We start from the raw sequence: 56,359 nt of genomic DNA on the forward strand, positions 1-56,359 counted from the left end.
CGCTCGGCGAGGAGGCGGTCGACCCGAGCCGCAACGCGCCGCGCGCGATCCTGCGGGCCCTGATCGCCTCGTTCGTCATCGGCGGCCTCATCCTGCTGTGCGCGCTGCTCGCCACGCCGGACCTGAGCGCGCCCGAACTCTCCGTGGACGGACTCCAGTACGTGGTCCTGAGCACGCTCGGCGACACCATGGGCCAAGCGCTGCTGTGGTGCGTGGTGATCGCGGTCGTGGTCTGCGAGCTCGCCGTGCACACCGCGGGCATCCGGCTGATGTTCGCCATGGCCCGGGACAACAACCTGCCCGCGGGCAGCCGGCTCGCCAGGATCAGCCCGCGCTTCCAGACCCCGATCGCGCCCGCCGTGGTCTGCGGGCTCGTCGCCATCGGCATCCTGCTGGTCAACATCAAGCAGCCGCAGATCTTCTCGGTCGTCACCAGCATCGCGATCATCATGATCTACGTGGCGTATCTGCTGGTCACGATGCCCATGCTGGTCCGCAGGCTGCGCGGCACCTGGCAGCCCGCGCCCGGGCGCTTCTCGCTCGGCCGCTTCGGCCTCCCCGTGAACATCATCGCGGTGCTGTGGGGCCTGGGCATGACCGTCAACCTGCTGTGGCCGCGCGCCGCCGTCTACAACGCGGCGGCCCCGTACCACTGGTACCTGCGCTGGGGCGGTGTGCTGTTCGTCGGCGCCGTCACCGTGGGCGGCTTCGCCTACTACTGGTTCGTCCAGCGCCACCGCACCGGCGTCCTCGCGGACCACGCCGCCGAGAAGCAGGACACCGACCCCACCACCACCCCCGGCACCACCGCCGCCGCCACCGGCTGAAGCAAGGAGCGAAGGAATCATGAACGAGGCCAACACCGGTACGCACCCGGACGAGTTCGACTACGTCGTCGTCGGCGGCGGCACCGCGGGCAACGTTGTCGCGGCCCGGCTCAGCGAGGACCCCTCGGTGACCGTGTGCGTCCTGGAAGCGGGCCCCTCGGACGTCGGCGACGACAACGTGCTGCGCCTGGAGCGCTGGATGGCGCTGCTCGACTCGGGCTACGACTGGGACTACCCGGTCGAGCCGCAGGAGCGCGGCAACAGCATGATGCGCCACGCGCGCGCCAAGGTGCTCGGCGGCTGCTCCTCGCACAACTCCTGCATAGCCTTCTGGGCGCCGGCCGAGGACCTGGACGGCTGGGCGGCCGAGGGCTGTACGGGCTGGGGCGCCGAGGACGTGTTCCCGCTGTACAAGCGCCTGGAGAACAACGACGCGCCCGGCGACCACCACGGCCGCAGCGGCCCGGTGAAGCTGCGCACCATCAAGGGCGAGGACCCCTGCGGCAGCGCGCTGCTCGACGCGTGCGCCCAGAACGGCATCCCCACCACGCCCTTCAACACCGGCCGTACGGTGATCAGAGGCGCCAACTGGTTCCAGATCAACTCGGACGAGAACAACATCCGCCAGTCGTCCTCGGTCGCGTATCTGCACCCGATCATCGGCAAGCGGCCCAATCTGACCGTACGGACCGGGATCCGCGCCAAGCGGCTGGTGATCGGCGAGGACAAGCGCTGCACCGGCGTCGAGTACCTGGACCCGGATCTGGTCCACACCCGTACCGTCTCCGCGCGGCGCGAGGTCGTCGTCAGCTGCGGCTCGATCGACACGCCCAAGCTGCTGATGCTCTCCGGGATCGGTCCCGCCGACCATCTGCGCGAGGTGGGGGTGGAGACGCTGGTGCACTCCCCCGGCGTCGGCGAGAACCTGCAGGACCACCCCGAGGGCGTCATCATGTGGGACGCCAAGCGGCCGATGCCGACCCGCTCCAACCAGTGGTGGGAGATCGGGATCTTCGCGGACACCGAGCCGGGCCTGGACCGGCCGGACCTGATGTTCCACTACGGCTCGGTGCCGTTCGACATGAACACCGCCCGGCACGGCTACCCGACCAGCGAGAACGCGTTCTGTCTGACGCCCAACGTCACCCACGCCAAGTCGCGCGGCACGGTCCGGCTGCGCACCCGCGACTACCGCGACAAGCCGATGGTCGACCCGCGCTACTTCACTCATGAGCACGACGTACGGGTGATGACGTACGGGCTGCGGCTCGCCCGGGAGATCGCCGCGCAGCCCGCGCTCGCGGACTGGGCGGGCGCGGAGCTGGCGCCCGGGCCCGACGTCCGTACCGACGACGAGCTGTTCGAGTACATCCGCACCACGCACAACACGGTCTACCACCCGGCGTGCACGGTGAAGATGGGCGCCGACGACGACGCGATGGCCCCGCTCGACGCCCGGCTGCGGGTCAAGGGCATCCGCGGGCTGCGCGTCGCCGACGGCTCGGTGATGCCGGAGCTGGTCACCGTCAACCCGTGCATCACGACGATGATGATCGGCGAGAAGTGCGCGGACATGATGAAGGCGGACGCGCGCGTCTGATCAGGGTTCCGATGCGTTCCCCGCGCCCTTGGGGGCGCGGGGAACTGCGCGACCAGCCACAGCGGGCCCGCAGCAAACGGCCCACGCATCCCAGCGGACCGTTACGGCTTCTTGAACATCCGCGTCGCAGTGATCTCCCCGTGCACCGACCCGTCCGGGTCCTTCGGCAGGCCCGGCCGCAGGTGCTCCTCGACGCTGATGTACTTCAGCCCCGCCCGCAGGTCCGCGTCATTGCGCAACCGGACGACCAGCGGGAACTCCGCGAGCGCCGTCGTGTCGAACAGGCCCGTCGTGTACAGGAGCTGGACGCCGAGCGCGTCCGACACGGCCCGCTGGAGCTCCAGCAGATACGTGGCGTTGGCCCGGCCGATCGGGTTGTCCAGGAACAGCGTGCCCGCGTGGCGGTGCTTGTCGCGGCCCCGGTCGTTGCTGCGCAGCGCGGCCATCGTGCAGTACAGCGCGATCGCGGCGGTGAGCAGCTGCCCGCCGGAGAACACATCGCCCATCTGCCCGACCGGAACGCGCTCGGCGCGCAGCACCGCGTCGGGCTTGAGGATCTCCACGGCGATGCCGCGCGGTTCGAGGGCGGCCTGAACTCCCCGCAGCAGCAGGGACATTCCGTCCCGGCGCAGGTCGGAGTTCTTCTTCAGGGCCGCGCGCGTCGCCTCGTCGATGACCTCGCCCAGGCGCTCGGTTAGCGTGGCCTGGTCGGGCTCCTCGAAGCGGATCCGCAGGAACTCCTGCCCCGACCACTCGCCCAGCCCCTCCGGCAGCTGCGAGAGCCGCTGGGCCGAACGCAGCGTGGTCAGCGCCGACTCGACGAGCCCGCGCAGCCGGTCCACGATCGAGTCGCGGTTGCGCTCCAACTGCTCCAGCTCGTCGGTGAGGACCCGCAGCCGGGGCGCGAACGCCGCCGCCCAGGACGCCGCGTGCTCGGGCAGCGCGGCGGCGGGCAGCTCCCGGATCTGCTGGCGGGCGGGGGTGCGCACCTGCTCGTACCGGGTCGCGTTGGCGTGCCGGACCAGGACGTCCGAGGCCTCCCGGACAGCGGCCTCGGCACTCGACAGGTCGCCCGCGCAGCCGCGCAGCGAACGCCGGGCCTCGGCGGCCGACTGCCGGGCCTCGGCCAGATCGCCGGGGAACGACTCGGGCTGCTGCTCGTCCTCCTCCTGCTGGTGGTCGCGGAGCAGGTCGCGCAGGAGCGCGGCCGTCTCGTCGAAGCCCCCGGCCGCGTCCTCGGCGGCCCGGTGGGCCTGGAGGAGCTCGGCGTGGGCGGCCCGCGAGGTCTCCAACTCGGCGGTGCGGGCGGCCAGTTCGGCCGTCGCGGTGCGCAGCAGGGCCTGCGCCTGCTCGGCGTCGCCGGGCACCTGCTCCGGGGGCAGCTCGGTGTGCGCCTCGCCGTCCTCGGGGGCCAGCCGCTCGGCCTCGCCGCGCAGCCGCCCGAGCTGCTCGCTCGCCGCCGACGCCCTGGTCTCCAGGAGCTGTACGAGGGATTCGGCGCGGGCCGCGGCGGCCTGCCGGGACGGGCCGTCGGCTCCGTCGGTGCCCTCCAGGAGCTGGGCGGCGCGGGTGCGGACCTTGTTGGTGAGCCGGTCCAGCTCGGCGAGCGCGGCGCTCTCGTCGCTCTCCGCGCGCGCCTGCTCGGCGCGCAGATCGGCGCCGACGCCGACCTTCTCGTACAGCTGGGAGGCGGCCCGGTAGGCCTCGCGCAGGGCGGGCAGCGCGGCCTTGGGGGCGGCGCCGTCCGGCTCCGGCAGGTTCTCCGGCGCGCCAGCGATCTCGGCGCGCTCGGCGCGCAGCGCGCGGGCGGTGCGGTGGGCGTCGTCGGCGGCGCGCTGGGCGCCCCGGCGGTCCTCGTCGGCGGCCCGGGCGCGCTCCAGGAGGGACTGGGCGCGGGCCTCGGACTCGGCGGCTTCGTCGACGAGTTCACGCAGGGTGCTCTGCCAGCCCGCGCGCTCGCGCAGCCGGAAGGCGAGCCCGGCCAGCGCGTCGGCGGCGCGGCGGGCGCGCTGGGCGGCCTCCTGGCGCTCGTCGCGGACCCGGGCCGCCTCGGCGGCGGCCTCGTCGGCCTCCGCCCGCTCCGTACGGGCCTCGGCCAGCGCCTCCGCGGCGGCCTTGGCGGCGGCGCGCGCGTCCCGCGCGGCCGTGGCGAGCTCGTCGAGCATCCCGGGCGGGCAGTCGGCGCGCCAGGAGCCGAGCCGTGCGGCGAGCCCCCGGTCGCCCGCGAGGCGGGCGGCGAGGGCGCGGATCTCCTCGTCGCGGGCGGCGGCGCGGGTGCGCAGCGCCTGCCGCTCCTCGTCGGCGGCGTGCTCGTCGTGCATGGCCGGGTTCGGCGGGACGAGGAAGACGTCCGTCTCGCCCGCGCCTTCCGCGCCCTGCCGGGGCACCGGCGCGAGCAGCGCGGCTGCGGTGCCGACGGCCACCGCGGACCGGGGCAGCAGCGCCGCGCCGGCCAGCGCCTCGCGGGCCCGGACGTGCGAGGCGGGGTCGGTGATCACCACACCGTCGACCAGCTCGGGCCGGGCCGCGAGCACCGAGGCGTGGTCGGCCGGGTCGACGGCCTGGGCGAGGTAGCGCCAGCCGGGCAGGGCCGGGATGCCGTGCTCGCCCAGGTACTCGACGGTGGCGAGGACGTCGGGGCCCGGGGGCAGCAGTCCGCCGTCACCGAGGGCGCCGAGGATGCGGGCGTCGTCGGCGGCGGCGGTCCGCAGCTCGAACAGCTGCCGCTCGGCGGATGCGATGCCCTGGTCCAGGAGCTGCCGCAGCTCGTCGGCCTGGCGGTCCAGCTCCTCGACGGTCAGCGGGGTGTCCGCACGGTCCGCCCCGAAGGCGGCGGGGGTGCCGTGCACCGCGTGGTGGACGGCCTCCGCCGCGTACATCGCCTTGCGCGGCAGCGGGACCCCGGCCGCGGGGGCGGACGGGAGGCCCAGGAGCTCCGCGAGGCGCTCGTCGGAGGCGATCGACTCGGCGGCGCGGCGCTCCGCGTCGTACGCGTTCCCGGCGGCCTCGGCCGCGTCCTGGGCGCGGGCCGCGGCAAGTTCCGCGCGGGCCTGCTCGGCGGCGGCCTCGCGGGCGCGGTCGGCGGTGGCGCGGGCGCTCTCGCGGGCCGTGTCCCAGGCGGCGACCGCCGTCTTCTCGGCGTCGCTGGCGGCGAGCGCGGCCCTGGCCGGGTCGGCGTCCGGCGCGCTGTCGTCCAGCCAGCCCGCCCGGACCGCCTCGGCGGTCTCCTGCTCGACCTCGGCGAGGCGCTGGCGCAGATGCCCGGCCTCGCTGCGGGCGCGCTGCGCCTCGGTGGCGGCGGCCGTGGCGTCACGGTGGGCCGCCTCGCTCGCCTCCTGGAGCGCGGCGGAGCGCTCCTCCTCCTCGGCGGCGACCCGCTCGCCGTCCTCGGCGGCCGTGTGCAGCGCCCGTACGAGATCGGCGGCCGCGGTGGCGCGGGCGGCGAGCGCGGGCGCGGCGTCCCGCTCAGCCTCGCGGATGGCCGCGGCCACGCGCGCGGAGCGGTCGGCGGCGGCCTTGTGCCGCAGCACCGCCTCGGCGGCCTGCCAGGCGGAGTGCAGCGTACGGGCGTCGGCCAGCTCGCGGCGCTGGGCGGTGGCGGCCTTCTCGGCGACGGCGAGCGCCAGCGAGGCGTGCCGGTAGGCGAGTTCGGAGGCGATCAGGGCGCTGCGGCCGCGCGCCTGCTCGGCCTCGGTGACGGTGTGCGCGGCAGCGGTGACCCGGCCCGCGAGGTCGGTGGCGCGCCCGCGCTCCTGGCCCGCGCGCGCGGAGAGCCTGCGCGCCAGCGTACGGGTACGGCGCTCGGCCCCGGCGTGGATGTCGCGCGCGCGGGAGCGGGCCTCGGCGGCCTCGACGATCCGGTTGAGCAGGTCCACCGAACCCGCGGTGAAGTCGCGCTCGGCGGTCAGCTCGGCGCGCCGGCCCAGCTTGTTGCCGAAGCCGCTGACCAGGTCCGCGAGGCCGTCGGTGTCCCGGGTGTCGGTGACGGCGCGCAGCAGCAGGTCGGTGAAGTCGGAGTCCTTCTTGACCGCGAAGAGACCGGCGGCCTCGCCCTCGTCCGCGTTCATCTCGCGCTGGTAGCGGAAGAGTTCGGGGTCAAGGCCCAGGTCGCCCAGGTGCTCGTTCCAGCGGTCGTGGATCTCCTCCCAGACCACGTCGAGGTGCGGATACGCCTTGCCCGCCTCGGTGACCGCGTCGCGGAAGCCCTTCATGGTGCGGCGCCTGCCCTGGGCGCCGGACGCGCCCTCGGCGGCCGGGCGCATCGCGCTGGACTCGGCGACCGGCAGCGAGTCCAGGCTCAGCCCCGGGCCGGGCCGGAACGAGTACCAGGCCTCGGCGAACTTCCTCGGGTCGTTGGAGACCTGCCGCCCGCGCCACTCGCTCACCTTGCCGACCACGACCAGCTCGCCGGTGAGGGTGTGCTGCCACTCCAGGGCGACGTGGCCGCAGTCGTCGGCGAGCAGGAACTTGCGCAGCACGCCGGAGCTGGCGCCGCCCAGGGTGTTGCGGTGGCCCGGCAGCATCACCGAGAAGATCAGCTTGAGCAGGACGGACTTGCCGCCGCCGTTCTCCAGGAAGAGCACGCCTGCGGGGGCGGGGCGGCGCGGCGGGCCGACCGGCTCGTCCTCGAAGAACTCCGCCTGGGTGGGCGCCGGGTGGGGCACGGGCGCACCCACGCCGCGCAGGTCCAGCACGGTGTCGGCGTAACGCGCACCGGCGGGGCCGATGGAGTAGAGGCGGACCCGGGACAGCTCGTACATGGCGGACTCTCGTAGATGGGGCGGGCAGGTATGGGGGGTGGTCAGGCGTGGAACGGGAGGCCGGCGTCGGCGGCCAAGTCGAGGTCGTCGCCGTCGGGGGGCGGCAGCAGGGTCGCGCTGCCGTCGCTGACCGCGACGACACCGAGCTCCAGGAGCTCGGCGAGGGCGGCGCTGCCCGCCATGTCGCGGACCTGGAGCTGGTAGCGGGCGGTGGTGCGGTACGCGCCGCCCGCGTCGTCGCCGGTCCGCTGGAGGAACCCGGACTCGGTGAGGAACGCGACGGCCTTGGCCACGATGCCGGTGGTGGATCCGGCGAGGCGGCGGGCGTCCTTGGTGGCGCCGGTCGAGCTGCGCCGGGCGTAGATCCGCCAGGCGGCCTCCAGGCCGGGGGCGCCGGTCTCCGGGTCGGTGTTCTCGCCCTGCTCGGCGGCGCGCTCCTCCAGGCGGCGGCAGGCCTGGCGGACGAACGCGTCGACGCCGTTGACCGTGATCCGCCCGATGTAGCCGTCGTCGGCCAGGTCCTCGGGGCGGGGGAAGGCCATCGCGGCGACCGCGAGGTGCGCGAGGCCGTGCAGGAAGCGGTCGGCGGAGTCGGTGGCGGCGCGGCGGGCGTAGTCGCCCATGCGGACGGCGAAGACGGAGTCCTCGGCGGCGGTCACGGCCATGCCGGCGCGGGGCGAGACCTCCAGGACGACGAGTCCGAGGCCCGCGGCGACGGCGTCCGCGAGCCTGGCGAACGCGGGGTCCTCGCGGTGGCGGCGGAGCAGTTCCGCGTACTCCGCGTCGCGGGCGGGGAGCAGTTTGGGCTGGAGCCCGAAGGCGACGAGGCGGGCGGCGTCGGCGGCGTCGGCGGGGGTGATGCGCCGCTCACCCCCGTCCCGGGGCACGTCGACGCCACCGTCGCCGGCGTCGGGCTCACGCTCGGGGTGGTGGTCGGTCACGGGGGTCTCCTTGGGGGGTGTTCGTTGCGTGGTGCGGGTGGGGGGCCGGCGGGTTCATTCCCCCACCCCGCCCCTTCCCTGAAGCCCTGGGCGGGCGGCCGGGTGGGGGGTTGGGGCGGGCTGCCGGGGGCTATGCCCCGGACCCCCTGGGTTCGTCTGCGGACCGTGCTGATTTCGTCCGGTGTTCGTCTGGGGGTGGTGGTGGGTTGCTCGCGCAGTTCCCCGCGCCCCTAGGGGGGTGCGGGCGATCGCGACGGCGAAGCCGAGCCCTTAAGGGGCGCGGGGAACTGCGCGACCAGCCACCGACAACCCGCAGACGACGGGGTCCAGGGGGCGAAGCCACCCCCGGAGGGTTCAGGGAAGGGGCGGGGTGGGGGAATCACGCCGCCTCCCGGGCCGCCGCCATCCCCGCCGCGTCCAGCCGGGCCGTTCCCACGATCAGATCCGCCCCGCCGAACTCCGGGTCGTCCAGCTCCGTCCCGTCGTCGACGGCGAACAGCAGGCGCTCCTCGCCCTGCCGGTACGCCGTACCGACCGGCGGGCTCGCCGCGTGCACCGCGAGCAGCGCGACCAGGTACGGCAGCTCCGGGTCCAGCCCGCGCGCCTCGGCGAGCAGGCCGGACAGCCGGCGCGGCGCGTCGTGCTCCAGGTCGAGCAGCTCCATCGCCGCGGCCAGCTGCTCCTCACTGAAGCGGCTGTCGTCGGGCGTGGCGATCAGATCGGGCTCGGGCATCTCCGCGCCGAGGTGCTCCCGCTCTATCGGAGGCGTGAGCAGTATGTCGACGAGGTCGCCCACCCGCACCGAGACGGGCGTGCGCAGCCCCGTCCCGCGCGCGAAGAACGCGTCCGTCACCCGCGTCGCGTCCTCGACCGGCAGCGGCAGCAGCGGCGCGACCAGCTGCCCGTACAGGTCGAGGCCGGTGCGGGTCGCCGGGCGCGCGAACGCCTGGCGGTCCTGCTCGGCGCGGAACAGCGGCCCGGCCTCCAGGAGGCGCGACTGCAACTGCGTGTGGCGGCGGATGCAGTCCTTGACGATGTCGACGAGCTCGGCGGCCCGCCGCTTGTTCTCGGGCTCCTCCGCCTCGTCCCGGGCCTTGCGGATGTTGGTCAGGATCGCGTTCTCGTGCCGGTAGCGGTCGGCCACGTGGTCGAGCGCCTCCGCGATCATGTCCGGGACCGCGTTCAGCCAGTCGACCGCGCGCACGTTGCGCCGGGTCGCCTCCAGGGTGCGGCGCAGGGTCTCCGCGTACTGCACGGTCCGGTAGCGCGCCTGCTCGGCGGCGAGCTGGGCGTCGGCCAGCCGGCCCCGGCTGATCAGCACCTCCAGCTTCACCTCGGCGGCGATCTGCGCGCTGGTGACGTCCGTGTCGAGCGCGCCCACCAGCACGTTCACGGCCTCGTCCGTCGTGCGCAGATAGACGCTGCCGCCGTACCCCGGGACCTCTTCGATCAGCTTGAAGTCGTAGTCCCGGCGGACATAGACGCCGTCCGGGCCGAACGTCCCGTACACCGCGCGGAAGCCGCGGTCCACGCTGCCGACGTTGATCAGGTTCTCCAGGACCCAGCGGGCCACCCGCTCGTGCTCGGCGGCCGGGCGGCCGGGCGCCTGCGCGGCGACCCGAGGGATCAGCCTGGCCACTATCTGCTCGTGGTCGGCGCCCGTGTCGAAGTCCATGTTCAGCGTGACGAGGTCGATCGAGGCGAGGGCGACCTCCGCCATCGCGTAGACCGAGTACTCACCCGCCAGGTTCGCCTTGCGCACGTCCAGGTCGTGCAGCGGGGCGGTGCAGGCGAGCGCGCGCAGCCTGCGCGCCAGCCCCTCGTCGGCGGCCGGGCCCGGTGCCGGGCGCGGCCCCGCGCTGAGCTGGGGCGGAACGGGTTCCGTCGAGGCAGGCGAAGTCACGCTGCACAGATTAGGTCCTCGCACTGACAACGGTCGAAACGGCGCAGATACCACCGCCGCGACCGCCCGGGCCGCGTCTAGTCCCCGGCCGCCACGAGCCCCGCGTACGCCTCCACCAACTGACTGCGGGAGTCGTCGAGATAGTCGGCGAGCAGCCGGACCGCCCCGTTCCGCTCGCCCGCCCGCAGAGCTTCCAGAATCTCCCGATTCCGTATGAGATAGGGCTGATGGAGCCGTTTCGGGTCGTCCACCACATGGAAGGCGAGCCGCAGTTCGGCCAGGACGCCGCGCATCAGCTCGTCCGTGCGCGCGCTGCCCGCGAGGCCCACGAGCTCCCGGTGGAAGTGGATGTTGGCGGTGGCGACGCCCTTCCAGTCGTGGCGCCGGGCCGCCCGCTCCCCGTCCGCGACGGCCGCGTCCAGGGTCTCAAGGGCGTACGGGGGCCCGCCGAGGCCCTGGACGACGGCGCACTCGACCAGGCGTCTGGTCCGGTAGATGTCCTCGACGTCCTCGACCGCCAGGATCCGTACGAACACCCCGCGGTTGAGCTCGTGGACCAGCAGCCGCTCGTGGGTCAGCAGCCGGAACGCCTCGCGCAGGGTGTTGCGCGAGACCCCGAGCGCCTTGCCGATGGCGTCCTCCGCGAGGCGCTCCCCCGGCCGGAAGTAGCCCTCGGCGACGCGGCCGCGCAGGATGTCCGCGACCCGCTCGGCCGTACTGGTGCGGCCGAGCAGCGGACGGTCCTCAGCCAGCCCGCCGACCTCGGACTCCGTCGTCCCCACGGCATCCTCACTCCCCCGCCGGGCTCCCGGCGACGCACGGCTCCCATCGTAGGACGCGGGTGCGGATCGCAGGACGAGCCGACACGACTCTTGTCGGATTGTTCAACGATCCTCTAGCTTGGGCGGCACCGTACGGCCACACCCCCACACGCACGCCCTCCCCCTGCGAGGTGCAGATGAGCACGACCCAGGCACAGCCGGAACAGGGCGAACTCCCCGGCGGCGGCGGCCCGTTCGGGTGGCTGCGGGCCCTCGGTCCGCGCGGCCGCCGCGCCTTCGGCGGCGCGTTCGGCGGCTACGCCCTCGACTCCTACGACTACTTCACGCTGCCGCTGAGCATGGTCGCGATCGGCGCGTACTTCGGCCTCGACCACGGCCAGACCGGCCTGCTCACCACGGTGACCCTGGTGGTCTCGGCGGTCGGCGGCGCGCTCGCCGGGATCCTGGCCGACCGCATCGGCCGGGTGAAGGCCCTGATGATCACGGTGATCACGTACGCGGTGTTCACGGTGGCCTGCGGCTTCGCGCCCACGTACGAGACGCTGATGGTCTGCCGCGCCCTGCAGGGCTTCGGCTTCGGCGGCGAGTGGGCGGTCGGCGCGATCCTGGTCGCCGAGTACGCCTCGGCCAAGGAGCGCGGCCGCACCCTCGGCGCCGTGCAGAGCGCCTGGGCGGCGGGCTGGGCGCTGGCCGTGATCGTCTACACGCTGGTCTTCCACTACGTGGACGCGGACACCGCCTGGCGCGTGATGTTCTGGACGGGCGCGCTGCCCGCCCTCCTGGTGATCTACATCCGGCGCCATGTGAGCGACGCCCCGGAGGCCGCCGAGCAGCGGCGCGCGGCCGGCTCCGGGCGCGGCTCGTTCGCCGCGATCTTCAAGAAGGACCTGCTGCGCGCCACCTTCTTCGCGACGCTGCTCTCCACCGGCGTCCAGGGCGGCTACTACACGCTCGCCACCTGGGTGCCCACCTATCTCAAGACCGACCGCGGGCTCACCGTCGTCGGCACCGGCGGCTATCTGACGTTCCTGATCTCCGGCGCCTTCCTCGGCTACCTCACCGGCGGCGTGCTCAGCGACCGGCTCGGCCGCAAGCGGAACATCCAGCTCTTCGCCGTGCTGTCCGCGCTCTGCATCCTGGTGTACACGCACATCCCGTCCGGCGCGAACACCCTGCTGCTCGTCCTCGGCTTCCCGCTGGGCTTCTGCATGTCCGCGATCTTCAGCGGGTTCGGCTCGTTCCTGAGCGAGCTCTATCCGACGGCGGTACGCGGGACGGGCCAGGGATTCACGTACAACAGCGGCCGGGCCGTCGGCGCCTTCCTGCCCACCTTCGTGGGCTACCTCTCCGACAGCTGGGGCGTGGGCGGCGCGCTGGCCCTCGGCGCGATCGGCTACGCGCTGGCCGTGGTGGCCCTGTTCGGACTGCCCGAGACCCGTGGACAGGAGCTCAAGTGACCCCGGTCATCGACCTCAACGCCGACCTGGGCGAGGGCTTCGGCCGCTGGCGGCTGACCGACGACGAACAGTTGCTGTCAGTCGTCACCAGCGCCAATGTGGCCTGCGGCTTCCACGCCGGCGACGCGGCCACCATGCGGCGCGTGTGCGCGATGGCGGCCGAGCGCGGGGTGCGGATCGGCGCCCAGGTCTCGTACCGCGATCTGGCCGGGTTCGGACGGCGTGCCATGGACGTGCCGCCGGACGAGCTCGCGGCCGAGGTCGCCTACCAGATAGGCGCGTTGGAGGTCTTCGCGCGCGCCGCGGGCAGCCGTGTCGCCTACGTCAAGCCGCACGGCGCGCTCTACAACCGCGTCGTCCACGACGAGGAGCAGGCGGCGGCCGTCGTCGAGGGCGTGGGCCTGGCGGGCGGCGCCCTCCCGGTGCTCGGGCTGCCCGGCTCCCGGCTCCTCGTCCACGCGGGCAAGGCCGGACTGCCCGTTGTCACCGAGGCGTTCGCGGACCGCGCCTACACCGCGCGCGGCACCCTCGTCCCGCGCGGCGAGAGCGGCGCGGTCGTGACCGACCCCGGCGCGGTCGTCGCGCGGTCGCTCACCCTGGCCAGGACCGGGGCGGTCGTCGCCGCGACCGGCGAGAGCGTCGACGTACGCGCGCGTTCGCTGTGTCTGCACGGCGACACGCCCGGCGCCGCCGCCCTCGCCCACCGGGTGCGGCAATCCCTGGAGGGCGCGGGCGTACGGGTGGAGGCGTTCGCGTGAGGCGTGCCCTGCCGATGCGGACGCTGCCGGTCGGCGACCGCGCGCTGCTGGTCGAGCTGGACAGCGGCGAGGACGCCGAGGCCCTCCACGCCGAGCTGCTGCGCCGCCGCGCCGCCGGAAGCCTGCCGCCTGTACGGGAGATCGTCCCGGCGGCCCGTACGGTCCTGCTCGACGGTCTGGACGACCCGGCGCGCCTCGCGGCGCTGCTGCCCGGCTGGGAGGTCGCGCCGCCGCGCGCGGACGCGGGTGCGGCGGTGGAGATCCCGGTCCGCTACGACGGCCCCGACCTGGCCGAGGTCGCGCGCGCGTGGGGCGTCTCGCCCGAGGCGGCGGTACGGATCCACCGCACGGCCGAATTCCGGGTGGCCTTCTGCGGGTTCGCGCCCGGCTTCGGTTATCTGACCGGCCTTCCCGAGCGGTACGAGGTGCCCCGCCGCGCCACCCCGAGGACCTCGGTCCCGGCCGGGTCGGTGGCCCTGGCGGGCCCGTACACCGGCGTCTATCCACGCTCGTCGCCGGGCGGCTGGCAGCTCGTCGGCAGCACGGACGCCGTGCTCTGGGACCCGGACCGGGAGCCCGCCGCACTCCTCGCACCGGGCACCCGGGTGCGCTTCGTCCCCCGGGGCGGGGCATGACGGACCGGGCCTTCCGCGTGGTGCGGGCGGGCGCACTCACCTTGGTCCAGGACGAGGGGCGCCACGGCCACGCCCACCTCGGCGTGCCCCGCTCGGGGGCGCTCGACCTGCCCGCGAGCCGCCTCGCCAACCGGCTGGTGGGCAACCCGCCGGGCGCCGCCGTCCTGGAGACGACGCTGACCGGGTGCGCGGTGCGCCCGCGCCGGGCCGTCACGGTCGCGGTGACGGGGGCGCCCTGCCCGGTGTCCGTCGACGGGCGCCCGGCGGCGTGGGGCGCGCCGGTGCGGGTGCCCGCCGGGGCCGTCCTGGAGGTCGGCGCCGCCGTGCGCGGGGTGCGCTCCTACGTGGGGTTCGCCGGGGGCATCGCCGTCGAGCCGGTGCTCGGCAGCCGCTCCACCGACCTGCTCTCGGGGCTCGGCCCGGCACCCCTCGCCGACGGTGCCGTATTGCCCCTGGGACATCCGGCCGGGCACTACGCGCGCGTGGACGCGGCCCCGGCGCCGGGCCCGCCAAGGGAGTTGGTGCTGCGGATGCTGCCGGGGCCGCGCACCGACTGGTTCACGCAGAACGCTTTCTCCGCCCTCGCCACCGGCCGCTACCGGGTCTCCGCCGCGAGCAACCGCATCGGCCTGCGCACCGAGGGCCCGGCGCTGGAACGGGCGGTCCACGGCGAGCTGCCCAGCGAGGGCATGGTGTGGGGGGCGGTCCAAGTGCCGCCGGACGGGCGCCCGGTGGTGTTCCTGGCCGACCATCCGACCACCGGGGGATATCCGGTGGTGGGCGTGGTCGCCGGGGCGGATCTGCCCGCCGCCGCACAGGCCGCGCCCGGCACACCGCTGCGGTTCGTGCTCCTGCGACGTGCCGTACGGGCGCGTCAGCTGCCGTAGCCGCCGCCTCCGGGCGTGCGGACGACCAGGACGTCCCCCGGGCCCACCTCCACCGTGTCCACGCCCTCCAGCGGCTCGCTGCGGCCGTCCGCGCGCTCCACCAGGTTCGCGCCGAGCCCGCCCGGCGCGCCGCCCGCCATGCCGTACGGCGGCACGCGCCGGTGGCCGGTCAGCAGGGCGACGGTCATCGCCTCCAGGAAGCGGATCCGGCGCTCGACCCCGCACCCGCCCGTCCACCGGCCCCGCCCGCCGCTGCCCTCCCGTACCGCGAAGGCGTCGACCCGCACCGGATAGCGCCACTCGAGCACCTCCGGGTCGGTGAGGCGCGAGTTGGTCATATGGGTCTGCACGGCGTCCGCGCCGTCGAAGCCGTCGCCCGCGCCCGAGCCGCTCGCCACCGTCTCGTAATACTGCACCCGGTCGTTGCCGAAGGTCACGTTGTTCATCGTGCCGGAGCCCTCGGCCTGGATCCCGAGGGCCGCGTAGAGCGCGCCGGTGACGGCCTGCGAGGTCTCGACGTTTCCGGCGACGGTCGCGGCCGGGTACTCCGGCGCCAGCATCGAACCCGGCGGCACCCGTACCTCCAGCGGCTTGAGGCAGCCGCTGTTGAGCGGGATGTCGTCGTCGACCAGCGTCCGGAAGACGTACAGGACGGCCGCCGTCACCACCGACCGGGGCGCGTTGAAGTTGCCCGGCTGCTGCGGCGAGGTGCCGGTGAAGTCCAGTACGGCGCTGCGGCTCTCGCGGTCCACGGTGACGGCGACCCGGATGACCGCGCCGCCGTCGGTCTCGTACGCGTACGAGCCGTCGCTCAGCCCCGCCACGATCCGCCGCACGGACTCCTCGGCGTTGGCCTGGACGTGCCCCATGTACGCCTGGACGACGTCGAGCCCGAACTCGTCGGTCATGCGCCGCAGTTCGGCGATGCCCTTCTCGTTGGCGGCGATCTGGGCGCGCAGGTCGGCGAGGTTGGTGTCGGGGTCGCGCGAGGGGTAGGCGGCGCCGGTCAGCAGCGCGCGCGTCTCGGCCTCGCGCAACCGTCCGTCCCGGACCAGCAGCCAGTTGTCGAAGAGCACGCCCTCCTCCTCGACGGTGCGGCTGAAGGCGGGCATGGAGCCGGGGGTGATGCCGCCGATCTCGGCGTGGTGGCCGCGCGAGGCCACCAGGAACCGCAGCTCCTCGCCGTCGAAGACCGGGGTCACCACGGTGACGTCGGGCAGGTGGGTGCCGCCGTGGTACGGGTCGTTGATCGCGTAGACGTCGCCGGGCCGCATGGCGCCCTTGTTGCGGCGCAGCACCTCCTTGATGGACTCGCCCATCGAGCCCAGATGCACGGGGATGTGCGGGGCGTTGGCGATCAGGTTGCCCTCGGCGTCGAAGAGCGCGCAGGAGAAGTCGAGGCGCTCCTTGATGTTGACGGAGTGGGCGGTGTTCTCCAGGCGTACGCCCATCTGCTCGGCGATCGCCATGAAGAGGTTGTTGAAGACCTCCAGCATCACCGGGTCGACGTCCGTGCCGACGGCGGTGCGGCCGGGGCGGGGGCGCGTCCGGGTGAGCAGCAGGTGCCCCAGGTCGCCGGCGGCGGCCTGCCAGCCGTCGTCCACCACGGTGGTGGCGTCGGCCTCGGCGACGATCGCCGGCCCGGCCACCGTGTCGCCCGGCCGCAGGGCGGCGCGCCGGTACAGCGGGACGTCTTGGCGCCCGCCCGCGACGAACATGGACACGGTGGCGGGGGCGCCGTCCTCGCCCTCGCGCGCGTACTCCTCGACCTCGGGGGCGCCGTGCGGCCCGGCGGCGCCGACGGCCTCCACCGACACCGCCTCCACGACCAGCGGCTTGTCCATGGTGAAGGCGTACCGCGCGCGGTGTTCGCGCTCGAACGCCTCCTTCATGGCGTCGGCGGTGTCCAGGGCGACCGGCAGGCTCGCGTCCGTACCGGCGTAGCGGAGCAGCACGCGCGCGTGGGTGGTGATCGCCTCGTCCGGGATGCTGTCGGCGCGCAGTTCGCCACGCGTGCGTGCCGCGAGCTCGTCGCACAGCTCGCGCACCCGCCCGACGCTCTCCTCGTCGAGCTCCGCCTCGACGGACCGCTCGCGCATAGCGGTCGCGTCGGCGAGGCCGATGCCGTACGCGGAGAGGACTCCGGCCAGCGGCGGTACGACGACGGTGTCGATGCCGAGCGCGTCCGCGACCGCGCAGGCGTGCTGGCCGCCGGCGCCGCCGAAGCTGGTCAGGGCGTAGCGGGTGACGTCGTGGCCGCGCTGCACGGAGATCTTCTTGACCGCGTTCGCCATGTTGAGGACGGCGATCTCCAGGAAGCCGGCCGCCACCTCCTCGGGACCGCGCCCGCCCCCGGAGCGCTCGGCCAGCTCGGCGAACCGCTCCCGTACGACCTCGGCGTCCAGCGGCAGATCGCCGCCGGGGCCGAACACCGCGGGGAAGCGGGCGGGTTGGACGCGGCCGAGCATCACGTTGGCGTCGGTGACGGTGAGCGGGCCGCCGCGCCGGTAGCAGGCGGGGCCCGGGACCGCGCCCGCCGAGTCCGGGCCGACCCGGTAGCGCTGTCCGTCGAAGTGGAGCACCGAGCCGCCGCCCGCCGCCACGGTGTGGATGTTCATCATGGGGGCGCGCATCCGGACCCCGGCGACCTGGTTGGCGAAGTCCCGCTCGAAGGCGCCCGCGTAGTGCGAGACATCGGTCGAGGTGCCGCCCATGTCGAAGCCGATCACGCGCGCGTAGCCGGCCTGTCCGGAGGTACGGGCCATGCCGACCACGCCGCCCGCCGGGCCGGAGAGCACCGCGTCCTTGCCCCGGAAGTGCGCGGCCTCCCGCAGGCCCCCGTTGGACTGCATGAACATCAGCCGTACGCCGTCGAGTTCCTCGGCGACCTCGTCCACATAGCGGCGCAGGATCGGCGACAGATAGGCGTCCACCACGGTGGTGTCACCGCGCGGCACCAGCTTGATGAGCGGGCTCACCTCGTGCGAGCAGCTGACCTGGGTGAAGCCGAGCGCCCTGGCGGTCTCGGCGACGGCCACCTCGTGCTGGGGGTGGCGGTAGCCGTGCATCAGGACGACGGCGGCGCTGCGCAGGCCCTCCGCGCGGGCGGCCCGCAGCCCCTCGGTGACGCCCGCGAGGTCGAGCGGGCGGACGGTGGCGCCGTGCGCGTCGATCCGCTCGGCCACCTCGACGACGCGCTCGTACACCGCGTCCGGCAGCACGATGTGCCGGTCGAACAGCCGCGGCCGGTTCTGGTACGCGATCCGCAGGGCGTCCCGGAAGCCCTCGGTGACGACCAGGACGGTCGGCTCGCCGCGCCGCTCCAGAAGGGCGTTGGTGGCGACGGTGGTGCCCATCTTGACGACGGAGATCCGGTCGGCCGGGACCGGCTCGTCGGGCCCGAGGCCGAGCAGCAGCCGGATCCCGGCGACCGCCGCGTCGCGGTCGCGGTCCGGGTCGTGGGAGAGGAGCTTGCGGCTGACCAGGCGCCCGTCGGGCCGTCTGCCCACCACGTCCGTGAAGGTGCCGCCGCGGTCGATCCAGAACTCCCAGCGCCCTGTCATCCCTCCATTGTGGCAAGGCGGCCCTGGCCGGGGGGCGCGCCGACGGCCGCGAGCGCGGCGGAGAGCGCCTGGGCGGCGCGCAGATCGAGGTGGGCGGCGGTGCCGCGCGCGGCGTGGCGCAGCTCGGCCCCGGCGAGGCCCAGCAGCTGGGGCAGCAGGTCCGTGGAGCGCCGCGCCACCCAGGCGGTACCGGCCGTCGCCAGCCACAGCAGCGCGGCGGACCGGCCGGGCGGCGGCCGGTCCGGCTCGTACGAGGGAGGCGCGCCCGGCGCGAGGCCGCGCTCGGCGAGCAGGGTGTAGCTGCGGGCCGCGATCAGCCGGTGGCCGCGCTCGCCCGGGTGCAGCCGGTCCGCGCTCCACAGCGAGCGGTCGCCGACCCAGGCCCGGTCGGCCAGGTGCAGATGCGCGGCGCCGTACCGTACGGAGAGGGCGTGCACCACGGCGTTGACCGCCTGCTGGCGCCGGGCCAGCGGACGGGCGAGCGGGCCGGGCAGGGCGAGCATCGCCCCGGGGTCGGGCAGACAGGCCGTGAGCAGCACCGCGCCCTGCGCGGCGAGCCCGCCGTAGACCGCGTCGAGCCGGGCGGCGATGTGGTGGATGTCGAAGGACCGGCGCAGCGTGTCGTTGACCCCGACCACCACGGAGGCGAGGTCGGGCGCGAACGCACGCGCGCGTGGCGCCTGTTCCTCGGCCACGTCCCGGGTGAGCGCCCCGCTGACGGCGAAGTTGCGGAATTCGCACCCGGGCCCGTTCCCGGCCAGCAGCGCGGCCCAGCCGCGCCACCCGCCGGGCACGGGGTCGCCGACGCCCTCGGTGAGCGAGTCCCCGAGCGCGGCGAACCGCAGGGGCCGCCGGGGGCCGAGGGACGCGCCCGTCAGCGGCGGCAGGGCCGCGACGGACGCGGTCATGCCGCCACGCCCGGCTCGCGCGGTGCTGGGACGGGCGCAGGCGGTGCTTGGGCGAGCGGTGGCTGGGCGACCGGCGGTTGGGCGAGCGGTGATTGATCGGCCCCTGCCCGCGCGGCAAGCGCCGCCCTCGATGCCGGGGCAAGAGGCACCCGCGAAGCCCGCGCCGCCCCCACCGGCGCGTCATGCGCCGCCAGGAACGCGGTCACCGACGCGTCCCACCCGAAGAGTTCGGCACGCGCGCGTGCCGCGTGCCTGCGGGGCTCCTCCGGGCGGGACAGGAGGTCCTGGACCGCGTCGGCGAAGGCCGCGCCCGTGTCGGCGGCGGCCAGGCCCGCCGCCCCCACCACCTCGGGCAGCGCCGAGGACCGGCTGCACACCACCGGCGTCCCGCCCGCCAGCGCTTCCAGGGCCGACAGGCCGAACGTTTCAGCGGGCCCCGGCGCCAGACAGACGTCCGCCGCGGACTGGAGATCCGCCAGCCGCGCCCGGTCACCGACGTGCCCCAGGAACTCCACCGGCAGCCGCGCGGCCCGCGCCCGGCGCTCCAGACCGGCCGCCAGCGGCCCGTCCCCGGCCACCACGAGGCGCGCGCGCACGCCCCGGCGCCGCAGCTCCGCGAGCGCGTCCAGGGCGGTGCCCGGCCGCTTCTCCACGGAGAGGCGGGAGCACAGCACCAGCAGCACCCGCTCCCCACGCAGCCAGTGCTCGCGCAGCGGCAGCGAGCGCCGCCCGGGGCGGCACCCCACCAGGTCGACGCCGAGCGGCGCGCGCGTGACGTTGCCCGCCCCGATCCGTACGAACTCGCGCTCGGCCCACTCCGTGGTGCACACGATGCGCGAGTACGCCCAGGCGGAGCGCCTGTTGAGACGGTCGGCGGCGGCGCGCGCGAGGTGCCCGGGGGCGCCCCAGGTGCGCAGCACGCCGTCCGCCGTCTCGTGCGAGACCATCACCGACGGCACCCGCTCGCGCCGCGCCCACTCCCCGGTCCAGCGCAGGGTCGTCCGGTCCGACACCTCGATCCGGTCCGGGCCGAGCGCGTCGAGGACGCGCCGCACCCGGCGGCGGTCGGCGAGTACCCGGTAGCCGCCGGTGCCGGGCAGCACCACACCGGGCAGGGTGACCACCCGGCCCTGTTCGGTGTGCTCGTCGCGCGCGTGGGTGCCGGGGACGATGAGTACCGGGTCATGGCCGGCGGCCAGATAGCCGCGGCCGAGCTCGCGCAGGGCCGTGCGCAGCCCGCCCGAGGAGGGCGTGACGAAGTTCGCCAGACGGACGATCCGCAGCCCGCTCATGCCGCCACCACCGGGCGCTCGCAGAGCACTTCGGCGTAGTGGTCGAGCAGTTGGTCCCCGACGGCCGTCCAGGTCCGGCCCTCGACTGCGGCCCGCCCGGCCCGCCCGTACGCGTGGCGCAGCGCGGGATCCGCCAGCCGCAGCACCGCGTCGCGGAGCGCGTCGGCGTCGCGCGGCGCGACGAGGAGGCCGGTGCGCCCGTGGTCCACCAGGTCGAGCGGCCCGCCCGCCGCCGGGGCGATCACCGGCACCCCGCTCGCCATGGCCTCCTGCACGGTCTGGCAGAACGTCTCGTACGGCCCGGTGTGCGCGAAGACGTCCAGGGAGGCGAAGACCCGGGCGAGTTCACCGCCGGTGCGGCGGCCCAGGAACAGCGCCCCGGGCAGCGCGCCCCGCAGCGCCCCGGCGCTCGGCCCGTCCCCGGTGACCACCACCCGGACCCCGGGGAGCGCGCACACCCCGGACAGCAGCTCCACCTGCTTCTCGGCGGCGAGCCGGCCCACATAGCCGACGATCAGCTCACCTCCGGGGGCGAGTTCGCGCCGCAGCGCCTCGTCGCGCAGCTCTGGCCGGAACCGTTCGGTGTCGACGCCGCGCGGCCACAGCCGCACCCGCTCCACCCCGTGGGCCTGGAGATCGCGGACGGCGGCGGTGGAGGGGGCGAGGGTGCGGTCGGCGGCGCCGTGGACGGCTCTGAGCCGCCGCCAGGCGGTGTTCTCGCCGGTGCCCATGTACGTACGGGCGTATCCGGCGAGGTCGGTCTGGTAGACGGCGACGGCGGGCACCCCGAGCCGCGCGGCGGCCGCCATCCCGCGCGCCCCGAGCACGAACGGGCTCGCCAGATGGACCAGTTCGGCCCGGTGGGCGGTGAGGGCGGCGGCCACCCGGCGGCTCGGCAGGGCCACCCTGACCTGCGGATAGCCGGGCAGCGGCAGCGAGGGGACGCGGATCACCGTACAGGGGGCGGTGAGGTCGTCCCCGGCTGCCGCGGCCGGGGCTATGACGAGCGGTTCATGACCGCGGGCGGCGAGGTGCCGGGCGGTCTGCAGGGCGCAGTGGGCGACGCCGTTGACATCGGGCGGGAAGGATTCGGTGACGATGACGACACGCATACCCGTGTTGTCGTCGCCGCCGGGGTGGCCCCGCCGACTTGGATCTTTCCGCCCGGGGAACGTCCCATGAGCTTTTCAGACAGCGTGTCTTTCGGACAGCGCTCCCGGCTCGGTCGGACGCCGCTCGCGACTCATATCGCGGGTGCGTCCGGGCCCATCCGGTTGTGGATGGCGCTCTGTACCTCGGCCTCCTCGGCCGGGTCGTCCGCGAGCCGCCGCAGCCGCTCGGCCACGCGCGCGTCGACGAGCTCGGCGTACTGCGCGGCCACTTCGCGGGTGGTCTCCTCGCAGTCCCACAGGCACTCGACGGCGAAGCCGGTGGCGAAGGAGGGGTCGGTGGCAGCGAGGGCGCGGGCGGTGCGGCCGCGCAGCTCGGAGGAGGCGGTCTCGCGGTAGAGGTGCCTCAGTACGGGGGCGGCGCAGCCGATGCCGAGCCGTCCCGCCCCGTCGACGAGGGGGCGCAGCAGGGGCGCGTCGGGCCCCTCGGAGCGCACGCACTCGCGCAGTGCGCCGAGGACCAGCTGGGCGTCCTCGGCCTCGCCCCGGCAGGCGAGCACGCCCGCGGCAGCGGCGCCGAGCGCGTCGGGCCGGTGCACCCAGCCGCGCGCCCGGTCGACGGCCTCGGGCCCGCACATCCGCTCGAAGGCCTGGACGGCGGCCTCGGCCACCGCTCGGGAGCCGTCGGCGACGGCGGCCTCGATGAGGTCGAGCACGCGGGGGTCGCGTGACTCGGCGAGGTAGTGCAGGCAGGCGCAGCGGGCGCCGTCCGAGCCGGCGCGCGCGGCCTCGACGATCAGCTCGCGGTCGTCGGGCCCGGCCACCGCGCCCAGGCAGCGGGCGGCGGGCAGGGTGAGGTCGGCGCCGCGCTCCAGGCCCTCCTGGGCCCAGTCGAAGACGGCTTGGACGCTCCAGCCGGGACGGGGTCCGGACGGCCGCATCTGTCGCTGCCAGCGGTCGAAGGACCCGGCTTCCTGGGCGGCGCGCACCCGTGCGCCGACGGCGTCCCGGGTGTCCTCGGCCCACAGCCGCCAGGGCCGGGGCTCGAAGGCGTCCCGGACGGTGACGGCCAGTTCGGCGTCGCCCTCGGGGGTGGTGGGGAACCGGGCGAGAACGGGCTCGGCGAGGGCGCGCAGGCCCGCGTCGTCGTCACGCAGGGCGAGCTCGTCCAGGGCCCAGCCCCAGTTGGCGCCCCGCACGGCGTACCGCCGCAGCAGCGACAACGCGTCGCTCCTGCCGTAGGAGGCGAGGTGGCCGAGGACCGCCAGCACCAGACCGGTGCGGTGCTCGTCGGCGTCGAGGACATCCTCGGCGCTGAAGAGGTGGGCCTCGATCTCGTCGAGTCCGCCGTCGAGATCCAGGTAGAGGCGCGCGTAGTACAGGGAGCGGTTCTCCACCTGCCAGTCGCGGCGGGGGTCGCCCAGTACACAGTGGTTGAGGGCCGCCAGGGCTTCTGGGCGCGGGGCGGCGAGCGCGTGCAGGGTGCCGTCGCCGCGGCCCCGCTGCAGCAGGCCGAGCAGCGTACCGCTCGGCGCTATGACCGGATCAAACATGGAAGTAGCCTCACATCAAGCTGTCGACGCAACCGGGATTCGTGCCGTGCCCTAGTAGGCCGCGCGCCAACATGTTCGGCCGTCCGCCGTCTTCCGCTTGCTGTGAGTCATCTTCCTGCCTCTCTTCGTGTCCCCCGATGTAAGGACCCTGCCCCTGATGAAGGGGCTCGTCGTCATGATGACCCAGGCATTTCGCCACCGCGACCACATTTACGAGCCCCTCTCACCAGGTACGCAGGGGGCACCCGGCGCAAACCTCAGCGGTCGCCGAAGAGTGCGATCAGTTCCGTCTTGCCGAACATCCGTGCGGTGTCGAGCGCGGACGGCGTTCCGGCGGAAGGGTCGGCTCCGCCTGCCAGCAGCGCCTTGACGACCGCGTCCTCGCCCTTGAAGACGGCACCCGCGAGCGGGGTCTGACCGCGGTCGTTGGCGCGGTCCGGGTCGGCACCGCGCGCGAGGAGCGCGGAGACCGCCTCCGCGTGCCCGTGATAGGCGGCGAGCATGACGAGCGTGTGGCCCTTGTCATTGGTGAGGTCGGGCGAGACCCCGGCGTCGAGGTACGCGGCGAGCGCCTCCGCCTCTCCCCGGCGTGCCAGATCGAAGATCCTGCCCGCCAGCTCGACCACCTCGGGATCGAGGGCATCGCTCATCGCACGGACCGCCTTTCGCTGCGTACGGCGCTCCTCGGAACGCCTGTGACCTGGCCCGCACGGCACCGGGGCCGTACGAGTGAATCGACAGGGTACTGCCCGTCGGACGACATGGATCGGTCCGGCCGGGGCAAAGCTCACCGCGAGTGACGGCTGCCGGTCCCGCGGCCGCACAGTGTCCCGCCCGCGACCCGGTTCCGTATCCGCCACTCCAGTGAAAATCGGAGAATTTCACCCGATTGCACCTTTTATCACATAGATACTTGCTGTGATCCTGGAAGAACTCATGGTGACTGTCCCCATCAACCAGGAGAACTCCTCATGATCCTGTCCATCTCAGGTGTCGTCCTGCTCGGAATCATCGTCTTCCTCTTCTTCCGGAAAGACGGTCTGAAGGCGTCGCACGCCATGGTCTGCGCCCTCTTCGGCTTCTACCTCGCGGGCACCGCGATCGCCCCGAGCATCAAGGCCGGCGGCCAGAGCCTGGCCAGCCTGCTGGGCGGGATCAAGTTCTGACCTCCCGCAGTCCCGACCACCCCCTCAGGAGACCGACGTGGCCCGGCGACCACTCCCCCGCATTCTGAGCAGCACCAGCGTTCCGATCGCCCGCAGCCGCGAGATCGCGCGCACGGCCGCCGACAGCGCCACCGACGTCCTCCATCCGCTCATCACGATCAGCCGCGGCCTGCGGCTGATCGCCGCCGCCCTGGGCGGCAAGTGGACCGCCACGCCCAAGGAGCGGCGTGGTCCCGCGCTGTTCCTGACGGCGGCCGTGGTCCTGGTGGTCGCGCTCATCCCGTACGGGCCGCTGCTCGCCCTGATCACGGTGATGGCCGCGGCCGCCTGGAAGGGCCGCGAGCGCACCCCCGTCAGGACCGGCCCCGACGAGGCCGAGACCGCCCGCCTCCAGGCGCTCTACGAGGCGCTGGTGCCGTACTTCTCGGTGGCGGAGGACCCCAGCCCGCTCTTCGCCCACGGCGGGGAGTGGGCCGGGGCCTTCAGTGAGTACGAGTTCGACGACGCGGGCCGGGTCACCCGGCTCCTCATCCGCTACCCGGCGTACTTCACGGACGGCGAGCCCGAGGCGCGCGCCCGTATCGAGCAGTTGCTGCACACCAAGTCCGGGCGCGGCCGGGAGTACCGGTTCGAGTGGGACGAGGAGGGCAACCAGCTCGTCATGCGCGTCCTCGACGCACTCTCCACCTCGATCGCCGCCCAGCGCTTCGTGGCGGGCCCAGGCGAGACCGTGCTCGGGTTCACCGACGCCGACGCGGTGCAGCGGACCGTGCCGGTCACCGAGGGCGAGGACGTCCGCGACGCGCCGCCGGTCGTCTGGCGCACCGGCCCCCGCTCCACCGAGCCGCACCTGCTGGCGGTCGGCGAGCCCGGCAGCGGCACCACGACCCTGCTGCGCTCCATCGCCCTCCAGGCGCTCCAGCACGGCGACGTGCTCGTGGTCGAGGGCAGCGGCACCGGCGAGTACGCGTGTCTGACCGGGCGCCGGGGCGTGCTCGCCGTGGAGTGCGGCCTCGCCGGGGCGCTGGCCACCCTGGAGTGGGCCGCGCACGAGACCGAGCGCCGGCTCATCGCCGCCAACCGCGCCCGCCAGGGCGGCCACCCGGCCCCCGACGACATCAAGCGGCCGCTGTGGATCCTCCTCGACCGGCCGAGCGTCTTCGGGCACCTGGCCGCGGCCGACGGACGGCCCGATCCGCAGCAGCTGCTCCAGACCCCGCTGCGGCACGGGCGGGCGGCCGGGGTGACCGTGGTGGTCGCCGAGCAGTTCGACAGCCTGGAGGCACTGACGGAGCCGGTACGCACGCACACCCGCGCGCGCGTGGTGCTCGGCCCCTGCTCCCCGACCCTGGCCGAGTGGGTCCTCGGCGTCCCGCCGCACACCACCCCCACCACCACCGTCCCGCCCGGCCGCGGCTACGCCCGCCTCGGCACCGGGCCCGTGCTGCGCCTCCAGGTCCCGGCGACACCGGACCCGTACGACGACGCGACCAGCGAGCAGCACCGCCAGGCCGTCCTGGACCTGCTCCCGGAGCGAGACCTCCCGGTGGAGGCGACGCCGCCGCAGCAGGCGGTGCCTGCGGAGGGCTGACAGCTGACAGCTGACAGCTGACAGCTGACAGCTGACAGCTGACGGCTGACGGCTGACGGCTGACGGCTGACGGCTGACGGCTGACGGCTGACGGCTGACGGAAAACAGATATCGGCGGGCAGATCGCGAAATCTGTCCGCCGACATCCAATGACTGACATCCGTTAACTGACATCCGTCAGCCGATAGCCAGTGGCTGACATCTGCCAGCCGACATCCGGTAGCTGACATCTGTCAGCCGACATCCGGTAGCTGACATCTGTCAGCCGTCAGCCCCCACCCCTCACGCCACAAACGTCCGCGGCGACTCTCCCCCATTGCTCGCGCCCTTCTCCACCAGGCGGGCCGCCGCGGCGAGCCGGGCCGCGGCCTCCTCGGCGACCGGGCCGCTGACCGTGAAGGGCAGCCGTACGTACCCCTCGAAGGCGCCGTCCACGCCGAACCGGGGGCCGGAGGGCACCCGTACGCCGACCCGTTCGCCCACTTCCGCCAGGCGTGAGCCGGAGATCCCTCCGGTGCGGACCCAGAGGGTGAGCCCGCCCACCGGCACGTCGAACTCCCACTCCGGCAGCTCCCGGCGGACCGCCGCCACCAGCGCGTCGCGGTTCTCGCGTGCCTGGGTGCGGCGCAGGTCGACCGCCTGCTCCCAACCGCCCGTGGCCATCAGCCAGTTGACGGCGAGCTGCTCCAGGACCGGGGTGCCCAGATCGGCGTAGGCGCGGGCGGCGACCAGGGAGCGGATGACGTCGGGGGCCGCGCGTACCCAGCCGATGCGCATGCCCGCCCAGAACGCCTTGCTCGCCGAGCCCACCGTGAGGACGGTCGCGCCCGCCGGGTCGAAGGCGCAGACGGGGCGCGGCATGTCGATGTCCTCGTCCAGCCAGAGCTCGGACATGGTCTCGTCGACGACGAGCACGGTCCCGGCCGAGCGGGCCGCGTCGACCAGGGCGCGGCGCTGGTCCTCGTCGGCCAGCGCCCCCGTCGGGTTGTGGAAGTCGGCGACGACATAGGCGAGCCGGGGCGCCGAGTCGCGCAGCACCTGCCGCCACAGGGGCAGGTCCCAGCCGGTCAGCCCCTCGGCCATGGCGACCGGCACGAGCCGGGCCCCGGCCTCGCGCATCAGCTGGAGGATGTTGGCGTACGAGGGCGACTCGACCGCGATCCGCTCGCCGCGCCCGGCGAAGAGGTGGCAGATGGCGTCGATGGCGCCCATCGCACCGGTGGTGACCATGATCTGCTCGGGCATGGTGGGGATGCCGCGCGCGGTGTACCGCTCGGCGAGCATCTGGCGCAGCGCGGGCAGCCCGGCCGGATAGTCGCCGTGGGTGTGCGCGTACGGCGGCAGCTCCTCCAGGGCGCCCTGGACCGAGCGGGTCAGCCAGGGCTCGGGCGCGGGCAGCGCCGCGCACCCCAGATCGATCATGGAGCCCAGCGACTCGGGCGGCAGCGGCTCCAGGCCGCGCGCGGGCAGCGGGTTGCCCGCGGGGACGGCCGTCCAGCTGCCCGCGCCCCGGCGGGACTCCAGGAAGCCCTCGCCGCGCAGCGCCTCGTAGGCGGCGGCGACCGTGGTGCGGCTGACCGAGAGGGCCATGGCGAGCTCCCGCTCGGCGGGCAGGCGGGCGGCCACCGGCACCCGTCCTTCGAGGACGAGCAGACGGATCCCGTCGGCCAGCGCCCGGTAGGCGGGCGGCTTGCGGGTGCCCGCCGGGCGGGGCTGCTGCTGTGCGTTGAGCTGACGGGCCAGCTGTGCCGGCCCGACCGCCGAGGTCCACTGCGCCATGGAAGTCAGTCCACCTTCCCCGAATTGGCCATGGTTGGGATGGGTTTCCCAGCCACAGAGTGTCATGCGCCGGTCCACTACCACCAGACAGGGGGGCATTCACGTGTCCACGCACCTCACCCGCAGGCTGCTCCAGCTCTACGTCGGCCTGACGCTGTACGGCGTGAGCTCCGCGCTGCTCGTGCGCAGCGGGCTCGGGCTCGAACCGTGGGGGGTGCTGCACCAGGGGATCGCCGAGCGCACCGGCCTGACCATCGGCGTCGTCTCGATCATCGTGGGCGCGCTGGTGCTGCTGCTGTGGATCCCGATCCGGCAGCGGCCGGGCCTGGGCACGGTCTCCAACGTCTTCGCCATCGGCATCGCGATGGACTCCACCCTTGCCCTGGTGCCGGACGTGCACGGGCTCGCCGCCCGGATCCCGGTGCTTGTCGGCGGGATCCTGCTCAACGGCGTGGCGACGGGCCTGTACATCGCGGCGCGGTTCGGCCCCGGCCCGCGCGACGGGCTGATGACCGGGCTGCACCGGCTCACCGGCCGCTCCATCCGGCTGGTGCGCACCTCGATCGAGGTGGCGGTGGTGGTGACCGGGTTCCTGCTCGGCGGCTCGCTGGGCGTCGGCACGGTCGCGTACGCCCTCGCGATCGGCCCGCTCGCCCAGTTCTTCCTGCGCTTCTTCGCCGTCCCGGAGCCGTCGCCCGAGCCGTCACCCGAACCGTCGCCCGAGCCGGAGCGGACGGCCGCCCCGGAAACGGCGCCCGTCGAGCCCGTCACCGGGGCGGCACCGGCACAGGCGATACTGCGCGGGTGACTCGCGTACGCCACCCCTATCTGGACCACCCGACGCCGATCGCCTTCGCCCACCGCGGCGGGGCGGCCGACGGCATCGAGAACACCGCGGCCGCCTTCGGCCGGGCCGCGGCGGCCGGTTTCCGGTACTTCGAGACCGATGTGCACACCACCGTGGACGGCCGTCTGGTCGCCTTCCACGACTCCACCCTGGACCGGGTCACCGACGCCGTGGGGCGGATCGCCGATCTGCCGTGGGCCGAGGTGCGCCAGGCCCGGGTGGCGGGCCGTGAGCCGCTGCCGCTCTTCGAGGAGCTCCTGGAGGCGTTCCCCGACGCGCGCTGGAACGTCGATCTGAAGGCCGAGTCCGCGCTCGTCCCGCTGGTGGAGCTGATCCGCCGGACCGACGCGTGGGACCGGGTGTGCGTGGGCTCGTTCTCGGAGGCCCGGGTGGCCCGGGCCGCGAGGCTGGCGGGCCCGCGCCTGGCCACCTCGTACGGCGTGCGCGGCGTCGCCGCTCTCAGGCTGCGCTCGCTCGGCCTGCCCGTGCCGCTGCGGCGCGGCGCGGTGTGCGCGCAGGTGCCCGAGGCGCAGAACGGGATCCCGGTGGTGGACCGGCGGTTCGTGGAGACCGCGCACGCCCTGGGCCTGCAGGTACACGTATGGACAATCAATGATCCCGATCGGATGACGAAACTCCTGGACCTCGGCGTGGATGGCATCATGACCGATCATCTGGAGACGCTGCGCACGGTACTGACCGACCGGGGAACCGGGTTCTGACACCCGGCGCGCGCCCGAGGAACGAACGAAGGGGCGCGGGGTTTGACCGCCGAGACCATGGGCCGGACCGCCGCACAGGCGGCGCCGGAGGCCGACCGCCGCCGCGAGCAACGCGGCTGGTACTTCTACGACTTCGCGTGCTCGGTCTACTCGACGACCGTCCTGACGGTGTTCCTCGGGCCCTATCTGACGGCCATCGCCAAGGACGCCGCCGACGCGGACGGCTTCGTGCACCCGCTGGGCGTTCCGGTGCGGGCCGGATCCCTCTTCGCGTACGCGGTGTCCGCCTCGGTGGTGCTCGCGGTGGTCCTGATGCCCATGGTGGGCGCCGCGGCGGACCGCACCGGCCGCAAGAAGCCGCTGCTCGCGGCGGCGGCGTACACCGGCGCGGCGGCGACGGCCGGCATGTTCTTCCTCGACGGACACCGCTATCTGCTCGGCGCGGTGCTGCTGATCGTCGCCAATGCCGCGCTGTCGGTCTCGATGGTGCTCTACAACGCCTATCTGCCGCAGATCGCCGGTCCCGAGGAGCGCGACCGCGTCTCCTCGCGCGGCTGGGCCTTCGGCTACACCGCGGGCGCGTTCGTCCTCGTCCTCAATCTGGTCCTCTACTCGGGCCACGACAGCTTCGGGCTCTCCGAGGGCACGGCCGTACGGATCTGTCTGGCCTCGGCGGGGGTCTGGTGGGGCGCCTTCACGCTCGTGCCGCTGCGGCGGCTGCGGGACCGGCACGCGCCCGGCGGGCACGTCCCGGCCGAGGACAAGGTGGGCGCGGGCTGGCGCCAGCTCATCGCGACGCTGCGCGACATGCGCGCGCGTCCGCTGACCCTCGCCTTCCTGCTCGCGTATCTGATCTACAACGACGGCGTGCAGACCGTGATCTCGCAGGCCTCGCTGTACGGCTCCGAGGAGCTCGGCCTCGACCAGAACACGCTGATCGTCGCCGTGCTGCTGGTGCAGGTGCTCGCGGTGGCGGGGGCGCTCGGGATGGGGCGCCTCGCGCAGACGCACGGCGCCAAGCGCACGATCCTCGGCTCGCTGGCGGTGTGGGCGCTGATCCTGGCCACCGGGTACTTCCTGCCCGCCCACTCGCCCGCGCTCTTCTTCGTGCTGGCCGCGGCGATCGGCACGGTCCTGGGCGGCAGCCAGGCGCTGTCGCGGTCGCTTTTCTCACATATGGTGCCGAGCGGCAAGGAGGCCGAGTACTTCTCGGCCTACGAGATGAGCGACCGCGGGCTGAGCTGGCTGGGGCCACTGGTGTTCGGGCTCGCGTATCAGCTGACCGGGAGCTACCGGGATGCGATCATCTCTCTCGTGATCTTCTTCGGCGTCGGCTTCGTGCTGCTCGCCCGGGTCCCGGTGAGGGCCGCCGTGGCGGCCGCCGGAAACCCGGTTCCGGCGCGGATTTAGACGTTGAAGTGAAAGGCCGGTAGTGTACGCCTTTGGCCTGCCAGGCGGACCGTTACTGCGTGCTCAAGTAGTGAAGACGCTGGGTGACATCTGCTGCCAGATGTGACAAACCGGGCACTGGTGGGTACAACAAGGGGCGGCACGACGGCGACACATGACCCACAACGGGAATCTTTACCGCCGACCGGACGTTGACCGGATGACGACGACAGCGACACCTGTCCTGTGGGCGACAAGCCCGGGAGGCACGATTCATGAGTGAGCGAGCTCTTCGCGGCACGCGCCTCGTGGTGACCAGCTACGAGACCGACCGCGGCATCGATCTGGCCCCGCGCCAGGCGGTGGAGTACGCATGCGAGAACGGACATCGATTCGAGATGCCGTTCTCGGTGGAGGCGGACATCCCGCCGGAGTGGGAGTGCAAGGCGTGTGGCGCCATGGCACTCCTGGTGGACGGCGAAGGTCCTGAGGAGAAGAAGGGCAAGCCCGCGCGTACGCACTGGGACATGCTCATGGAGCGACGCACCCGCGAGGAGCTGGAGGAGGTTCTGGCCGAGAGGCTGGAGGTCCTGCGTTCCGGCGCCATGAACATTGCCGTGCATCCGCGCGACAGTCGCAAGTCCGCGTAGGCGCGCAAGCGCTTGGGCGAAAGGCAGAAGAAGAGGGCCGGTCACACCGTTTCGGTGTGACCGGCCCTCTTTTTCGTGCTGCGCCGGGCTCTGGCGGTACGCCTACGGGCCTCAGTGGGTCAGCGGCGGCCGGGGCTCGTCCCGCTGGGGGCGCTCGTCGTGACGGATGACCTCGCCCTGCACCACCTTGCCGTCCGGCTGGTGCATCCGGGCCTGCTGGAAGGCGTCGCCCAGGGTGCCGGGGCGGGCGGTGCGCATCCGCTTCTCCAGCGAGCTCTCCGCGTACCTGCTCAGCGCCTTGCGCACCGGCGGCACCAGGCAGAGCAGCCCCAGGACGTCCGAGAGCAGTCCCGGGACCATCAGGAGCAGACCGCCGAGCATCGTGAAGGTGTTGCCCTCGCTGCCGGGCTGCGGCTGGGCGCCGGGGCCCGCCGCCCCGTACTGCTGCTGCTGGAGCGTCTGCGTGAGGTTCTGGAAGGCCCGGCGCCCGGCCCGCTTGATCACGTATCCGCCGAGCACGGCGCCGCCGACCAGCAGGGCCAGCACGGTGAGTCCCCCGGCGGCGCTCGCCACCGTGATCAGCAGCCATATCTCCGCGAGGAGCCAGGCGGCGATCCCCAGCGGGACGAGGGTGCGCGCACGGGAGCGCTTGGGCGGGGTGGAGGGCGGAATGCCGGTCGTCATGCTCCCAGTGTGCCTGGGAGCATGACAGGACGGCGTAAGGGATCCGTCAGCGGACGGCGAACGCGAGCGCCGCCCGTCCGAGGTCAGGACGGCTTGCGGCCCAGGAGCTTGTTGGCGCGCGAGCCGACGCCCCAGGCGGTGACCCGCCAGAGCGCCTCGACGATGATGTCGTTGCTCATCTTGGAGTCGCCGCGCTCGCGCTCGACGAAGGTGATCGGCACCTCGACCACGTGGTAGCCGGCGGCCACCGCGCGGCGGGCCAGGTCGACCTGGAAGCAGTAGCCCTGCGAGGCCACCTCGTCCAGGCCGAGGCCTTCGAGGGTCTCGCGGCGGAAGGCCCGGAACCCGCCGGTGACGTCGCGGATGTCCACGCCGAGCAGCAGCCGGGAGTACGTGGAGCCGCCGCGGGAGATGAACTCGCGGCTCTTGGGCCAGTTCACCACCCGGCCGCCCGGCACCCAGCGTGAGCCGAGGACCAGGTCGGCGCCCTTGAGCGCGGTGAGCAGCCGGGGCAGCTCCTCGGGCTGGTGGGAGCCGTCCGCGTCCATCTCGACCAGTACGCCGTAGCCCTCGTCGACGCCCCAGCGGAAGCCCGCGAGGTAGGCGGCGCCCAAACCCTCCTTGCCCTTGCGGTGCAGGACGTGGACGTGGTCGTCGTCGGCCGCCAGCTCGTCGGCGAGCTTGCCGGTGCCGTCGGGGCTGTTGTCGTCGGCGATCAGGACGTGCGCCTCGGGGACCGACTCCCTGACGCGGGAGACGATCGGCTTGATGTTCTCCGCCTCGTTGTAGGTCGGGATGATCACCAAGGCTCTGCCGAGCGGGCCGTATCGCCTCTGACCGCCGTCGTTCACTGCTGCCCCTTATTGTCCGTACGCAGGGCACCACCATAGCGAGCGGTCGGGGCACTCCCGCACCGCGAGGTCCCGGGGTGTCGGAATGGGGGCCCGGCGCCCTTCGGGCCGGCTCGGGACCCGCTGGCTGCGGGCTGCCTGGAGCCGTTGTCTACTGAACGTCCGGGCCCCATCCGGGTCGCACCCTCCCCCGAGCTCCCGCGGAGCAGGGGGGACCCCCCGGACGGCAGAAACCTTCTGTCGGCCGGACGTCCTGTGGTGGACCCGGCCGAACCTACCGGCCCCCGGCCGCTCCCTGTCAACAGTCGTTTGACCTGCGGCGTCGAAACGAAACCGCAGGTCAACGAGGAAGATCCGCAGGTGGTGGCGGCGCCGTGAGGGCAGCCTGACGGCCGTACGAAATGTCCCTACGTCACTCGTTCGGCCGGACGAAGACCGTTTGTCCGAACACCACCGTGCGCAGGCAGACCGGCAGCTCCGCCCCGGGGCTGAGGTCCGGCAGTCCGGGCGTGCCCGAGCGCGGGTCGGTCGACCAGCGGGCCACCCGGTCGTCCGGCGCCTGCACCACGAGCTCGTCGGTGCGCCACACCGCGTAGTCGGCGGGCGCGCCCGGCACCAGGGTGCCCGCGTCGTCCCGGCCGATGGCGCGCCAGCCGCCCCGGGTGTGGGCGGTGAAGGCGGCGCGGGCCGAGACGCGGTGCTCGGGGGTCCGGTGGAAGGCGGCCGCGCGGACCGTGCCCCACGGGTCGAGCGGGGTGACCGGCGAGTCCGAGCCGAAGGCGAGCGGCACCCCGGCGCGCAGCAGGGCCGCGTACGGGTTCAGGGTGCGGGCCCGCTCGGCGCCGAGCCGCTCGGCGTACATGCCGTCCTCGCCGCCCCACAGCGCGTCGAACGCGGGCTGCACGGAGGCGGTGAGGCCGAGCTCGGCGAAGGCGGCGATGGTCTCGGGGGTGAGCATCTCGGCGTGCTCGACGCGGTGCCGGGCGGCGCGGATGCGGGCCAGGCCCACCTTGGCGGCGGCGGCCCGGACGCCCTCGACGACGGCGGTGACGGCGGCGTCCCCGATGGCGTGGAACCCGGCCTGGAGCCCGGCCTCGGTGCAGGCGGCCACATGGGCGGCGACGTCGGCCGCGTCCAGATGGCCGGTGCCGGTGTGCGGGGCGTCGGCGTAGGGCTCGTGCAGACAGGCGGTGTGCGAGCCGAGGGCGCCGTCGACGAAGAGGTCCCCGGCCGCGCCGAGCGCGCCGAGTTCGCGGATGCGATCGGCGTCCTTGGGGCCGGTGACGCGCTCGGCCCAGTAGCCGAAGACGCGCGGGCCGGACTCCTCGCGGGCCAGTTTCAGGAGCGAGGTGAAGTCGTCCTCGTCGGAGATCTCGGGGCCGCCGCACTCGTGGAGGGTGCCGATGCCGAGGGAGGCCGCGCGGTGCAGCGCGGCCCGCTGGGCCTCCTCGCGCTGGCGCGGGGTGATCGCCGCGTGGGCCGCGGCCCGGACCGCGTGGTGGGCGGCGGCGGTCAGCGGGGCGTCCGGGTGGTAGCCGTCGAGCCCGGTGACGCCCGGGATCCGGTCGAGCAGCGCGGTGGTGGCGACGGCCGAGTGGACGTCGATGCGTGGCAGGTAGAGCGGGCGGCCGCCGGTGGCCTCGTCGAGCTCGGCGCGGGTCGGCGGGGTCCGCTCGGGCCAGCGCGCGGAGTCCCAGCCATGGCCGAGCAGCACGTCGTCGTCGGGGCGGGACGCGGCGTACGCCCGTACCGCCGCCAGGGCCTCGGCGCGGCTGCCCGCGGACGACAGATCGAGGCCGGTGAGCGCCAGGCCGGTGGCCGTGGTGTGCACATGCGCATCGGTGAACGCCGGGGTGACCAGGGCCCCTTCGAGGTCGACCACCTCGTCGACGCCGGACGCGAAGGCGTCGGCCGCGCCCTCGGAGCCGACCCAGGCGACGTGTCCGCGCTCGACGACCATCGCCGTGGCGAACGGGTCGGCGGGGCTGTGGACCTCGCCGCCGCGCAGCAGCACGGTGCGGTGGTCGGGCTCGCCCGTGGACAGCGGGGCGACGGTTCGGGCCGGCAGGGCGGCGGCGCTCTCGGAACTCATGGGAACAGCCTAGATACGCGGCGGACGTGCCTCGTACGGGGTCGAGAGAACGACGGTCGTCCGGGTGGAGACGCCGGCCAGCGAGCGGATACGCGTCAGCAGGTGCTCCAGCTCCAGGGGCGTGGCCACACGCACCTTGAGGATGTAGTTCTCGTCGCCCGCCACGCTGTGGCACGCCTCTATCTCCGGCACGTCGGCCAGCCGCTCGGCGATGTCGTCGGGGGCGCTCGGGTCGAAGGGCTTGACCGAGATGAACGCGGTCAGCGGCAGCCCCACCGCCTCGGGGTCCACGACGGCGACATAGCCGCGGATGACTCCGCGCTGCTCCAGCCGGCGTACCCGCTGGTGCACCGCCGAGGTGGACAGGCCCGTGGCCTTGCCCAGGTCGGTGTAGCTCATCCGCCCGTCCTTGACGAGCAGATCCACGATCTGACGGTCCAGCTCCTCCATGCGGATCAACCTATTCCCACAGGTCCCCTCCGGCACAGTCGGCGGCAACCGGAAGGGGCACCTGCGGGCGGCATGTGACGAAGACCACAGCCTTGTCGGGGCGCTCGGGGGCACGGCGCGGTTACGGGCGGGTCTTGGCGGGAATTGCTTGCTGTGGTCGCGGCGACGGCGCCTTGCCGGCCCACCCGAGGGGGAGAACCCAATGCAGAACATCAAGCGTGGCGGACGTGTGTCGAATGAACGCACCGATCCGGAGCCCGTCGATCCCACCGTCGAGGACGAGCTCGACGACGAGATCGCGGCGGACGCCTACGACACCTTCGAGATGTACCGGGTGATCTGCCCGGACTGCGCCCAGCCGATCGCGCTGCTCGCGGACGAGACGGTGCTGCCGGAGCACGCGCTGTGCCCGAGCCCGTGGAACCCGTTCGTCCTCACGGTGTGCGCCGGGACCGGCCGTCCGGCCTCGCAGAGCAGGCCCGCGGACACCTCAAGGGACCTCCAGGAGCAGGACACCGCGCTGCTCCTGACGCTCCCCCAGGGCCTCGACTGGCGGACGCAGCCCTTCTCGCACGTCGGCGGTCCGGGCTCGCGTCCGATGCGGGTGCCGCGCATGCGGCGCGCGGCCTAGACCGCGTCAACTCCAGTACGTCCCCCGCACCATCGCCTCCAGGCTGCCCCGGTGCAGGATCAGCGCGTCCGGGTCCTCGGGGACCCGGACCTCGCCGAAGTGCAGCTGCCGGTAGGCGATCCTGAGCATCACCACCGCGTGCCGCAGGGCGGCGTAGAGCGTGTGGAACTCCATGGCGCGCGGCACGTGCCCGGTCAACTCGGCATAGCGCGCCTCGATGTGGTCGCGCCGCAGGAAGGCGGGCAGGCCCGGTTGGCCGAAACTCACCGTCAGATCCTGGAAGAAGCGGTGCAGATAGACGGTCCAGCCGAGGTCGAGTTCGCGCGGGCCCAGCGCGGCCATCTCCCAGTCGAGGACCGCGGCGGGCTCGAAGCCGTCGTAGACGATGTTGCCGATCCGGGCGTCGCCCCAGCAGAGCACCGCCGGGCCTTCGTCGGCGGGCCAGTGCGCGTCGAGCCAGTCGAACGCGGACTCGATGAGCGGCGAGCGCGGCAGCCCGTCCACCACCCAGTCGTAGTAGGCCCGTTGGGACTCCACATGGCGCCGCAGGGGTGAGCCCTCACCCTCGGGCAGCAGGAAGGCGGCCTCCTCGGGCGGGAACCCGTCGTGCAGCCGGGCGAGCACCGCGACCGTGGCGTCCTGAAGACGCGCCCGCTCGGCGTCACTGGCGGAGTGCAGCCAGTTCCCCTCGTACGTATAGGGCATGACGTCGGGCGGTACGCGCCCCTCGGCGCGCTCCATCACGAAGAACGGGGCGCCGAGCGCGGTGGGGTCCTCTTCCAGCCAGAGCACCCGGGGCACCGGGACGTCGGTGTGCTCGGCGACCAGGCGCATCACCCGGTGCTGGCGAGCCATGTCGTAGACCGGGAAGACGGAGTACGCGGCGGGGTCGGCGGCGAGGCGCAGAGCGCAGGCGCGCACTGGCGCGTCCGGGTGGTCGAGGACGAAGAGCAGGGTCTCGCTGGACATGCCGTTGGAGGCCGGGACCTCGACGCCGGTGACGCGGGCGCCGGGCAGCCGTGCGTCGAGCCAGCCGGTGAGCCTGCGGCCGAGTTCCTGGGGGTCGCGCGTGGTGGTGCGGGGGCGTGGTGCCGTGGCCATGGGTATCCCTTCTCGGGGCACGGAGGGGTCAGGGCGCGACGGAGGTGTGGTCGGCGAACCCGCTGGGGTCGTGGCGGCCGAAGCTGCCGTGCTCGAAGATCCCGTACCCGGTGCGCCCGTCGAGCGTGAAGCGGGCGGCGTGGTCGGTGACGCCGTAGGCGGCCATCGGGTGGGCGGCCGGGTCGGAGAGGTCGTAGGCGCGGCGGTCGGTCCAGGCCCGGCCCTGCCAGGTGCCGTGCTGCCAGTCGTCGGCGGGCGGATAGCCCGCGCCGACGGCCAGCGGCGAGGAGGTGAGCACCTCGACGCCGAGTTCGAGGGGCTTGCGGGCGGCGTCGGTGAGGTGGACGACGGCGCGTTCGGGGTGACGGGTGCCGGACCGGTAGCTGATGTCGGCCTGCGGCCAGCCCAGTTGGGCGTCGGGGTGGCCGTCCCGTACGAGCACGGCCTCGTTGAGGGTGCGGTAGCCGTCGGCGTCCTCCTGGGCGATCACCATCAGGAAGCGGTCGTCGAAGCGGACCGGCGCCCAGAGCCAGTGGAACCCCTCGGGCCGGTGCTCATCGGCGCGCCCGTCGCTCTCGCCGGGGATCGGCCGCACCCCCCAGCTGCGGTCCCGGGTGCCGGTCCACTCCCCCGCCGTGACGGGTATCTCCTCGCCCGCGACCCGGATGGCGCCGGTGCAGCGGCCCGCCTGGACGAAGCGGCGGCCCTCCAGGGTGAGGCGGTCGCCCCGGCGCTGGACGTGGTGCGGCTCCCAGACGGCCGGGAAGTCGGCCTGCCAGGTGATCTCGTACGAGAGCGAGCCGGGGTCGGCCGGGTCGGGGGCGCAGTGCAAGGTGAGGCGGCGCAGCGGCTCGTCGACGGTGATGCGCAGCGGTCCCACCGAGAGGTTCATGCGGTCGTCGGTGAGCGCGTCGCTGGCCCGGACGGCGTGCAGCCGATCGCCGAGCCGCAGGGTGGCGTAGGCGTCGATGACCCCGGTGTTGGGGTAGACGCCGAGCCCCGCGATCAGCAGCGCGCGGCCGTGGTGGTCGAAGACGTGGAAGATGCAGCGGTCGTAGGCGTTGCGGTCGCCGGTGGCGACGTGTTTCAGGGAGAGGGGGACCTGGTGGATCGGGTATTCGTCGAGTGCGATCGGACGGTCCTGGGACACGGCAACCTCCTGGACGACAGGGAAGTTGACGGTACGTCAGATGCCGTGAAAAACAAGCCCCCGGAGCCGGGGTGCGTGGATCCGCACACCCCGGCGCACAGGGGGCGTCAGCGGGTCTCGGGGCCGGCCAGGTGGCGGGCGACGACCATCCGCTGGATCTGGTTGGTGCCCTCGACGATCTGGAGGACCTTGGCCTCGCGCATCAGGCGCTCGACCGGGAAGTCGGCGGTGTAGCCGTAGCCGCCGAGCACCTGGACCGCGTCGGTGGTGACCTTCATCGCCGCGTCCGTGCAGAACAGCTTCGCCATCGCGGCCTCCTTGGAGAAGGGCCGTCCGGCGTCCCGCAGCCGCGCGGCCGACAGGTACAGCGCCCGGCCCGCCTCGATCTGGGTGGCCATGTCCGCCAGCATGAACCGCAGGCCCTGGAAGTCCGCGATCGGCCGGCCGAACTGCTGTCTCCCGGTCGCGTACGCCACCGCCTCGTCCAGGGCGGCCTGGGCGACGCCGATGGCGCAGGCGGCGATCCCGAGGCGGCCGGAGTCCAGGGCGGACAGCGCGATCGCGAAGCCCTGGCCCTCCTCGCCGATGCGACGGCTGTCAGGCACCCGGACCCCGTCGAAGTGCAGCTGGGCGGTGGGCGAGCCCTTCATGCCCATCTTCTTCTCGGGCGCGGCCGCGCTCAGCCCCTCGGCGTCACCGGGGACCAGGAAGGCCGTGATGCCCCGGGCGCCCTCGGCGCCGGTGCGGGCGAGGACGGTGTAGAAGTCGGCGATCCCGCCGTGGGTGATCCAGGCCTTGGTGCCGGTGATCACCCAGTGGTCGCCGTCTCTGACGGCCTTCGTCCGCAGCGAGGCCGCGTCGGAGCCCGAGGCGGGCTCGGAGAGGCAGTACGCGCCGAGCAGACCGCCGCCGAGCATGGCGGGCAGATGGTCGGCCTGCTGCTGCTTGGTGCCGTAGCCCGCCAGGGCGTGGCAGGCCAGCGAGTGGACGCTGACGCCGAGGCCGACCGTGAGGCGGGCGGCGGCGAGCTCTTCGAGGACCTGGAGGTACACCTCGTACGGCTGGTCCCCGCCGCCGAACTCGGAGTCGTACGGAAGGCCGAGCAGCCCGGACTCGGACAGCAGGGAGAAGACCTCGCGCGGAAAGTGTCCGGCGTCCTCCTGCTCGGCGGCATGAGGAGCGATCTCCCGCTGGACGATGTCGCGTACGAGCGCAACGAGGTCCCGGGCCTCCTCGGTGGGCAGCTGTCGGTCCACCGGCTGCGGGGCGCGGTCGGGCATGGCGGCGCTCTCCTCCCTGTCGGGCGCTTCGGCGGACGCGCGCGCAGGGTGTGGCGGCGCCGCCGGTGACTCTGCTGGACAGCCGATGCCTACCCTCCCGGATCACGGAAGCTGCAGGCTGGTGGCTGTGGCGCTGTGAGTATGCCCGATCGGACGCGTCCCGTCACGGGGTCCAAGATCACGTTTAGGCCAGGGCCGTTCGGGGCGCGGACGTGCGGCGCCGGGCGGGAATGGGCGCTTCCGGAGTTGGTCCAAACCATTGACGAAGTGGTCTAGTCCTTCTAGCGTCTGGGCGAACGCGTTACCGCGTTCATGCCAAGCACCCGTGAACGGCTCCCCTCCCCCACGAGGAGATCACGATGCTCAGACCACCTCGCGTGCGCGCCCTGCTCGCCGCCGCCTGTACCGCCGCACTCGGCGTCACCCTGCTCGCCGGGACCGACAGCGCCACCGCCTCGCCCGAACCCGCCGCCGCCCGGGCCCCGTTGGCGGCCGGGTCCAAGGTCGTCGGGTACTTCACCGACTGGGGCGTCTACCAGCGCAACTACCACGTCAAGAACATCGAGACCTCGGGCTCGGCCGCCAGACTGACCCATATCAACTACGCGTTCGGCAACGTCACCGGCGGCAAGTGCACCATCGGGGACGCCTACGCCGACTACCAGAAGACCTATGACGCGGCCTCCAGCGTCGACGGCACGGCCGACAAGTGGGACCAGCCGGTCGCGGGCAGCTTCAACCAGCTGCGCGAGCTGAAGAAGAAGCACCCCGGGCTCAAGGTCCTCTGGTCGTTCGGCGGCTGGACCTGGTCGGGCGGGTTCGGGGAGGCCGCCAAGAACCCGGCGGCGTTCGCCAGCTCCTGCTACAGCCTGGTGGAGGACCCGCGCTGGGCCGACGTCTTCGACGGCATCGACATCGACTGGGAGTACCCCAACGCCTGCGGGCTCTCCTGCGACACCAGCGGGCGGGCGGCCTTCAAGAACGTGATGGCCGCGCTGCGGGCCAAGTTCGGCTCCGCCGACCTGGTCACCGCCGCGATCACCGCCGACGCCTCGGCGGGCGGCAAGATCGAGAAGGCCGACTACGCGGGCGCGGCCCAGTACGTCGACTGGTACAACCCGATGACGTACGACTTCTTCGGCGCCTGGGCGGCGCAGGGCCCCACGGCCCCGCACTCCCCGCTGACCTCCTACAGCGGCATCCCCACCCAGGGCTTCCACACGGACGCGGCCATCCAGAAGCTGAAGGGCCTCGGCATCCCCGCGAACAAGCTGCTGCTCGGCATCGGCTTCTACGGGCGCGGCTGGACCGGAGTGACCCAGAAGGCGCCCGGCGGCACCGCCACCGGCCCGGCCTCCGGCACGTACGAACAGGGCATCGACGACTACAAGGTACTCAAGACCAAGTGCCCGGCCAACGGCACGGTCGCGGGCACGGCGTACGCGTACTGCGGGAACAACTGGTGGAGCTACGACACCCCGTCCACCATCGCCGGGAAGATGGCCTACAAGAACAACCAGGGCCTCGGCGGCACCTTCTTCTGGGAGCTGAGCGGCGACACCTCCAACGGTGAGCTGGTCAAGTCCATCAAGTAGCCCGGGAGCGGGGCGGGGAGGGGCGGCCGGCCGTGTGGCCCGGCCGCCCCTCCTGCGTCACGCTCCGGGCGGGGGCGAGGGGCAGGCCGGCTCGAACTCGCCGATGGTGTCCATGGTCTGCCGCAGCATCCGCACCAGCAGATCGCGTACGGTCGCACGCTCCGGCTCCAGCGTCCCCAGCCACTCCAGGGTCACGCTCTCCACACAGCCCATCCAGCCGAGCAGTGCGAGCCGGGCGAGCACCGGAATATCCCGCCGGCCGTAGGCGCCCTCCGCGATGGTGGCGATCAGCTCCTCGCGGACGGCGTCGCGTATCGCCTGCACCTGGGTGTCGAAGCCGACGCCGCCGGTCACGATGGTCCGGTAGGCCGCCTGGTGGTGCTGGGCGTACAGCAGATACCCCTCCATCGTGCGGTGGACGCGGTCGGCGCGCGGCAGCTCGGTGTCGCTCCCGGCCCGGGCGACCAGATCGGCCACCGAGTCCTCGACGATGGCCAGGTAGTAGCCGCGTTTGCTCTTGAAGTAGTAGTAGATGAGGCCCTTGGCGACCCCGGCGTGCTTGGCGATGTCGTCCATCGACAAGGCGTCGTACGACGTGTCGGCGAACAACTTCCGCCCCGTCGCGATGAGTTCGGAGCGACGCACCTGGGATTTCTCGGTCGCGCCTCGCTGTTGACTATTATTCAAATTAAGCCCTAGTCTCCAACTGCCACAGGATCTCCGCAGTATGGCAGACCTGCACACGCACTCCCCCTGCACCGCTCGGACGTACGGGAGGAACAAGTGAGCGCAGACAGGCGGCCGTTGGCCGAGGGAAGAACCGCCTGGAAGAAGGCGGCGCTGGTGGCGATGCCGGCGGTCCTCGCCGTCGGGGTCATGGCCAATGTGATGGCCGAGGGCGCGCTGGCCGCCTCCTTCGCCGTCTCGGGCACCAGCTTCCAGGTCTCCTCGGGGAAGCTGACGAGCCAGGGCCTCGCCTCCTATGTGCAGACCGACAAGTCCGTGGACGGCAAGGGCCATCCGGTCGCCCTGCTCGGCATCGGGGACGCCCGGCTCAGCGACATCTGCCAGTCCGCGCAGGTGAAGACGCCGGTCGGCACGGTCGTGTTCAAGCTGACGGCGGGCGGCGACGCGGGCGAGGTCACCGCGAGCAATCTGGTCATCGACGGCGAGGACCTGGTCGGGGACGCCCGGTTCGGCACCGCCGAGATCGGCCGGGACGCCTCCACGCTCGACCAGGTGCCGGGAGTCCACGGCGAGAAGGGCAAGTTCGGCCTCCAGGCCGGGGACATCGAGGTCGCCGGGGTGCGCTCGCACGCCTGGTCGGCGACCGGCGGCAACTTCCGGCTGAAGGGCATGCGGGTCGATGTGAGCATCGGCGGCAAGAAGTGCTTCTGAGCGAGGGGTGGCTCGACAGGCGCCTCCCGCTGCCGGACGCCCGCCGGGCCGCCCGGCGCTGGCGCCGCACCCGCCCCTTCTGGGCCGGACTGCTCCTGGTCCTGGGCGGCGCGGAGCTGCTGCTCGTCCCGCTCTCCCCGCTGACGATCCTGGTCAGCCTGGGGCTCGGCGGGATCGCGGCCATCGGGATCGGGCTGGCTCTGATCGTCGCCGGGCTCTTCCTGTGGTTCCTGCCGCACACCCGCCACTACGTCTCGATCAACGCGCTGCTCCTGTCGGTTCTCTCGTTCGTCGCGACCAATCTGGGCGGCTTCCTCGTCGGCATGGGCCTGGGCATCGCGGGCAGCGCCATGGGATTCGCCTGGACACCGGCGCGCGAACCGGAACCCGGGCTCGCCGAGCTGCGGGACGGACGCGGCACACGCACGCTCGCGGCCGCGCTGCCGGTCGCGCTGCTGCTGGGTCTCGGCGGGTCGGCGGAACGGGCCCCGGCGACGGGCGCCGTCGAGGTGCCGCGCGTCCCGCCGACCGTCACCACCACCCTCTTCGCACCCAACGGCTTCCTGCTCGCCGGGGTGCGCACAGTGCCCAGCGCGGGCGGACCGGTGAAGGTGATGGTCCTCAAGATGGCCTCCGCCTCGCTCACCGACTACCGGCTGCGCACCCGTGACGGCCACGACGAACTCGCCCTGGCAGCCGACACATTGGACCTCAGCGGCCATGTGACGCTCTACCTCACCAAGTTCAGCGGCTGCCTGGAGGGCATCCTCTGCCTGACCTTCACCCCGGACCGGCTGCCGGTGCCGCCGGTCGTCCCGCCCTTCGTCTTCATGACCCAGGTCAGCGCCGAACAGGCGCTGGTCACCTCGGACTCGATCGTGGCGGGCGGACTGAAGCTGGAGGCCTCGTGATCCAGATCCAGGCCGCGCTGTTCTGGGCGTACGCGACGGGCGCGACCTTCGCCGTCTCGGCCGGGCGCCAGCTCCAGTGGTGGGAGCGCTCGGTGTACGGGGAGGGGGTCCGCACCCGCAGCCGCGCCGCCAACCCCTATCTGGCGCTCACCCTGCTGTACGCGGCGGTGCTGCTCGCGCCGACCGGCCTGTTCATGCTGTGGCGCAACCCGTCCTGGGCGACCATGCAGGTGGCCCGGGACCACGACGGCGTCTGGGCCGGTTTCGTGCTCTTCTATGCGGGCGGCATCGTCGCCGCCGCGCTGCTCGGCTTCCTGGCCGCCCAGCTCCTGGTACTGGTCGGCGCGGGGTACTGGGCCTACCTCCAGAGCGTCGGCGGCCACTTCCTGCTGTTCGGGACGCTCATCCACGGCTGGGACGGCAACGGCTACCGACGGACCCTGACCACCAGCGCCAAGGCCTACCGGGAGTGGTCGCAGGACAGTGTGGTCAACAACGTGCTGCACTTCCTGACCTCGGGCACGTTCCTCGCCCTGCTCGTCCTCGGCTCGGCCGTGCTCGGCACGCTGTTCCTGACCGAGATCGGCTGGCTGGTGGAGGGGTGGCAGCTGCCGGGCGCCGACGAGGAGCGCAAGGTGCCCCGTCCGGTCGCGGTCGCCATCGCGGCGGCCGGGGTGTACGGGCTGCCGTTCACCGGGGCCCTGGGCGCGAGCCTGCTCGTGCGCCTGGCGGGGTGGCTGCTGGGGCTCGCCGCCTTCGCGGTCCTGGCGGGGGTGGTGCTGCTGACCCGGCGCTCGCCGGTGCGGTGGCTCTACGGCCTTGTGGGCGTCCCGGGCCGGCACTGGAAGGCCGACCTGGAGGTCACAGCAGCCCGGTCTGCGTGACCAGCATCGCCAGCACCACCACGAGGGTCCAGCCCAGGAAGTGCTCCAGGATCTTGGGGCCGTCGTCGGGGCCGCCGGTGCGGGCGCGCAGCTCTGCCAGGGCGCGCGGGTCGTCGGCGGTGGTGGCGTGCAGGGTCATGGCAACTCACTCGGTCGTCTGGCGGTGGACGGTCCCCCCGGGTGCCATTTCAGAGTGCCAGTGGATGCGGCCCCGGAGGGAGAGACGTTGGTCACTGCCGCCGGGGCCGCCGGGTGTCAGGCCCGTACTCCCACCGAGGCCAGTGCACGCTTCTGAGCTGGGGAAACGTGCGTGGGCCAGTACAGATAGCAGACCCCGCCGGAGCCCGAGACGACCTTGCCGCTCGCGTTGTACCGCTTGGTCCGCAGCCAGATGTTCTCCCACTCGCGCCGCAGATAGACCCGGCGCACCTCCGGGTCGCTCGGCGAGGCCGGGTCGTTGGCGATCACGTCGCCGTCGGCCGTGAAACCGATCACCGTCATGAGGTGGCCCGAGGTGCCGTAGCCGGCGCCGGTCAGCTCGGTCCTGAGGAACGACTGGGAGGTGATCGCCGGGATGCCCGCCCGGATCAGCCTCTCCAGGTCGTTGAGGGACTGCAGCCGGGTCACCACCGCGCTCATGTCGCGGTACGTGGTGGCGTACGCGGCGTTGAAGGGCCAGTTGCCGCAGCCGCCGTACTGGTAGTCGTAGGTGTACCGGGCCGCGTGGCAGACCTGCGGGTCGGCGAAGGAGGGGTCCACCCAGGCCAGGTCGGCGGCGCTCGGCTTCCGCCCCCAGTACTCGACGATCATCTGCGAGGAGGTCGGGCTGCACCAGGCCTCGCCGCCGTTGTCGTACTGCGGGTACTGCCCCTTGTGGATCTCCTGCGAGTAGCGCGGCACGAGCAGCTCGCCCGCGTACGCCGGGGTGGAGGCGGGCACCGTGAAGCGGTCCGGGACGTCGGAGGCCATCGCGCCGAGCCGCCACACCGTCGGGGTGAGGCCGCTGTCGGGGGTGCGGTAGAGCGTCAGCCGCAGCCGGTAGGAGGCCAGCCGCAGCCCGCTCGCCGCGTCGTCGATGGCGAAGGTGTCGGTGTAGACGGTGCTCCTGCCGTCCTTCTGCCCGTCGACCGAGGTGCGCCGGATGTCGGCGTCGCCGTCGCCCGCCGTCCAGCGGCCCAGCACGTACGCCGGGGTCGCCGTGCCGTCGGAGTAGGTGCCGAGCAGCTCGACCTGGAGCCAGGTCCCGGCGGGGGTGTGCGCGTTCCAGTGGGCGACGACCTCGGTGGCCGGGACGGGCGAGCGGTGCTCCGGCGAGGTCCAGGTGGCGTACTCCCAGGTGGCCGTCTTCTTGGTGTGCGGGTCGGTGTAGTCGACGCTGCCCGCCGGGCGGGCGATCACCAGGCCGGGGCGGCGGCCCGGCACGGCCCGCACTCCGGCGGCGTCGCCCGAGCGCCAGTCGGAGTGCGTGGTCCAGGCGCGGTTGTCCACCAGTGAGGGGATGCCTTTCGAGGGCCTGCCCGCGGCGGGGCGCACGGTCGGCGGGGCGGGGGCGGCCGCGGCGGAGGCCGGGACGGCCGTGCCCGCCGCGGCGGCGAGCGCGGCGGCCAGGACGGTTCTGCGCGGAGTGGAGCCGGTCATGATCGGGACCCCCAGTCGGACGAGGATGGGGCGATGGGCGCGACAGTGGGCCAACTATCGCGGGTTCCGGGCGACTTCTGCCAGTGATGCGCGCCGTGCCGCGCCACCAATATGGGTCTGGACCACTGGCACGACCTGCGCCGCCGTCGCCGAGGCAGGTCGATCTAGGGTGGGGGCATGGCAGAAATCGACCGAATCGCGGCCGCCGTGCGCGCCCTGCCGCCCTCCTGCGGCCCGGTCCGGCTGGTCGCGGTGGACGGGCACGCGGGCTCCGGCAAGTCCACCTTCGCCGGACGTCTCGCCGCCGCGCTCGGCGGGGCGCCGGTCGTCCGCCTCGACGACCTGGCCACGCACGAGGAGTTCTTCGCCTGGACGCCCCGGCTGCGCGCCCAGGTGATCGAGCCGCTGGCGCGCGGGGAGGCCGGGCGCGTCACGCCGTACGACTGGAACCTGCGCCGGTTCGGTGCGTCAAGGCCGCTGGAGCCCGCGCCCGTGGTGCTGATCGAGGGCGTCGGGGCGGGGCGGCGCGAGGTGCGACCGCATCTGGCGTTGCTGCTGTGGATGGACATGGGCGCCGAGGGGTCCTGGGCGCGCGGGCGCCGACGGGACGGAGCGGCGCTTTCCGGCTTCTGGGACGAGTGGACGGAGGCGGAGATGCGCCATTTCGCCGCGGATCCGTCGCTTCCGTATGCGGATGCACTGGTACGGCAGTGCCAGGAGGGATACGAGTGGCTCCCGAGGCGCGATTCCGCACCCCTCGCACACCACTCGGTCACGGACAGTGAGGGACTGCCCCCATCGGGCTGAACCGTCGGAAAACCACCCCTCGCAGTCGTCCAACTCCGCTTGACCCGGGGGCCGTACAGGTCTTACGTTCTGAATGTGCGGCTTTCCGGAGCCGCCGCAGACGCGAAGCCCCCGGTTGTTCCCCCGTGATCGGGGGCTTCGTTCTGCCTTTCAGGGCCTTACAGAGCCTTTCAGCACGCCGTTTCAGCGGCTTTCGCTCACCCTCGGTCACCGGCCAGGTCGTGCTGCCACTCCCCCCGCGCCACCCTTCGGTCCGGGGCCCCCTCGCGGGTACGATGCAACCGGTGCGGTCAATTCCCGTCAATTCCGTTCTGTGTTCTGTGAATTGGCGGTTCAGCACGGGGGCACGGTGGTGGGGGACGTGATGGACTTCGGCACGCAGGGCGCGCACGCCCCGGCCGATCTCGCCTGGCTGCGGGGCATCGACGCGTACACCATGGGCGCGTATCCGCAGGCCGAGGAGGAGTTCCGGGCCGCGGTACGGATGGATCCGGGCATGGTGGACGGCTGGCTGGGACTGCATGCGCTGCGGGTGGACACCACCACCGCGCTGCTGCGCATGTACCGCCACCGCGAACGCTTCGGCGAACAGCGCGCCCGGCACCGACGCACCCTCAACTCCTGGTACTGGCTGGGCTGGTGGGTCCAGCCGGTCCTGGAGAGCCCGCGCGATCTGCTGCTCGCGCACGCCTCGCACTGGCTGGACGGGCGCCATGTGCCGGAGCTTGACCGGGCGCTGGCCGGTCTGCCACCGGTCGACACCGACCCGCAGGTCCGCTTCCTGCACGCCTGCCGGGCGTATCTGGTCAAGGACTGGGACCAACTGGTGCGGCACACCGAGCCGTTGCTGAACGATCCGCTGCTCGGGATCGAGGCCGGGCTGTTCGGCGGGATGGCGCGGGTGCGCCTGGAGATGTTCGGGCAGGCCGAGCCGCTCCTGTCGGCGGCCCTGATGCGCTGCCGCAGCGAGCAGCCGCAGCGCAAGGAGCTGCGCTACTGGCTGGCCCGCGCCCACGAGGGCACCGGCCGCTCCGCCGCCGCGCTGCCGCTGTACCGGGCGGTGCACCGGGTCGACCCGGCGTTCATGGACACCTCGGCGCGGCTGGCCGCGATCACCGAGTCGGACGGCCTGGACGGGGCGTACGGCTCCGACGACCCGGCCGACCTGGCGGCCGTCTCGCTGGCCGGGTTCGGCCAGGACACCGCGGCGGACGGCGGCGAGCCGGAGGCCGCGCCGCTGGAGCCTCCCGAGGGGCGCGAGGTGCGGGTGCCGCTCGCCGGCCCGGCGGTGGCGGTGCCGCCGCCCGACGGCGCACGGGAGAAGGCCGGCGTCCCGGCCCAGCCGGCCCCGCCGCCGGTGCCGACCGGCCCGACGGACTCCGCGCTGCTCGCCCAGGCGCTGGCGGAGCTGGAGCGGATGGTGGGCCTGGAGCCGGTGAAGCGCCAGGTGAAGGCGCTGTCCGCGCAGCTCAACATGGCCCGGCTACGGGTCGGCCAGGGCCTGCCCGTCCAGCCGCCGAAACGTCACTTTGTCTTCTCCGGCCCCAGCGGCACCGGCAAGACCACGGTCGCGCGGATCCTGGGCCGGGTCTTCTACGCGCTCGGTCTGCTGGGCGGCGACCACCTGGTGGAGGCCCAACGGGCCGACTTGGTGGGCGAGTTCCTCGGCCAGACGGCGGTCAAGGCGAACGAGCTGATCGACTCGGCGCTGGGCGGGGTGCTCTTCGTGGACGAGGCGTACAGCCTCTCCAACTCCGGCTACAGCAAGGGCGACGCGTACGGGGACGAGGCGCTCCAGGTGCTCCTCAAGCGCGCCGAGGACAACCGCGACCACCTGGTGGTCATCCTCGCGGGCTACCCCGAGGGCATGGACCGCCTCCTAGCCACCAACCCCGGCCTGTCCTCCCGCTTCACCACCCGGGTGGACTTCCCTTCGTACCGCCCCCTGGAGCTGACGGCGATCGGGGAGGTCCTGGCGGCGGAGAACGGGGACGGCTGGGACGAGGAGGCGCTGGACGAGCTGCGCTCGATCAGCGGGCACGTGGTGGATCAGGGGTGGATCGACGAGCTGGGCAACGGCCGTTTCCTGCGCACGCTGTACGAGAAGAGCTGCGCGTACCGGGATCTGCGTCTGTCGACGTATCCGGGCACGCCCGGGCGGGAGGATCTGTCCACCCTTCGGCTGCCGGATCTGATGCAGGCGTACGGGGAGGTGCTGTCGGGGAGGGGCGGCCCGGTGGACCCGCTGTAGCCCACGGGCGGCTTCGCCCCCAGACCCCCCTGTTCGCCTGCGGACCGTGGGTGGCTGGTCGCGCAGTTCCCCGCGCCCCAGGTATTTAGGGGCGCGGGGAACTGCGCGAGCAACCCAGCACGGTCCGCAGACGAAAAAGGCGGGGTGCGGGGGCCGCAGGCCCCGCGAAAGGGGTCCGGGGCGTAGCCCCCGGGAGAACACCTCCGCCCCCTCCCACCCCCGGAGGGTTCAGGGAAGGGGCGGGGCGGGGGCGAACCCGGGGTCAGCCCGCCAGGGCCTGTTCCGGGCGGGGCTGGGTCGGGAACGGGCGGTGGGACGGGTCGCGGACCTCCCCGACCAGCATCTCCAGGACGTCCTCCAGAGCCACCAGCCCCAGCACACGCCCGCCCGCGTCCACCACCTGGGCAAGATGCGCCGCCGCCCGACGCATCACGGTGAGCGCGTCATCGAGCGGCAGCTCCGCCCGCAGCGTCACCAACGGCCGCCACACCTGCTGCGGCACCGCCCGCTCCTGGTCCTCCAGGTCCAGTACGTCCTTGACGTGGAGGAAGCCCATGAAGGCACCCCCCTCCGCGCACACGGGGAAGCGCGAGTACCCCGTACGGACCGTCAGCTCCTCCACCTGCCGGGGCGTCACCGAGCAGCCCACCGTCACCAGCGACGACCGGTCGAGCAGGACGTCCGTCACCGGGCGGCTGCCCAGCTCCAGCGCGTCCTCCAGGCGCTCCATCTCCCCCGGGTCCAGCAGACCGGCCTGCCCGGAGTCCTCCACCAGACGGTTGAGCTGCTCGCTGGTGAAGACCGCCTCGACCTCGTCCTTGGGCTCCACCCGGAACACCCGCAGGACGAGCCGCGCGCACGCGCCCAGCGCCACCGTGACCGGACGGCACACCCGGGCGAAGGCCACGAGCCCCGGGCTGAACCACAGCGCGGTCTTCTCCGGCGCCGCCATGGCCAGGTTCTTCGGGACCATCTCGCCGATGACGAGGTGGAGGAAGACGACGAGGGCGAGCGCGATCGCGTAACCGAGGGGGTGGATCAGGCCCGCCGGGACCCGGGCCGCCTCGAAGACGGGCTCCAGGAGGTGGGCCACCGTGGGCTCCGCCACCGCGCCGAGCGTCAACGAGCAGACCGTGATGCCGAACTGCGCGGCCGCCATCATCTGCGGCAGGTTCTCCAGACCGTGCAGCACCTGCCGCGCCCGCGCCGACTGGGACGCGAGCGGTTCGATCTGGCTGCGGCGCACGGACACCAGGGCGAACTCGGCCCCGACGAAGAAGCCGTTCGCAAGGACCAGGAGCAGGGCGAAGAAGAGTTGCAGCAGGCTCATCGCACGGCCTCGCTCAGGACGTCGGCGGTGCGCACGAAGCGCACCCGCTCCGCCCGGTACCGCTCGACCCGGCGGACCTGGATCCGCCAGCCGGGCAGCTCGGCGCGGTCACCGGGGACCGGGATCCGGCCGAGCAGATCGGCGACGAGCCCGGCGACCGTCTCGTACGGGCCGTCCGGCACGTCCAGTCCTATCCGGCGCAGGCTCAGCACCCGGCAGCTGCCGTCGGCCTCCCACGCGGGGCGGCCGTCGTCGCTCGCCACCGCGGCGAGGTCGGGCCCGGTGTCGCCCTCGGCGTCGTGCTCGTCGCGCACCTCGCCGACCAGCTCCTCGACGATGTCCTCCAGGGTGACGACCCCGGCCGTGCCGCCGTACTCGTCGACGACCACGGCTATCGGCTGCTCGCTGCGCAGCCGCTCCAGGAGCTGCTGCACGGGCAGTGTCTCGGGCACCAGGAGCGGCGGCACCGCGATCACCGCGGCGGCGGTGCGATGGCGCTCCTGCGGCGGCACCGCGAGCGCGTCCTTGAGGTGGACCATGCCGACGACCTCGTCGATCCGCTCCCGGTAGACGGGGAAGCGGGAGAGCCCGGTGGCCCGGGTGAGGTTGAGGACGTCGGCGGCGGTCGCGGAGGTCTGCAGCGCGCTCACCTTCACGCGCGGCGTCATCACGTTCTCCGCGGTGAGCCGCCCGAGCGCGAGGGTGCGTACGAAGAGGTCGGCGGTGTCCTGTTCGATGGCTCCGGCCCGCGCCGAGTGGCGGGCCAGCGAGACCAGTTCGCCCGGGGTGCGGGCGGAGGCCAGCTCGTCGGCGGGCTCCACGCCGAGCGCCCGCACCAGCCGGTTGGCGACGGTGTTCAGGAGCGAGATGACCGGCCGGAAGAGCCGGGAGAAGCGGCTCTGCGGTCCGGCGACGAACCGCGCGACCTGGAGGGGCCGCGACACCGCCCAGTTCTTGGGGACGAGTTCGCCGACCACCATCTGGACGGCGGAGGCGAGCAGCATGCCGACGACGACGCTCACCCCGGGCACCACCCCGTCGGGCAGGCCGGTCGCGGTGAGCGGCCCGTCGAGGAGTCCGGCGAGCGCGGGCTCCGCGAGCATGCCGACGACGAGCGAGGTGATGGTGATGCCGAGCTGGGTGCCGGAGAGCTGGAAGGACAGCTCGCGCAGGGACTCGACGACGGTGCGGGCGCGGCGGTCGCCGTCGGCGGCGGCCTTTTCGGCGTCCGGGCGCTCCACGGTGACCAGGCCGAATTCGGCGGCCACGAAGAATCCGTTGGCGAGGATGAGAAGGAATGCCGCGGCGAGCAGCAGAAGCGGGATGGTCATGCCGCCGCCTCCTGCGAGGGGGCGGCGCATGTACTACCGGACGATCCGTCCATTGCTGGAGGGAGTCACTCCTCGGGTCGCTGGTGCCCCGCAGGCCGATGGTGCCGCCTTGTGCGCGGGGCGGGCGCGTTGAGCGCCACCGTCACCAGGGTAGCCATTGAGATCGTCGCCGCAATGCTTGCCCCGGTGCTGAAAAGGGCGGGTCAGCCGCCCTGGGGAGTGCCGTGCGACTCGGCGAGCGCGCGCAGCGCCCGGGCGTCGCGGATGGCCCGCTCCTTGGCGATGCCGGGCTGGATGCCGAGCGCGGGCAGGCTGGTGCCGTCGCTGAGGTCCAGGAACACCCAGGGGTCGCCCGGGCGGAGGTTGACGCGCAGGATCTCCGCCCAGGCGAGCCGCCGCGTCCGGGTGAGGTTGACGACCGTGACGCCCGTGTCGTCGGCGACGACCTTGGGGCGGCTCAGCAGCGCGAGGACCGCGAAGAACATCGCCGCGGTGAACACGAAGCTGGCCCGCTCGCCCCCGCTCATGTTCTCCAGGAGCAGTGCGACGCCGGTGATCACGGCGAACATCACGGCACCCACGCTCAGCAGCACGGCCCGGGTGCGGGTCGGCCGGAACGTGACCGGGAGAGCGGGGAGTTGGGGCGCGGGGGCGGACACGGGGTACGTCACTTCCGTACGGGAGTAAAGGGGTCGGTCAGAGACGGCAGGCGTGGATGGCCGTGGTGAGGATGGCGCGGGCGCCCAGCTCGTACAGGTCGTCCATGATCCGCTGGGCCTCCTTGGCGGGGACCATGGCGCGCACCGCGACCCAGCCCTCGTTGTGGAGCGGCGAGATCGTCGGCGACTCCAGGCCCGGGGTGAGGGCGACGGCGCGCTCCAGGTGCTCGGCGCGGCAGTCGTAGTCCATCATCACGTAGCTGCGGGCGACCAGGACGCCCTGGAGGCGGCGCAGGAACTGCTGGACCTTGGGGTTCTCGGCGTCGGCGCCGGTGCGGCGGATGACGGCCGCCTCCGACTTCATGATCGGGTCGCCGAAGACTTCGAGACCCGCGTTGCGCAGCGAGGTGCCGGTCTCCACGACGTCCGCGATGACCTGGGCGACGCCCAGCTCGATGGCGGTCTCCACAGCGCCGTCGAGGTGCACCACGGAGGCGGCGATACCGGCCTCGGCCAGGTGCTTGGCGACGATGCCCTCGTAGGAGGTGGCGATCGTCTTGCCCGCCAGGTCCTCGATGCCCGAGACGGTCCCGGGCTTGGCGGCGAAGCGGAAGGTGGAGCGGGCGAAGCCGAGCGGCAGGATCACCTCGGCGTCGGCACCCGAGTCGATCAGCAGGTCCTCGCCGGTGATGCCGATGTCGAGCTTGCCCGCCGACACGTAGATCGCGATGTCCTTGGGGCGGAGGTAGAAGAACTCGACCTCGTTGACCGGGTCGACCAGGACGAGTTCCTTGGACTCCTTGCGCATCTGGTAGCCGGCCTCATGGAGCATCGCCGACGCAGGTCCGGACAGTGAACCCTTGTTGGGGACGGCGATGCGCAGCATGAGGTCGGCTTCCTTACGTGGAGACGTACAGAGGGAAAGTGCGGGTGTGCTCAGAGGTGCGCGTAGACGTCGTCGAGGGAGATCCCGCGCGCGACCATCATCACCTGGACGTGGTACAGCAGCTGCGAGATCTCCTCGGCGGCGGCGTCCTTGCTCTCGTACTCGGCGGCCATCCAGACCTCGGCGGCCTCCTCGACGACCTTCTTGCCGATGGCATGCACGCCCTTGTCCACCAGCTCGGCGGTGCGGGAGGTGGACGGGTCGCCGTTGGCGGCCTTGAGCTGGAGCTCCGCGAAGAGCTCTTCGAAACTCTTGGAGGGTTTGTTCGCCATGATGCTTCTCAGGGTAAGGGGTGCGTCCCCGGCACTCAGCGCCAGGGTTCGCTGACGGTGCGCAGCGTGGCGGCCGTGGCGACGGCGGCGGTGACCGCTTCGTGTCCCTTGTCCTCGTTCGACCCTTCGAGGCCGGCCCGGTCCAGGGCCTGCTCCTCGGTGTCGCAGGTCAGCACGCCGAACCCGACGGGTACGCCGGTGTCGATGCTGACCTGGGTGAGACCGTTGGTGACACCCTGGCACACGTAGTCGAAGTGCGGTGTACCGCCCCTGATGACGACGCCGAGGGCGACCACCGCATCGTACCCGCGGCCCGCGAGCACCTTGGCGACGACCGGCAGCTCGAAGCTGCCGGGGACGCGCAGCAGCGTCGGCTCGTCGATGCCGAGCTCGTGCAGGGCGCGCAGGGCGCCGTCGACGAGTCCGTCCATGACCTTCTCGTGCCACTGCGCCGCGATCACGGCGACCCGGAGGTCTGCGCAGTTGCGTACGGACAGTTCGGGTGCGCCCTTGCCACTCACGTGCTACTCCTCAGTGATCTTTCAGCTCTGTACGGGTGTCGCTGTACGGGTGTCGCTACTGGTTGCCGCAGGCCGACGCGGTCGCGTCCAGCCACGGCAGGTCGTGTCCCATCCGGTCGCGCTTGGTGCGCAGGTACCGCAGATTGTGCTCGCCCGCCTGGACGGCCATCGGCTCGCGGCCGGTGACCTTGAGGCCGTGGCGCACCAGCGCGGTGGTCTTCTCCGGGTTGTTGGTCATCAGCCGCAGGCTGCGCACGCCCAGGTCCTCCAGGATCTGCGCGCCGGCCGCATAGTCGCGGGCGTCGGCGGGCAGCCCCAGTTCCAGGTTGGCATCGAGCGTGTCGCGGCCCTGCTCCTGGAGCTCGTAGGCACGCAGCTTGGAGAGCAGTCCGATGCCGCGCCCCTCGTGGCCGCGCAGATAGACGACCACGCCGCGGCCCGCCTGGGTGATGGCCTCCATGGAGGCCTGCAGCTGGGGGCCGCAGTCGCAGCGCAGCGAGTGGAAGATGTCGCCGGTCAGGCACTCGGAGTGGACCCGGACCAGCACGTCCTCGCCGTCGCCGACCTCGCCGTGGACCAGCGCCACGTGCTCGACGCCGTCGACGGTGGAGCGGTAGCCGTAGGCGGTGAACTCGCCGAACGAGGTGGGCAGGTGGACCTCGGCCTCGCGGCGCACGGTCGGCTCGGAGGAGCGGCGGTAGGCGATCAGGTCCTCGATGGAGATGATCGTCAGGCCGTGCTTACGGGCGAACGGGACGAGCTCGGGCAGCCGCAGCATCACGCCGTCCTCGCCCGCGATCTCCACGATCGCACCGGCCGGGGCGAGCCCCGCGAGCCGGGCGAGGTCGACGGCGGCCTCGGTGTGGCCGTTGCGGGCGAGGACGCCTCCCGGCTTGGCCCGCAGCGGGAAGATGTGCCCGGGGCGGACGAAGTCCCCGGGCGCCGAGCGCCCGTCGGCGAGCAGGCGCAGGGTGGTGGCGCGGTCGGCGGCGGAGATGCCGGTGGAGACCCCGTAGGCGGCGGACGCGTCGACCGAGACGGTGAACGCGGTCTTCATCGACTCGGTGTTGTGGTCGACCATCTGCGGCAGCCGGAGCCGGTCGAGCGCCTCGCCCTCCATGGGCGCGCAGATCAGCCCGCGGCACTCGCTCATCATGAAGGCGACGATCTCGGGGGTCGCCTTCTCGGCGGCGATGACGAGGTCGCCCTCGTTCTCGCGGTCCTCGTCGTCCACGACCACGACCGGGCGGCCGGCCGCGATGTCGCGGATCGCCTGCTCGACGGGGTCGAGGGAGAGGTCCTCGCGGTTGTCGGTGGAGTACCAGGTGGGTGTGGTGGCGCTCATGCCGCCGCTCCTTCCAGGACGGGCTGCGCGCTCGTACGGGAGCGCAGCCACCAGTCGCGCAGGCCCCACAGGACGATTGCGCCGTAGATGACGTAGACGAAGCCGGAGAAGGCGAAGCCGTTGGCGAAGTTGAGCGGCACGCCCACGGCGTCGACGAGGAGCCAGGCGAGCCAGAACTCGACCATGCCGCGCGCCTGGGCGTACATGGCGACGATGGTGCCGACGAAGATGTACGCGTCCGGCCACGGGTCCCACGACAGCGTCGGGTAGGCGGTGAACAGGGCGCCGACCGCGAGGGTGCCGAGCGCCGCGCCCGCGACGAGCAGGCCGCGCTCGCGCCAGGTGGCGAACCGCACCGCGATGGAGCCGTCCTGCCCCTGCCCCTTGCCGCCCTGCCACTGGTACCAGCCCCACAGCGCGACCACGATGACCACGACCTGCTTGCCGGCGCTGCCGGAGAGGTGGGCGGTGGTGAACGCGGCCAGCAGGATGACACCGGAGAGGAACTGGGCGGGCCAGGTCCATATGGAGCGCCGCCAGCCGAGCGCGAGGGCGGCCAGGCCCACCGTGTTGCCGATCATGTCGGACCACATGATGTGCTGGTCGAAGGCGGTGAAGGCCTCGGAGTTGAGCCAGTTCACTTGGGGTCCTCCTGGCCGTGTGCGCCCATCAGGCGCTCGACGTACTTGGCGATCACGTCGACCTCCAGGTTGACGGGGTCGCCGGGCTGCTTGCGGCCCAGCGTGGTCAGCGCGAGCGTGGTGGGGATGAGGCTGATGGTGAAGTAGTCGGGGCCCGCGTCGACCACCGTGAGGCTGACGCCGTCGACGGTGATCGAGCCCTTCTCCACGACGTAGCGGGAGAGCTCCGCGGGCAGCGAGACCTTGACGATCTCCCAGTTCTCCGAGGGGGTGCGCGCCACGATGGCGCCGGTGCCGTCGACGTGGCCCTGGACGATGTGCCCGCCGAGGCGGCCGCCGACGGCCATGGGCCGCTCCAGGTTGACGCGGGAGCCGACGTCGAGGGCGCCGAGGCTGGAGCGCTTCAGCGTCTCCTCCATGACGTCGGCGGTGAACTCGCCGTCGCCGGTCTCCACGACGGTCAGACAGACCC

The 56,359-nt window shown here is 73.2% G+C and carries 49 protein-coding genes (2 of these 49 running past the window's edge); 19 read left to right on the plus strand and 30 right to left on the minus strand.

Annotated elements, in window-relative coordinates:
• Together BX283_RS10150 and BX283_RS10155 are read left to right on the plus strand one after the other, a co-directional pair.
• A protein-coding gene (locus BX283_RS10150; protein WP_101387301.1) for an APC family permease crosses the window boundary here: on the plus strand, positions 1 to 827 show its 3' portion. It extends 769 nt beyond the left edge of the window; 827 of the gene's 1,596 nt are visible here — the last part of the coding sequence; its start codon lies off the left edge, out of view; the stop codon is at positions 825 to 827.
• 19 nt (positions 828 to 846) lie between these two features.
• A complete protein-coding gene (locus tag BX283_RS10155) occupies positions 847 to 2,427 on the plus strand; it encodes a GMC family oxidoreductase (protein WP_101387302.1) in 1,581 nt (526 codons plus the stop codon).
• Positions 2,428 to 2,528: 101 nt separating this feature from the next.
• On the opposite strand, the gene BX283_RS10160 is transcribed toward BX283_RS10155, so the two are convergent.
• The 4 genes from BX283_RS10160 to BX283_RS10175 all read right to left on the minus strand — a co-directional run bounded on the left by BX283_RS10160 (position 2,529) and on the right by BX283_RS10175 (position 10,813).
• Complete coding sequence (locus BX283_RS10160) at positions 2,529 to 7,187, minus strand: hypothetical protein (protein ID WP_101387303.1); 4,659 nt, start codon at positions 7,185 to 7,187, stop codon at positions 2,529 to 2,531.
• A gap of 41 nt (positions 7,188 to 7,228) precedes the next feature.
• Positions 7,229 to 8,074: a hypothetical protein gene (locus BX283_RS10165; RefSeq protein ID WP_257584278.1), complete on the minus strand. Its 846-nt coding sequence runs from the start codon at positions 8,072 to 8,074 to the stop codon at positions 7,229 to 7,231.
• Positions 8,075 to 8,507: 433 nt separating this feature from the next.
• Positions 8,508 to 10,031: a hypothetical protein gene (locus BX283_RS10170; RefSeq protein WP_101387305.1), complete on the minus strand. Its 1,524-nt coding sequence runs from the start codon at positions 10,029 to 10,031 to the stop codon at positions 8,508 to 8,510.
• A gap of 77 nt (positions 10,032 to 10,108) precedes the next feature.
• Positions 10,109 to 10,813, minus strand: a complete 705-nt coding sequence (locus BX283_RS10175) for a GntR family transcriptional regulator (RefSeq protein ID WP_101387306.1) — start codon at positions 10,811 to 10,813, stop codon at positions 10,109 to 10,111.
• Positions 10,814 to 10,989: 176 nt separating this feature from the next.
• On the opposite strand from BX283_RS10175, the gene BX283_RS10180 reads away from it, so the two are divergent.
• From BX283_RS10180 to BX283_RS10195, 4 genes are read left to right on the plus strand one after another with little or no spacing between them, the layout of a single operon-like run.
• Positions 10,990 to 12,270 (plus strand): MFS transporter, encoded by a 1,281-nt coding sequence (locus BX283_RS10180; RefSeq protein WP_101387307.1) that lies wholly within the window; start codon positions 10,990 to 10,992, stop codon positions 12,268 to 12,270.
• The gene (locus BX283_RS10185; protein WP_101387308.1) at positions 12,267 to 13,028 is read left to right on the plus strand and encodes a LamB/YcsF family protein; all 762 of its coding nucleotides are present in this window, start codon (positions 12,267 to 12,269) and stop codon (positions 13,026 to 13,028) included. Before BX283_RS10180 ends, BX283_RS10185 begins: the two co-directional genes overlap by 4 nt.
• A 14-nt stretch (positions 13,029 to 13,042) precedes the next feature.
• Positions 13,043 to 13,663: a 5-oxoprolinase subunit PxpB gene (pxpB, locus tag BX283_RS10190; protein ID WP_180357434.1), complete on the plus strand. Its 621-nt coding sequence runs from the start codon at positions 13,043 to 13,045 to the stop codon at positions 13,661 to 13,663.
• Positions 13,660 to 14,550 (plus strand): biotin-dependent carboxyltransferase family protein, encoded by an 891-nt coding sequence (locus tag BX283_RS10195; RefSeq protein WP_101387309.1) that lies wholly within the window; start codon positions 13,660 to 13,662, stop codon positions 14,548 to 14,550. The genes pxpB and BX283_RS10195 overlap by 4 nt, the downstream gene beginning before the upstream one ends.
• Here the strand turns inward: BX283_RS10195 and BX283_RS10200 are convergent.
• The 6 genes from BX283_RS10200 to BX283_RS10225 form a co-directional block, all read right to left on the minus strand.
• Positions 14,538 to 18,113 carry a hydantoinase B/oxoprolinase family protein gene (locus BX283_RS10200; RefSeq protein ID WP_101387310.1) on the minus strand — a complete coding sequence of 1,192 codons (3,576 nt, stop codon included), beginning with the start codon at positions 18,111 to 18,113 and terminating at the stop codon, positions 14,538 to 14,540. The two genes, BX283_RS10195 and BX283_RS10200, sit on opposite strands and share 13 nt — an antisense overlap.
• Positions 18,110 to 19,021 carry an SGNH/GDSL hydrolase family protein gene (locus BX283_RS10205; RefSeq protein WP_101387311.1) on the minus strand — a complete coding sequence of 304 codons (912 nt, stop codon included), beginning with the start codon at positions 19,019 to 19,021 and terminating at the stop codon, positions 18,110 to 18,112. Before BX283_RS10205 ends, BX283_RS10200 begins: the two co-directional genes overlap by 4 nt.
• A complete protein-coding gene (locus BX283_RS10210) occupies positions 19,018 to 20,313 on the minus strand; it encodes a glycosyltransferase (protein ID WP_101387312.1) in 1,296 nt (431 codons plus the stop codon). The genes BX283_RS10205 and BX283_RS10210 overlap by 4 nt, the downstream gene beginning before the upstream one ends.
• Positions 20,310 to 21,425: a glycosyltransferase family 1 protein gene (locus tag BX283_RS10215; protein WP_101387313.1), complete on the minus strand. Its 1,116-nt coding sequence runs from the start codon at positions 21,423 to 21,425 to the stop codon at positions 20,310 to 20,312. Before BX283_RS10215 ends, BX283_RS10210 begins: the two co-directional genes overlap by 4 nt.
• 131 nt (positions 21,426 to 21,556) lie before the next feature.
• Positions 21,557 to 22,975: a hypothetical protein gene (locus tag BX283_RS10220; protein WP_101387314.1), complete on the minus strand. Its 1,419-nt coding sequence runs from the start codon at positions 22,973 to 22,975 to the stop codon at positions 21,557 to 21,559.
• Positions 22,976 to 23,232: 257 nt separating this feature from the next.
• Positions 23,233 to 23,625 (minus strand): ankyrin repeat domain-containing protein, encoded by a 393-nt coding sequence (locus BX283_RS10225; protein WP_101387315.1) that lies wholly within the window; start codon positions 23,623 to 23,625, stop codon positions 23,233 to 23,235.
• Positions 23,626 to 23,946: 321 nt separating this feature from the next.
• Here BX283_RS10225 and BX283_RS10230 point away from each other — a divergent pair, with 321 nt between their 5' ends.
• On the plus strand, positions 23,947 to 24,141 hold the full coding sequence (locus BX283_RS10230; RefSeq protein ID WP_067155558.1) for a hypothetical protein: 195 nt from the start codon (positions 23,947 to 23,949) through the stop codon (positions 24,139 to 24,141).
• Between the two features lie 37 nt (positions 24,142 to 24,178).
• Positions 24,179 to 25,732 (plus strand): hypothetical protein, encoded by a 1,554-nt coding sequence (locus tag BX283_RS10235; protein WP_101387316.1) that lies wholly within the window; start codon positions 24,179 to 24,181, stop codon positions 25,730 to 25,732.
• Positions 25,733 to 26,014: 282 nt separating this feature from the next.
• On the opposite strand, the gene BX283_RS10240 is transcribed toward BX283_RS10235, so the two are convergent.
• Positions 26,015 to 27,511 (minus strand): PLP-dependent aminotransferase family protein, encoded by a 1,497-nt coding sequence (locus BX283_RS10240; RefSeq protein ID WP_101387317.1) that lies wholly within the window; start codon positions 27,509 to 27,511, stop codon positions 26,015 to 26,017.
• Positions 27,512 to 27,575: 64 nt separating this feature from the next.
• On the opposite strand from BX283_RS10240, the gene BX283_RS10245 reads away from it, so the two are divergent.
• The 4 genes from BX283_RS10245 (at position 27,576) to BX283_RS10260 (ending at position 31,119) form a co-directional block, all read left to right on the plus strand.
• A complete protein-coding gene (locus BX283_RS10245; protein WP_257582423.1) occupies positions 27,576 to 28,319 on the plus strand; it encodes a YitT family protein in 744 nt (247 codons plus the stop codon).
• Positions 28,316 to 29,080 (plus strand): glycerophosphodiester phosphodiesterase, encoded by a 765-nt coding sequence (locus tag BX283_RS10250; RefSeq protein ID WP_101387318.1) that lies wholly within the window; start codon positions 28,316 to 28,318, stop codon positions 29,078 to 29,080. Before BX283_RS10245 ends, BX283_RS10250 begins: the two co-directional genes overlap by 4 nt.
• A gap of 57 nt (positions 29,081 to 29,137) precedes the next feature.
• Complete coding sequence (locus BX283_RS10255; protein WP_101392261.1) at positions 29,138 to 30,490, plus strand: MFS transporter; 1,353 nt, start codon at positions 29,138 to 29,140, stop codon at positions 30,488 to 30,490.
• A 254-nt stretch (positions 30,491 to 30,744) separates the two neighbouring features.
• Positions 30,745 to 31,119 (plus strand): RNA polymerase-binding protein RbpA, encoded by a 375-nt coding sequence (locus BX283_RS10260; RefSeq protein WP_067155573.1) that lies wholly within the window; start codon positions 30,745 to 30,747, stop codon positions 31,117 to 31,119.
• Positions 31,120 to 31,230: 111 nt separating this feature from the next.
• Here the strand turns inward: BX283_RS10260 and fxsA are convergent, their stop codons facing one another.
• The 4 genes from fxsA to BX283_RS10280 all read right to left on the minus strand — a co-directional run bounded on the left by fxsA (position 31,231) and on the right by BX283_RS10280 (position 35,196).
• Positions 31,231 to 31,803: an FxsA family membrane protein gene (gene fxsA, locus BX283_RS10265; RefSeq protein ID WP_101387319.1), complete on the minus strand. Its 573-nt coding sequence runs from the start codon at positions 31,801 to 31,803 to the stop codon at positions 31,231 to 31,233.
• A gap of 83 nt (positions 31,804 to 31,886) precedes the next feature.
• Positions 31,887 to 32,654 carry a polyprenol monophosphomannose synthase gene (locus tag BX283_RS10270; protein ID WP_101387320.1) on the minus strand — a complete coding sequence of 256 codons (768 nt, stop codon included), beginning with the start codon at positions 32,652 to 32,654 and terminating at the stop codon, positions 31,887 to 31,889.
• Between the two features lie 412 nt (positions 32,655 to 33,066).
• Positions 33,067 to 34,746: an amidohydrolase gene (locus BX283_RS10275; protein ID WP_101387321.1), complete on the minus strand. Its 1,680-nt coding sequence runs from the start codon at positions 34,744 to 34,746 to the stop codon at positions 33,067 to 33,069.
• Positions 34,747 to 34,755: 9 nt separating this feature from the next.
• Positions 34,756 to 35,196, minus strand: coding sequence for an Lrp/AsnC family transcriptional regulator (locus BX283_RS10280; protein ID WP_067155585.1), 441 nt, complete (start codon positions 35,194 to 35,196; stop codon positions 34,756 to 34,758).
• A 202-nt stretch (positions 35,197 to 35,398) separates the two neighbouring features.
• Between BX283_RS10280 and BX283_RS10285 the strand changes: the two genes are divergently transcribed.
• Positions 35,399 to 35,827 (plus strand): hypothetical protein, encoded by a 429-nt coding sequence (locus tag BX283_RS10285; protein WP_101387322.1) that lies wholly within the window; start codon positions 35,399 to 35,401, stop codon positions 35,825 to 35,827.
• A gap of 6 nt (positions 35,828 to 35,833) precedes the next feature.
• On the opposite strand, the gene BX283_RS10290 is transcribed toward BX283_RS10285, so the two are convergent.
• From BX283_RS10290 to BX283_RS10300, 3 genes are all read right to left on the minus strand, one after another.
• Positions 35,834 to 36,928 carry a phosphotransferase family protein gene (locus BX283_RS10290; protein ID WP_101387323.1) on the minus strand — a complete coding sequence of 365 codons (1,095 nt, stop codon included), beginning with the start codon at positions 36,926 to 36,928 and terminating at the stop codon, positions 35,834 to 35,836.
• A 28-nt stretch (positions 36,929 to 36,956) separates the two neighbouring features.
• Entirely contained in the window at positions 36,957 to 38,078 is a 1,122-nt protein-coding gene (locus BX283_RS10295) for a hypothetical protein (protein ID WP_101387324.1), read from the minus strand.
• A gap of 107 nt (positions 38,079 to 38,185) precedes the next feature.
• Positions 38,186 to 39,358 carry an acyl-CoA dehydrogenase family protein gene (locus BX283_RS10300; RefSeq protein WP_101387325.1) on the minus strand — a complete coding sequence of 391 codons (1,173 nt, stop codon included), beginning with the start codon at positions 39,356 to 39,358 and terminating at the stop codon, positions 38,186 to 38,188.
• A 359-nt stretch (positions 39,359 to 39,717) separates the two neighbouring features.
• Here BX283_RS10300 and BX283_RS10305 point away from each other — a divergent pair, with 359 nt between their 5' ends.
• Positions 39,718 to 40,953, plus strand: a complete 1,236-nt coding sequence (locus BX283_RS10305; protein ID WP_101387326.1) for a glycoside hydrolase family 18 protein — start codon at positions 39,718 to 39,720, stop codon at positions 40,951 to 40,953.
• 57 nt (positions 40,954 to 41,010) lie between these two features.
• Here the strand turns inward: BX283_RS10305 and BX283_RS10310 are convergent, their stop codons facing one another.
• Positions 41,011 to 41,640, minus strand: a complete 630-nt coding sequence (locus BX283_RS10310) for a TetR/AcrR family transcriptional regulator (protein ID WP_101387327.1) — start codon at positions 41,638 to 41,640, stop codon at positions 41,011 to 41,013.
• Positions 41,641 to 41,802: 162 nt separating this feature from the next.
• Between BX283_RS10310 and BX283_RS10315 the strand changes: the two genes are divergently transcribed.
• Genes BX283_RS10315 through BX283_RS10325 form a run of 3 tightly spaced genes read left to right on the plus strand, consistent with a single transcriptional unit; the run spans position 41,803 to position 44,146 of the window.
• A complete protein-coding gene (locus BX283_RS10315; protein WP_257584279.1) occupies positions 41,803 to 42,351 on the plus strand; it encodes a DUF6230 family protein in 549 nt (182 codons plus the stop codon).
• Positions 42,342 to 43,262: a DUF6114 domain-containing protein gene (locus BX283_RS10320; RefSeq protein ID WP_257582443.1), complete on the plus strand. Its 921-nt coding sequence runs from the start codon at positions 42,342 to 42,344 to the stop codon at positions 43,260 to 43,262. Before BX283_RS10315 ends, BX283_RS10320 begins: the two co-directional genes overlap by 10 nt.
• Positions 43,259 to 44,146, plus strand: coding sequence for a hypothetical protein (locus BX283_RS10325; protein ID WP_101387328.1), 888 nt, complete (start codon positions 43,259 to 43,261; stop codon positions 44,144 to 44,146). Before BX283_RS10320 ends, BX283_RS10325 begins: the two co-directional genes overlap by 4 nt.
• Here the strand turns inward: BX283_RS10325 and BX283_RS39795 are convergent.
• Complete coding sequence (locus tag BX283_RS39795) at positions 44,124 to 44,285, minus strand: SCO1431 family membrane protein (protein WP_107503676.1); 162 nt, start codon at positions 44,283 to 44,285, stop codon at positions 44,124 to 44,126. The two genes, BX283_RS10325 and BX283_RS39795, sit on opposite strands and share 23 nt — an antisense overlap.
• A 116-nt stretch (positions 44,286 to 44,401) precedes the next feature.
• Positions 44,402 to 45,784, minus strand: a complete 1,383-nt coding sequence (locus tag BX283_RS10330) for a peptidase C39 family protein (protein ID WP_101387329.1) — start codon at positions 45,782 to 45,784, stop codon at positions 44,402 to 44,404.
• Between the two features lie 177 nt (positions 45,785 to 45,961).
• Here BX283_RS10330 and BX283_RS10335 point away from each other — a divergent pair, with 177 nt between their 5' ends.
• Both BX283_RS10335 and BX283_RS10340 read left to right on the plus strand, forming a co-directional pair.
• Positions 45,962 to 46,591 carry a uridine kinase gene (locus BX283_RS10335; RefSeq protein WP_101387330.1) on the plus strand — a complete coding sequence of 210 codons (630 nt, stop codon included), beginning with the start codon at positions 45,962 to 45,964 and terminating at the stop codon, positions 46,589 to 46,591.
• Between the two features lie 364 nt (positions 46,592 to 46,955).
• Positions 46,956 to 48,842 (plus strand): AAA family ATPase, encoded by a 1,887-nt coding sequence (locus BX283_RS10340; protein WP_101387331.1) that lies wholly within the window; start codon positions 46,956 to 46,958, stop codon positions 48,840 to 48,842.
• A 262-nt stretch (positions 48,843 to 49,104) separates the two neighbouring features.
• Here BX283_RS10340 and BX283_RS10345 read toward each other — a convergent pair whose 3' ends face one another.
• The 9 genes from BX283_RS10345 to BX283_RS10385 all read right to left on the minus strand — a co-directional run.
• Positions 49,105 to 50,172, minus strand: a complete 1,068-nt coding sequence (locus tag BX283_RS10345) for a hemolysin family protein (RefSeq protein ID WP_101387332.1) — start codon at positions 50,170 to 50,172, stop codon at positions 49,105 to 49,107.
• On the minus strand, positions 50,169 to 51,503 hold the full coding sequence (locus BX283_RS10350) for a hemolysin family protein (protein WP_101387333.1): 1,335 nt from the start codon (positions 51,501 to 51,503) through the stop codon (positions 50,169 to 50,171). Before BX283_RS10350 ends, BX283_RS10345 begins: the two co-directional genes overlap by 4 nt.
• A 203-nt stretch (positions 51,504 to 51,706) precedes the next feature.
• Positions 51,707 to 52,162, minus strand: coding sequence for a PH domain-containing protein (locus BX283_RS10355; RefSeq protein WP_101392264.1), 456 nt, complete (start codon positions 52,160 to 52,162; stop codon positions 51,707 to 51,709).
• Positions 52,163 to 52,199: 37 nt separating this feature from the next.
• On the minus strand, positions 52,200 to 53,048 hold the full coding sequence (gene hisG, locus BX283_RS10360; RefSeq protein WP_101387334.1) for an ATP phosphoribosyltransferase: 849 nt from the start codon (positions 53,046 to 53,048) through the stop codon (positions 52,200 to 52,202).
• A 50-nt stretch (positions 53,049 to 53,098) separates the two neighbouring features.
• Complete coding sequence (locus BX283_RS10365; RefSeq protein WP_101387335.1) at positions 53,099 to 53,380, minus strand: phosphoribosyl-ATP diphosphatase; 282 nt, start codon at positions 53,378 to 53,380, stop codon at positions 53,099 to 53,101.
• 35 nt (positions 53,381 to 53,415) lie between these two features.
• Positions 53,416 to 53,901, minus strand: a complete 486-nt coding sequence (gene ribH / locus BX283_RS10370; RefSeq protein WP_101387336.1) for a 6,7-dimethyl-8-ribityllumazine synthase — start codon at positions 53,899 to 53,901, stop codon at positions 53,416 to 53,418.
• 55 nt (positions 53,902 to 53,956) lie between these two features.
• The gene (locus BX283_RS10375) at positions 53,957 to 55,246 is read right to left on the minus strand and encodes a bifunctional 3,4-dihydroxy-2-butanone-4-phosphate synthase/GTP cyclohydrolase II (protein WP_101387337.1); all 1,290 of its coding nucleotides are present in this window, start codon (positions 55,244 to 55,246) and stop codon (positions 53,957 to 53,959) included.
• A complete protein-coding gene (locus BX283_RS10380; protein ID WP_101387338.1) occupies positions 55,243 to 55,887 on the minus strand; it encodes a nicotinamide mononucleotide transporter family protein in 645 nt (214 codons plus the stop codon). Before BX283_RS10380 ends, BX283_RS10375 begins: the two co-directional genes overlap by 4 nt.
• Positions 55,884 to 56,359: the 3' portion of a riboflavin synthase gene (locus tag BX283_RS10385; protein ID WP_101387339.1), read on the minus strand. It continues 133 nt past the right edge of the window; only the last 476 of its 609 coding nucleotides appear in the window; its start codon lies beyond the right edge, outside the window; its stop codon occupies positions 55,884 to 55,886. Before BX283_RS10385 ends, BX283_RS10380 begins: the two co-directional genes overlap by 4 nt.

The sequence above is a fragment of the Streptomyces sp. TLI_146 genome (assembly GCF_002846415.1).
Taxonomy (GTDB): Bacteria; Actinomycetota; Actinomycetes; order Streptomycetales; family Streptomycetaceae; genus Streptomyces.

What these genes read in the sequence shown, in the direction of transcription:
- BX283_RS10290 (WP_101387323.1), bottom strand. Translation starts at nt 36,928, where the DNA reads ATGGCCACGGCACCACGCCCCCGCACCACCACGCGCGACCCCCAGGAA.
- BX283_RS10315 (WP_257584279.1), top strand. Translation starts at nt 41,803, where the DNA reads ATGCCGGCGGTCCTCGCCGTCGGGGTCATGGCCAATGTGATGGCCGAG.
- BX283_RS10155 (WP_101387302.1), top strand. Translation starts at nt 847, where the DNA reads ATGAACGAGGCCAACACCGGTACGCACCCGGACGAGTTCGACTACGTC.
- BX283_RS10340 (WP_101387331.1), top strand. Translation starts at nt 46,956, where the DNA reads ATGGACTTCGGCACGCAGGGCGCGCACGCCCCGGCCGATCTCGCCTGG.
- pxpB (WP_180357434.1), top strand. Translation starts at nt 13,043, where the DNA reads ATGCGGACGCTGCCGGTCGGCGACCGCGCGCTGCTGGTCGAGCTGGAC.
- hisG (WP_101387334.1), bottom strand. Translation starts at nt 53,048, where the DNA reads ATGCTGCGCATCGCCGTCCCCAACAAGGGTTCACTGTCCGGACCTGCG.
- BX283_RS10285 (WP_101387322.1), top strand. Translation starts at nt 35,399, where the DNA reads ATGCAGAACATCAAGCGTGGCGGACGTGTGTCGAATGAACGCACCGAT.
- BX283_RS10230 (WP_067155558.1), top strand. Translation starts at nt 23,947, where the DNA reads ATGATCCTGTCCATCTCAGGTGTCGTCCTGCTCGGAATCATCGTCTTC.
- BX283_RS10240 (WP_101387317.1), bottom strand. Translation starts at nt 27,511, where the DNA reads ATGGCGCAGTGGACCTCGGCGGTCGGGCCGGCACAGCTGGCCCGTCAG.
- BX283_RS10365 (WP_101387335.1), bottom strand. Translation starts at nt 53,380, where the DNA reads ATGGCGAACAAACCCTCCAAGAGTTTCGAAGAGCTCTTCGCGGAGCTC.
- BX283_RS10300 (WP_101387325.1), bottom strand. Translation starts at nt 39,358, where the DNA reads ATGCCCGACCGCGCCCCGCAGCCGGTGGACCGACAGCTGCCCACCGAG.
- fxsA (WP_101387319.1), bottom strand. Translation starts at nt 31,803, where the DNA reads ATGACGACCGGCATTCCGCCCTCCACCCCGCCCAAGCGCTCCCGTGCG.
- BX283_RS39795 (WP_107503676.1), bottom strand. Translation starts at nt 44,285, where the DNA reads ATGACCCTGCACGCCACCACCGCCGACGACCCGCGCGCCCTGGCAGAG.
- BX283_RS10205 (WP_101387311.1), bottom strand. Translation starts at nt 19,021, where the DNA reads ATGACCGCGTCCGTCGCGGCCCTGCCGCCGCTGACGGGCGCGTCCCTC.
- BX283_RS10375 (WP_101387337.1), bottom strand. Translation starts at nt 55,246, where the DNA reads ATGAGCGCCACCACACCCACCTGGTACTCCACCGACAACCGCGAGGAC.
- BX283_RS10245 (WP_257582423.1), top strand. Translation starts at nt 27,576, where the DNA reads ATGCGCCGGTCCACTACCACCAGACAGGGGGGCATTCACGTGTCCACG.
- BX283_RS10220 (WP_101387314.1), bottom strand. Translation starts at nt 22,975, where the DNA reads ATGTTTGATCCGGTCATAGCGCCGAGCGGTACGCTGCTCGGCCTGCTG.
- BX283_RS10210 (WP_101387312.1), bottom strand. Translation starts at nt 20,313, where the DNA reads ATGAGCGGGCTGCGGATCGTCCGTCTGGCGAACTTCGTCACGCCCTCC.
- BX283_RS10160 (WP_101387303.1), bottom strand. Translation starts at nt 7,187, where the DNA reads ATGTACGAGCTGTCCCGGGTCCGCCTCTACTCCATCGGCCCCGCCGGT.
- BX283_RS10335 (WP_101387330.1), top strand. Translation starts at nt 45,962, where the DNA reads ATGGCAGAAATCGACCGAATCGCGGCCGCCGTGCGCGCCCTGCCGCCC.
- BX283_RS10305 (WP_101387326.1), top strand. Translation starts at nt 39,718, where the DNA reads ATGCTCAGACCACCTCGCGTGCGCGCCCTGCTCGCCGCCGCCTGTACC.
- BX283_RS10195 (WP_101387309.1), top strand. Translation starts at nt 13,660, where the DNA reads ATGACGGACCGGGCCTTCCGCGTGGTGCGGGCGGGCGCACTCACCTTG.
- BX283_RS10180 (WP_101387307.1), top strand. Translation starts at nt 10,990, where the DNA reads ATGAGCACGACCCAGGCACAGCCGGAACAGGGCGAACTCCCCGGCGGC.
- BX283_RS10280 (WP_067155585.1), bottom strand. Translation starts at nt 35,196, where the DNA reads ATGGAGGAGCTGGACCGTCAGATCGTGGATCTGCTCGTCAAGGACGGG.
- BX283_RS10345 (WP_101387332.1), bottom strand. Translation starts at nt 50,172, where the DNA reads ATGAGCCTGCTGCAACTCTTCTTCGCCCTGCTCCTGGTCCTTGCGAAC.
- BX283_RS10330 (WP_101387329.1), bottom strand. Translation starts at nt 45,784, where the DNA reads ATGACCGGCTCCACTCCGCGCAGAACCGTCCTGGCCGCCGCGCTCGCC.
- BX283_RS10200 (WP_101387310.1), bottom strand. Translation starts at nt 18,113, where the DNA reads ATGACAGGGCGCTGGGAGTTCTGGATCGACCGCGGCGGCACCTTCACG.
- BX283_RS10215 (WP_101387313.1), bottom strand. Translation starts at nt 21,425, where the DNA reads ATGCGTGTCGTCATCGTCACCGAATCCTTCCCGCCCGATGTCAACGGC.
- BX283_RS10255 (WP_101392261.1), top strand. Translation starts at nt 29,138, where the DNA reads ATGGGCCGGACCGCCGCACAGGCGGCGCCGGAGGCCGACCGCCGCCGC.
- BX283_RS10275 (WP_101387321.1), bottom strand. Translation starts at nt 34,746, where the DNA reads ATGAGTTCCGAGAGCGCCGCCGCCCTGCCGGCCCGAACCGTCGCCCCG.
- BX283_RS10225 (WP_101387315.1), bottom strand. Translation starts at nt 23,625, where the DNA reads ATGAGCGATGCCCTCGATCCCGAGGTGGTCGAGCTGGCGGGCAGGATC.
- BX283_RS10350 (WP_101387333.1), bottom strand. Translation starts at nt 51,503, where the DNA reads ATGACCATCCCGCTTCTGCTGCTCGCCGCGGCATTCCTTCTCATCCTC.
- BX283_RS10260 (WP_067155573.1), top strand. Translation starts at nt 30,745, where the DNA reads ATGAGTGAGCGAGCTCTTCGCGGCACGCGCCTCGTGGTGACCAGCTAC.